The organism is Dechloromonas denitrificans, from assembly GCF_020510665.1.
Classification (GTDB): domain Bacteria; phylum Pseudomonadota; class Gammaproteobacteria; order Burkholderiales; family Rhodocyclaceae; genus Azonexus; species Azonexus denitrificans_B.
This window is the reverse complement of record NZ_CP075187.1, coordinates 2,904,962-2,961,299: the sequence shown is the minus strand read 5'-3', so window position 1 is coordinate 2,961,299 and position 56,338 is coordinate 2,904,962. Positions and strand designations below refer to the sequence as shown.

Sequence of the window (56,338 nt, the reverse complement as noted above, 5' to 3'; positions counted from 1 at the left end):
TCAATTCGTCCGTTGTGTACCCCAGCGTCAGACAAAGAGCGTCATTCACCTCGATCCAGCCCTTCTCCTGGCTGGTAATGGCAAGGCCGACGATGGAGTGATCAAAGTAAGCATGAAAGCGTTCCATGCTGGCTTGCTCTTCTGCCATGACCGCCTTCTGTGCAGCCTGCAATGCCGCCCGCTCTTCAAATTGCTGTTCGTAGTTGCGAAAGATCAGGCTCAGCAGGGCGGTCGCGAGGGGGTAGAACAACAGGAGGATCCACCAGGCCTGCTCGATGAAAGCATACCCGGCCCGATCAGGTACTTGCGTGAAGGCGGCCAACTGCATCAATTGCACTACTACGCCGAGCGCCAGATAGTGCCCGTAATGCGGCGGGGCGCTGCGCCGCTGCCACCACCGCCGCGCCAGCACCCCCAAAAAGGCCGAGAACAGGATGACCATGATGCCCACAGGTGCGCCGATACCGCCCAGTTGATAGCGATAGATGGCGGCCATGCCAGCGGCGATGGCCGCAGCCAGGCCTCCGCCGATCACGCCGGCGACCGTCAGCACAATCGACCGCCCGTCAAAAAATACGCCGGGTGCGAAGTTCACCGGATTCGCCATGCCCAGCAAGGTCACGCTGCCAAACAGAACCCCGAGCGCCAGAGAATATTTCAGAGGGGATTGGTGAAATCGTGTAACGACTAGCTGGCCTGCGGCTGCCAGCGCAATCAGGAAGGCAATGTTATTGATCAGGTTGCTCAGCATTTGTCAGTCGCTCTTCGGAACTGCAAGGAGAATGTTCAGGAAATTCATTCGAGGTAACCGACGATCGGTATTGCAATTACCAATCCCAAAGTCTACTCCATCATCCGGTTGCCGACAGGAAGCGGACCTGTTTTGCTGCGTCGCGTATTAGCGGGCGACTGTTTCCGATAGTTCGTGGATCACTTCAACGACCCGTGCCGCATCGACCCGCATTTGACGGATTGCGCCGCCTGCCTGGTTGGCCAGTTCGACACCGTCGGCAACCTCGGTCAGGCCGTGACTCATGCTCTGGCTGACTGAGCCGGTTTCGGCCTGGATGTCCTGGATCATCTGGGCAATTTCGCTGGTTGATTTGCTTGTCCGCTCGGCGAGTTTGCGTACTTCATCCGCCACGACGGCAAAGCCGCGTCCGCTTTCCCCGGCGCGTGCGGCTTCGATGGCTGCGTTGAGCGCGAGCAGATTGGTCTGGTCGGCAATTTCCCGGATGGTGTTGACGATGGACGTGATGCGTGAAGTCTGTTCGCCCAGCGATTCGACGAGGTGGGATGATTTGCCGACGATGCCGGCGATCGAGTGCATTTTGGCCACGGTGTCGAGGATGATGCCTTCGCCATTTTTGGCGACGGTTTCGGTTTCTGCGGCAACGTCGTAGGCCGTCTTGACGCTGGCTTTTTCGGCTTGGTGGCGATGGATCTGGGCAGTGATGTCGGATGCGAACTTGACGATTTTGAGTACTTTGCCATCCGGGCCAAAGACCGGGTTGTAGCTGGCTTCGAGCCAGATTTCTCGACCCTGGCGGTCGACCCGCGAAAACTGCCCGGTAATGAATTCGCCCCGTCCGAGGCGCGCCCAGAAATCGGCGTATTCACTGCTGCCCGCAAAGTTGCTGGGGCAGAACATCCGGTGATGTCGACCGATGACGTCACCAGACGAGTAGCCCAGGGTGCGCAGGAAATTTTCGTTGGTCCGCTGGACGACGCCGTCCAGGCTGAACTCAATGACGGCCATCGAACGCTCGATCGCCTCGACCATGGCGCGCATCCGGGTTGCCTCTTCAACCTGTCGGGTGACATCGGCGGCAAACTTGACGACTTTGCGGACCTTGCCGCCTGGCTCCAGAATCGGGTTGTAGGTTGCCTCCAGCCAGATGTCGGCACCGTTCTTGTGGCGGCGCTTGATTGTGCCGCGAAAGAATTCGCCGGCACGCAGGCGGTTCCAAAGCTCGGCGTATTCCCGGCTGCCGGCAAAAGCTTCGTCACACAATTGACGATGATGGGCGCCGGCCAGTTCGCTGGCTGAATAGCCAACGGTTGCACAGAAATTTCCGTTGGCCCCCAGGATGGTGCCATCCGGCGATAGTTCGATGACAGCCGTGGAGCGGTCAATGGCGAGTTGCAAGGCGCGCGCGTCGCTGAGTTGGGTTTCGAGTTCGGCAATTCTCTTGAGGTGCTTGCTGCAGAACATGGGGTGCTCCTGTTGGGTGGGTCCCCGCTCACCGGATGGCGCTGCTGCTGGGGATGAATGCCTGAAATCGGTCAAGAATTGTATCAAAGGCATCCAAGACGATTGCTGTCCATAAAATTCACTGCCCGTATAATTCGCCATGACCATATTGCCCCCCTCCGCGTCGGAAGACGCCACCGCCGCCTCTGCCTCATTTGGCGAACTGCCGCTTTCGGCCGCCATGCAGGCCAATCTCAAGCAACTGGGTTATCTCGCGATGACGCCGATCCAGGCAGCGAGCCTGCCGATCGCGCTGGCCGGACATGACCTGATTGCCCAAGCCAAAACCGGGAGCGGCAAAACGGTCGCTTTTTCGCTGGCTTTACTGGCCCGCCTGAATCCCCGTTCGTTTGCCGTCCAGGCCCTGATCCTGTGCCCGACACGGGAGCTGGCCGATCAGGTGACGCAGGAAATCCGCCGTCTGGCCCGTGCCGACGACAATATCAAGATTCTCTCGCTGTGCGGTGGTGCGCCGATGCGCCCGCAAATGAACAGCCTCGAACATGGCGCGCACATCGTGGTCGGCACGCCCGGCCGGATCATGGATCACCTTGATCGCGGCAGCCTCGACCTGGCCGCCCTCAATACGTTGGTGCTCGACGAGGCTGACCGGATGCTCGACATGGGCTTTTTCGACGACATCGTCCGGGTCGCCAAATCCTGTCCCAAGGAGCGTCAGACGCTGCTCTTCTCGGCGACCTACCCGACGGGCATTGCCGATCTGAGCAGCCGCTTCCTGCGCCAGCCGCAGGAGGTCAAGCTGCTGGAAAAACACGAGGACACCAAGATCCGTCAGCGCTTCTACGAAGTGACGCGGGAAGGGCGTTTCGAGGCGGTCGGCCTGTTGCTCAACCATTTTCGCCCGCTCAGCACGATTGCTTTCTGCAACACCCGCCAGCAATGCCGCGACTTGCTGGCGTATCTGCAAAAGCAGGGATTCCATGCCCTGACCTTGCATGGCGAGCTTGATCAGCGCGAACGCGATCAGGTACTGGTCCAGTTTGCCAATCGCAGTTGCTCGGTGCTGGTGGCGACCGATGTCGCGGCGCGCGGCCTGGATATTGCGCAGCTGGAGGCGGTGATCAACGTCGATATCACTTTCGAGCCGGAGGTGCATGTTCACCGCATCGGGCGGACCGGCCGGGTCGATCAGCAGGGTTGGGCGTTCAGCCTGGCGGTGCCGGGTGAAATGTCACGCGTCAAGGCGGTCGAGGATCTGCACCGTTTCGAGGCCGAGTGGCATTCGCTGGACGAACTGGTGCCGCAAGGGTCAGGCGTCATGTTGCCGCCGATGGTCACGCTGCAGTTGCTGGGCGGGCGCAAGGAAAAGATCCGGCCGGGCGATGTGCTCGGCGCGCTGACCAACGATGCCGGCTATAGCCGCGAACAGATCGGCAAGATCAACGTCACTGAAAACTCGACCTATGTCGCGGTCGACCGCAAAATTGCCCAGGAAGCGCTGCGCAAATTGAATGCTGGCAAGGTCAAGGGCAAGAAGGTCAAGGCCTATTTCCTGCATGAACGGATGTAGACCGCGGTCAACGCATTCGGCCGGGTTTGAGCCCGGCCGAAGTGTCTTGCGGGGTGGTCGCCCGGCTTATTTCTCGACTTCGTACACCACGTCGGCGCGGCGGTTTTCGGCCCACGACTCTTCGTCGTGACCCTTCAGCTTGGGACGCGATTCGCCCAGCGTCTTGACCTTGACCTGTTGCTCCGGTGCGCCATGGCGGATCATCGTCTGGCGAACGCTTTCGGCGCGCTTCATGCCGAGGCGGGCGTTGTAGTCCGGTGCGCCGCGTTCGTCGGCATTGCCTTCGATGCGGATGCGCGATTTCGGATTGGCGGCCAGGTAGCGGGCATGGGCTTGCAGGGCCGGGTCGAATTCGACGCGAATCTCGGCGCTGTTCAGGTCGAAGTAGACGCTGCGTTGGGTACGCAGGCCTTCCTGGTCCATCTTGATCAGCGTGTCCTGTTTGCCGCTGCCCGCCTGGGCCAGGTCGCGGGTATCCTGCAGTTCCGGCGGGACGGGCTGGCCGAGCAGGCCGGGGTGAACCCTGAGCGCACCGGTCTGGGAAATGTGTTTGCTCGGCGGAACGTCCTTGGTCGAGACGCAACCGGCAAGCAGTGCGGTAAGCAGAAGAGTGGCAGGCAGGGTGGCGCGCATCATGATGTGGTCTGCGTGGAGAATGTCGAATGATAGCCGCTTGGCGTCCTGACGAACAGGGTGAGGTCGGGGATAACTGAAATCCATGTGCCGTGTTTTAGCAGTAATGCGAATAAATAAATTCAGAATCAGTCTTTGTTGTTATAACGAGATCAGCTAAATTTCCCTCCATTGCTCCATGAGGTATGCCATGAACCGACTCCGCCAATCCCTTTCCGCCATCCTGCTGATGCTTGCTGCCAACGCTGCACTGGCCGATGTTTCTCTACTCAACGCTTCCTATGATGTGGCGCGCGACGTCTACAAGGATTACAACCCGATGTTCCAGAAATACTGGAAACAGAAGGCCGGGGAAAATGTCGAGTTGCGCCAGTCGCATGGCGGTTCGAGCAAGCAGGTGCGCGCGGTGGCCGATGGCCTTGAAGCCGATGTCGTGACGATGAACCAGGCCAACGATATTGAGTTCCTGGCGGAGAAAGGGCTGGTCGCCAAGGATTGGGCCAGGAAATTCCCCAATAACGCTTCGCCCTATACCTCGGCGATGGTTTTCATCGTCCGCAAGGGCAACCCGAAGGCGATCAAGGATTGGTCCGATGTGGCCGGGCCGGGTGTGCAGATGATCATCCCGCATCCGAAAAATACGGGTAACGGCCGCAACACTTATCTTTCGGCCTGGGCCTGGGCGCTGAAACAGCCGGGCGGCAATGACAAGAGCGCGCAGGAGTTCCTCGGCAAGCTGCTCAAGAATGCGCCGCTGTTCGCCGCCGGTGGCCGCGATGCAACGACGACCTTCATGCAGCGCAAGATGGGCGATGTGCTGATTACCTTCGAGTCCGAAGCCGAAATGATTGCCAAGGAGTTCGGCAAGGGCGAGTTCGAGGTGGTTTATCCCAGCCTGACGATGCAGACCGAATTCCCGGTTGCACTGGTCGACAAGGTGATCGACAAGAAGGGCTCGCGCAAGCAGGCGCAGGCTTATCTGGATTACCTGTGGTCGAAGGAAGGCCAGGAGAATGCCGCACAGAACTATCTGCGTCCGCGTGATCCGGAACTCCTGAAGAAGTACGCCACGTTTTTCCCGGCCGTGAAGACCTTTACCGTCGATGACGTCTTTGGCGGTGCAACCAAGGCTTTCCTGGTGCACTTCAAGGACGGCGGCACCTTCGACCAGATTTACCAAAGCAAATAATCAATGGCTGCAAAAACTCACCGCGTGTTGCCCGGCTTCGGCCTGGCGCTGGGCTACACGCTGGTTTATCTCTCGATCCTGATCCTGCTGCCGCTTGGCGGCATGATCCTCAAGGCGTCGGAACTCGGTTTCGGGCAGATCATCGACATCGCCTTGGGCGAGCGTTCGCTGGCGGCTTTCCGGGTGACTTTCGGTGCCTCCTTCCTGGCTGCCGCGGTCAACGCCTTTTTTGGTCTGATTGTGGCGTGGATACTGGTTCGCTACCCTTTCCCCGGCAAGCGTTTCGTCGATGCGCTGGTCGATCTGCCTTTTGCCCTGCCGACCGCTGTCGCCGGTATCACGCTGGCTACGCTGTATGCCGGCAATGGGTGGCTTGGGCGCTACATCGAACCGCTCGGCATCAAGGTCGCCTACACGCCGCTCGGCATCGTCGTGGCGCTGACTTTCATTACCTTGCCGTTTGTCGTGCGCACCTTGCAGCCAGTGATCGAGGATATCGAAACCGAGGTTGAAGAGGCTGCGGCGACGCTCGGTGCGTCGCGCTGGCAGACTTTTACCAAGGTGATTTTTCCGGCCATCTTTCCCGCATTGCTGACCGGTTTTGCGCTGGCTTTTGCCCGGGCGGTCGGTGAATACGGTTCGGTCATCTTCATTGCCGGCAACCTGCCGCTGATTTCGGAAATCACGCCCTTGCTGATCATCTCCAAGCTGGAGCAATACGACGTGCTCGGCGCGACTGCGCTGGCTGTCGTCATGCTCGGCCTGTCCTTCATCCTGCTGCTCAGTGTCAATCTGCTGCAATGGTGGGCGGCCAATCGTCACAAAAACAGCGAGCCGCTTGAAGTTGCGGCCGGCAAGGCTAATGGAGCGTCCGCATGAAATCGACACGCGCCACGCAGGAACCGGCCTGGGTTCGCTACAGCCTGCTGACCATCGGTCTCGGCTTCCTCTTTTTCTTCCTCGGTCTGCCCTTGCTGGCCGTTTTCGTCGAAGCCCTGGCCCAGGGCGTGCCGATCTATCTCGAAGCGCTGAAAGAGCCGGAAACGGCCTCGGCGATCGGGTTGACCGTGGGCATTGCGCTGGCCGTGCTGCCGTTCAACATCATCTTCGGTGTGGCGGCGGCCTGGGCCATTGCCAAGTTCGATTTCAAGGGCAAGAGCCTGCTGATCACGCTGATCGACCTGCCGTTTGCCGTCAGCCCGGTGGTCGCCGGCCTGATTTTCATCCTGCTCTTCGGTTCTCAGGGCTATTTCGGGCAATGGTTGTCCGAGCACGATATCAAGATCATCTTCGCCGTGCCGGGCATGATCCTGGCCACCATGTTCATTACCTTCCCGTTCATTGCCCGCGAATTGATTCCGCTGATGCAATCGCAGGGCAAGGATGAGGAAGAGGCGGCCGTGTCACTCGGCGCCTCCGGCTTCCAGATGTTCTGGCGGGTGACCCTGCCGAATATCAAGTGGGGTTTGCTGTACGGCGTAATCCTGTCGAATGCCCGGGCAATGGGCGAATTCGGCGCGGTGTCGGTGGTTTCCGGCCACATCCGCGGCGAAACCAATACCTTGCCGCTGCATGTCGAAATTCTCTACAACGAATACAACGCCATCGGCGCTTTTGCCGCCGCTTCCATCCTTGCCCTGCTGGCGCTCGTCACGCTGGTCGCCAAGACCATTGTCGAGTGGCGGATGAAAAAAGAAACTGAAATGCTGAACACGGTGCTGGCACCGGAGAAAACCTGATGAGTATCGAAATCCGCAATATCTCGAAGCGCTTCGGCAATTTTGTCGCGCTCGACAACATCAACCTGAATATTCCGACCGGCGAACTGGTGGCCTTGCTCGGCCCCTCCGGTTGCGGCAAGACGACCCTGCTGCGGATCATCGCCGGGATGGAATCGAACGACACCGGCGAGGTGCTTTTCTCCGGCGCCGAAGCGACCCATCTGCATGCCCGCGAGCGCGAAGTCGGTTTCGTTTTCCAGCACTACGCGCTGTTCCGCCACATGACGGTCTTTGAGAACGTCGCCTTCGGCCTGCGCGTCAAACCGCGCAAGGAGCGTCCGTCGGATGCCGAGATCAAGCGTCGGGTCATGGAGTTGCTCGGCCTGGTCCAGCTCGACTGGCTGGCCGATCGCTATCCGTCGCAGCTTTCTGGCGGCCAGCGCCAGCGGATTGCATTGGCCCGCGCCCTGGCTGTCGAACCGAAGGTGCTGCTGCTTGATGAGCCTTTCGGGGCGCTTGATACCAAGGTGCGCAAGGAACTGCGCCGCTGGCTGCGCCGCCTGCACGACGACATGCACATCTCCAGCGTGTTCGTGACGCACGATCAGGAAGAAGCGCTGGAAGTCGCCGATCGGGTGGTCGTGATGAATCACGGCAAGATCGAGCAGATCGGTTCGCCGGACGAGGTTTACTCCAATCCCGCCTCGCCGTTCGTCTATCAGTTCCTCGGCAACGTGAATGTCTTTCACAGCCGCGTCCAGGATGGTTTCGCCGAGGTCGAGCGGAACGGAGCGAGCGACCGGGCGACGGCCTTCGTCCGTCCGCACGATATCGATATTGCCCACCAGCCGCTTGAGGAAGGGCTGCAGGCGACGGTCATGCACGTTCATCCGATCGGCCCGGTGGTGCGCATCGAGTTGCAGCACAACAGCGAAATCGTCGAAGTCGAGCTGTCGCGCGAGCGTCACGAGGGCCTGCAACTGGCGGTCGGCCAGCAGGTCTGGTTCCGTCCGCGCCAGATGAAGGTTTTCGGCGCCGATGCCTTGCCGCGGTCGACGCCTGAAAAACAGGCATTCCTGTTCTGATTTACATCGCGGATTGGGTCAGGGGCGCGATGCTATAATCCGCCCCTGTTTCGCGCGACCATAGCCCAATCCGGTGATTTTTACCCTCGGCATCAACCATCATTCCGCACCTCTCGCCATTCGCGAGCGGGTGGCTTTTCACGCCGAAAAGCTGCATCAGGCACTGGCTGATCTGACCCGCAATCGGCCGGTCAAGGAAGTGGCGATCCTGTCCACCTGCAATCGCACCGAAATCTATTGCTCGGCAGAAACGCCCGAAATCGTCATCGAGTGGCTGGCGCATTACCATCAGGTCAGCCGCGACGAAATTGCGCCGTTCATTTACCTGCACGACCAGCCAGAGGCGATTCGCCATGCCTTCCGCGTCGCCAGCGGCCTGGATTCGATGGTCATCGGCGAGCCGCAGATTCTCGGCCAGATGAAGGATGCCGTGCGTGTGGCCGAAGAGAGCGGCACGCTCGGTACACAACTGCACAAACTTTTCCAGCGCTCGTTCTCCGTCGCCAAGGAAGTTCGCTCGACGACGGCGATCGGCGCCAATACCGTGTCGATGGCGGCGGCCGGGGTCAATCTGGCCGAACGCATTTTCGAGTCGGTGGCCGAGCAGCGCATCCTGTTCATCGGCGCCGGTGAAATGATCGAACTGTGTGCCGCCCACTTCTGCGCCCGCCAGCCGAAGCAGGTGACCATCGCCAACCGTACGCTGGAGCGCGGTCGGGCGCTGGCCGAACGCTATAACGGGACGGCCATCCGTCTGGATGAGCTGGGCGAACATCTGGCCCAGCACGACATCATCGTTTCCTGTACCGCCAGCCCGCTGCCGATCATCGGTCTGGGCATGGTCGAACGTGCCGTCAAGGCACGCCGGCATCGCCCGATGTTCATGGTCGATCTGGCCGTGCCGCGCGATATCGAAGAAGAAGCCGGGCAACTCGACGATGTTTTCCTCTATACCGTCGATGACCTGGCCCAGGTCGTCGAGAGCGGTGTCGAGTCGCGCCAGGCCGCCGTGGTCGAAGCAGAGGGCATCATTGCCCACCGGGTTCAGGATTTCCTCGGCTGGTTGCAGTCACGCGACACCGTGCCGGTCATCCGCTCGCTGCGCGATTCGGCGGAGCGCATGCGGCGCCATGAAATCGAGCACGCCATGAAGCTGCTCGGCAAAGGTGAAGCGCCCGAGAAGGTGCTGGAGCAATTGTCACAGCGCCTGACCAATAAATTCCTGCACGCCCCGACGCAGACGCTCAATCTTGCCGAAGGCAGTGAGCGAGCTGATCTTCAGGCCGCCGCCTCGCGCCTCTTTCATCTCCATTCCGGCGAGTAGCGCCCGTTTTCGGGCTGCGCTCGCACGCGAATTTCCGGTATTTCCATGAAGCCATCCATCCGCCAAAAACTCGACTTGCTGGTCGACCGTCTTGATGAAATCGACCGCATGCTGTCGGCGCCGAGTACGGCCGGCGATATGGACCAGTTCCGCAAACTGTCGCGCGAACGCGCCGAAATCGAGCCCGTGATCATCCAGTTCAATGCCTTTCGCCAGGCCGAAAACGATCTGGCCGAAGCCGAGGCGATGCGCGCCGACCCGGATATGCGCGAGTTTGCCGAAGAAGAAATTGCCAGCGCCAAGGCGCGCTTGCCGGAACTCGAAGTCGAGTTGCAAAAACTCTTGCTGCCGCGTGATCCGAACGATGAAAAGAGCGTCCTGCTCGAAATTCGGGCCGGGACCGGGGGCGACGAATCGGCGCTGTTCGCCGGCGATCTGTTCCGGATGTATTCGCGCTATGCCGAACGCCAGCGCTGGCAGGTCGAAGTCATGTCGGCGAGCGATTCCGAACTGGGTGGTTACCGCGAAATCATCGTCCGCATCGGCGGCAACGGCGCGTATTCGCGACTCAAGTTCGAGTCGGGCGGCCATCGCGTCCAGCGCGTGCCGGAAACCGAAACGCAGGGGCGCATCCACACCTCGGCGTGCACCGTGGCGATCATGCCGGAGGTCGATGAGGTGGAAGATGTGAACCTCAACCCGGCCGACCTGCGCATCGACACCTACCGCGCCTCCGGGGCCGGCGGCCAGCACATCAACAAGACCGATTCGGCGGTGCGTGTCACGCACATTCCGACCGGCATCGTCGCCGAATGCCAGGACGGCCGTTCGCAGCACGCCAACAAGGCGTCGGCCATGAAGGTGCTGGCGGCGCGGATCAAGGATGTCCAGGTGCGCGCCCAGCAGGCGCACATTTCGAGTACCCGCAAGAGCCTGATCGGCTCCGGCGACCGTTCAGAACGCATTCGTACCTACAACTTCCCGCAGGGGCGGATCACCGATCACCGCATCAACCTGACGCTGTACAAGATCGCGGCGATCATGGATGGCGACATGGACGAGCTGCTCGGTGCGCTTGCTGCCGAGCACCAGGCCGACCTGCTGGCCGAACTCGCCGAGCAAAACTGAAAATGACCCTCGGCGAAGCGTTGACCGCGGCACGCAGCAAGATCGACCGGCTCGACGCCCGTCTGTTGCTCGAATACGTCACCGGTTGCACGCACACCGATCTGCTGGCCCGGCCGGAAACGCCGGTCTTTGCCCCGGCTTACGCCCAGTTCGCCGAATGGGTCGAACGCCGGGCGGCTGGCGAGCCGCTGGCCTATCTGGTGGGAGAGGCCGAATTTCGCGGTCGTGTTTTCCAGGTTTCGCCGGATGTGCTGATCCCGCGCCCGGAAACCGAAGTGCTGATCGATCTGGCGCTGGAGCGGCTCAAGGGCATGACCCAGCCGCGCATTCTCGACCTCGGCACCGGCTCCGGCATTGTCGCCATTTCGCTGGCGCTGGAATGCCCATCCGCCCGTGTTGTCGCGGTCGACCTCTCGCCGGGCGCCATTTCGGTGGCGCGCAACAATGCCGGGCGGCTCGGTGCGAATATTGAATTCCGTCAGGGCAGCTGGTTTGAGCCGCTGTCCGGCGAACGTTTTGACCTGATCGTTTCGAATCCGCCTTACGTTGCCGAAGGCGACCCGCATCTGCAGCGCGACGGTCTGCCCTTCGAGCCGCAAATGGCGCTGAGCGATGGCGAGGCTGGCGGCAACGGGCTGGCCTGCATCCGCCAGATTGTCGCTGCGGCCGCCGGCCATCTGCAGCCGGCGAGCTGGCTGTTGTTTGAGCATGGCTACGATCAGGGCGAAGCAAGCCGGAACTTATTGGACGGCGCCGGGTTCAAAGCGGCGTCAACTTATCCCGACCTGGCCGGCATAGACCGTGTTTCAGGCGGACATCTGTAAAACTGGAGAAATCATGTCCGACGTACAAAAACGCATTCACGACACCGTCACCACCAACCCGGTTGTCCTCTACATGAAGGGCGATGCCCGCTTCCCGCAATGCGGTTTTTCCGCCACTGTCGTGCAAATTCTCAAGCTTTGCGGCGTCGAGAACTTTGTCACGGTCAACGTGCTGGCTGACGAAGAAATCCGCAACGGTGTTAAGGAATACGCCAACTGGCCGACCATTCCGCAGCTCTACGTCAACGGCGAATTCGTCGGCGGCTGCGACATCGCCAAGGAAATGTACCAGACCGGCGAACTGCAGCAATTGCTGGCCGAGGTCGCCAAGGCCTGATTGACTTGTCACCCATAACAAAGCCCGCCGATTGGCGGGCTTTCAGACCGCTGACAAAGCCTCCAAGCGATTGGGGGCTTTATTTTTTATAATGTCGGCATGCTCAAACCTGCCTACCCCGCCCAAACGGAACTGGAGATGGTGACGTTGGAGCAATTGGTCCCGAAAGACCACTTGCTCCGGCTGCTCGACCAACACATCCGGTTTGATTTCATTCGTGAAGCGACCCAGCACCTGTATTGCGAGAACAATGGCCGACCGGCGATTGATCCGGTGGTGTTGTTCAAGATGCTGTTTATTGGCTACTTGTTCGGGATTCGCTCCGAGCGCCGGCTGGTGAAGGAAATCGAGGTCAATGTGGCTTACCGCTGGTTTCTCGGCTTTCGGCTGACGGACAAAGTGCCAGATGCCTCGACGCTGTCGCAGAATCGCCGTCGCCGCTTTGTCGGGACGGACATTGAGCAACGCATCTTTGACGGGATTGTCGAGCAAGCCATTGAGCATAAGCTGATTGGCGGGCGGGTGCTGTACACCGACAGTACCCACCTGAAGGCGAACGCGAACAAGCGGCACTTTGAAGTGCATCAGGTTGAGCAAACCCCTGCGGCCTACCTGGCCGAACTGGATGCAGCCATCGAAACGGACCGAGCCGCCGCGGGCAAGAAGCCGCTCAAGCGTGATGACGATGATTCGACACCGCCGATGAAGGAGGTCAAGGTCAGCACGGTCGATCCCGACGCAGGTTTCATGGCCCGCGACAACAAGCCGACCGGCTTCTTCTATCTGGATCACCGGACTGTCGATGGCGTGCATGCTTTGATCGTCGATACCCATGTCACGCCGGGCAATGTCCATGACAGCCAGCCCTACCTTGCCCGCCTGGATCGGGTCATGGAGCGCTTTGATCTGGCCGTGGGCGCCGTCGGGCTGGATGCCGGGTATTTCACCCCGCAAGTCTGCAAGGGCATTCTCGAGCGGGCACTGTTCGGGGTGATGGGCTACAAGCGACCCACACACCGCGATGGCTATTTCTACAAACGGGACTATCTCTACGATGCGGTCCAGGACTGCTACCGCTGCCCGGCCGGGGAGGTTCTACCGTACCGGACGACCAACCGGCTGGGTTATCGCGAATACGCCTCGAACCCGGCGCGGTGTGCCGATTGCGGCGTGCGCGGGCAATGCACGCAGAGCCGGAACCATCAGAAGCTCGTGACCCGACATCTCTGGGAAGGTTTCAAGGAAGCGATCAACGCCAATCGCCTGAGCGACCTGGGCAAACGGCTGTACGCCCGGCGCAAGGAAACAGTGGAGCGCAGCTTTGCCGATGCCAAGGAGTTGCACGGCCACCGTTACGCCCGCTTCCGCGGCTTGGCCAAGGTGCAAGCGCAGTGCCTGCTCTCGGCGGCCTGTCAGAACATGAAGAAGATGGCCCTGTTGCTGGCCCGCAAGGCGGCAGCCTTATTGGCCAAAATCCTCGCACGAACCCGTTTTGCCGCCCCATTCGCCCGCCATCTTTGGCAGATCGGGGTTCCTAACCTGAATTTCAGAATCCGCCTCGCTTCGGCTTGAAGCCAGGAGTCTCCCTGATTTCCAACCAGAAAAACAAAACCCCCGAAAAATCGGGGGTTCGTCAGCAGTCTGAAAGCCCGCCGATTGGCGGGCTTTTTTTTCAGCTCTTGCGACTGATACGTCCAAGAATCGCTTCCGGAATGTTTTTCAGGGGTAACACCTTGTCGACCGCGCCAAGCTTGACCGCCTCCTTCGGCATGCCATAGACGACACAACTGTCTTCATCCTGTCCGATGGTCCAGGCGCCGGCATCGTGCATTTCCTTGAGACCCTTGGCGCCATCATCGCCCATCCCGGTCATGATGATGCCGACCGCATTCCTGCCGGCAAACCGGGCTGCCGAACGGAACAGTACGTCGACCGATGGACAGTGCCGACTGACTGGCGGTCCGTCGACCACATCGACGACGTACTGGGCGCCGTTGCGTTTCAGCATCATGTGCTTGCCGCCGGGGGCAATCAGTGCTCGCCCGGCCATGACCCGGTCACCATGTACCGCTTCCTTGACCTCGATCTGGCACAGCCCGTTGAGGCGCTGGGCGAAGGCTGCGGTGAATTTTTCCGGCATGTGCTGAACGATGACGATGCCGGGGCAGACGCGGGGCAGTGCAGTGAGAACCACCTCCAACGCTTGTGTGCCACCGGTCGAGGTGCCGATGGCGACGATGTTTTCCGTGGTCTGGGCCATCGCCTGGCTCTGGCCTGCGGCGAGCATGACATCGGCTGATAGTTTGGGTGGATTGGCCAAGAGCGGCGTTAGCGTCCGGGCCGGGCCGAGGCGTTTGAGGTTTGCCTTGGAAGCGGCTTTGATTGCGTGGATCAGTTCGCCGGCACTTTCGAGCAGGAACTGGCGCAACGCTGTCTTGGGCTTGGTGACAATGGCGAAAGCGCCTGCCGCGAGCACCTGCATGGCGGTTTCCGAACCGCGCTCGGTTAACGTCGAACAGATGACGACCGGGGTCGGTCGGGTGCTCATGATTTTTTTCAGGAAGGTTACGCCGTCCATACGTGGCATTTCGACATCGAGCACGATGACGTCGGGCCAGGATTTCTGCATTTTCTCCAGGGCGAAGATTGGATCGGGGGCGGTGGCGATGACCTCGATGCCGCTATCTTCAGTCAGGCTGGCTGAGAGCACCTGGCGGACCACGGCCGAGTCATCGACGATCATTACCTTGATGGCAGGCATGTTTTGCTTTCTGTGAATTGAACTTGCTCGGCATGAATGACTGAGTGCCTGAGATGAACATGGCCGCTCCAGACATCGAACAGCAGGTGACGATGGCCATAACCTTCGACGTGTTGAGCGACGCAGGTCAGGCAGTTGTTTTTGAGCAAGGCCAGCGCAGCTTCGACATTTTTCTGGCCAATGTTGTGTGCGTTGCGTCGGGTCAGCTCGGGAAACATGTTGCCACCGCCGAAAACACGCAGGCGAAAATCTGCCGGATTGAGTCCGTTGGCATGAATTTCTCCAAGCATCAGTTGCATTGCCTCATCGGCATAACGTCCATCCGGTCCGTTGCCGCTACGGCAACCGCGGCTCGGCAGCATGAAATGACACATGCCGCCGACGCGTTCCTGCGGATGCCAGAAAACCAGCGAGACACAGGAGCCGAGTACGGTGCGCAGGCGTGTATAGCGATCACCGAAGTAAGTTTCTCCAGGCTGCAGGAAAATTTCGATGACACCATCGGGCTTACGCATCAGGTTTCCGGTAAATCGAGGGGCGAACCGACTTCAGTGCATCGGTAACGCCGTTGAGGCTTTCCGAGTGGCTGATCATGAAATAACCGCCGGGGCGCAGCAAAGGCAGGATGCGTTTGATCACCTGGCGCTTGGTTTCGATGTCGAAATAGATCATCACGTTGCGCAGGAAAATGACATCGAAAGCGCCCAGTTTCGGTAGTGCGTTGTTCAGATTGATCTGGCGGAAGCTGATCCGCTCGCGCAGGGCGGGATTGATCATGATGCTGCCATCGTACTGGCCGATGCCGCGCAGGCAGTGCTTGTGCAACAGATGGCGCGGAATGCCCGTGCAGTCAGTCAGCGGATAGAGACCTCCGGCGGCTTCCTCCAGAACACGCGTACTCAGGTCGGAGGCGACGATTTCCCAAGGCCGCTGACCGAGTACTTCGGCCAGTACCATGGCGATGGTGTAGGGTTCTTCACCACTTGAACAGGCGCCGCTCCAGACACGGAATGGACCGCGCCCGATAGCGCCGGGCAAGATCTGGTCGCGCAGAAAATCGAAATGCTTGTTCTCGCGGAAAAAGTAAGTTTCGTTGGTGGTCAGCAGATCGATGGTGACTTGCAGTTCCTGGATGTCGCGCTGGACCAGTCGAAAATATTCGATATAACTGCCGATCCCGAGCTGGCGCAGGCGTTTCGACAAACGCCCGGCAACCAGGGGCTTCTTGGCATCGCTCAGGCTGATCCCGGCCTGCTGGTAAATCAGCTTGCGGAACAACTGAAACTCGCTATCACCGAGGCTGAACTCACTGCTGCCGGATGTCTTGTTGATTGCCTGAGCCATGCTTTTACTCCGGATCAGACCGCCAGAGCGGTCGTTTCCTGTTGTTCCGCGAGCGACGAGAGACAGGACAGTTCATCGACGGAAAGTACCCGTCCCATGTCGAGCAGAATGACGAAATGGCCTGCGATCTTGCCCATGCCAGAAATGAAGTCGGCCCGAATGCGGGCACCAAAAGCCGGCGGCGGCTCGATTTCAGAGGCCGGGATTTCAAGTACTTCGCTCACGGTGTCGACGACGATCCCGACCACCTGATGCTCGTCTTCGGCACCGAGTTCGATGATGACGATGCAGGTGCGGCGGGTGACTTCGGTAGCGGCAGCACCGAAGCGGGCCTTCAGATCGATGACCGGAACAACGGCGCCGCGCAGGTTGATCACGCCGCGAATGCTCGGCGGCATCATCGGTACCGCCGTAATCTGGCCGTATTCGATGATTTCCTTGACGCTCAGCGTCTCGACCGCAAACATCTCTCCACCCAGCGTGAAGGTCAGATACTGGCGTGGTTCAGCCATCGGCATCGGGGCAGAGGCGGTAACCGGTGCATTCATGGCCTTAGCCCTCGAATTGGACAAAATCAGTGCGCTGGAAGGCCGGTGCTTTGACCTTGGCCGGTGCTGCAGCGCGCGGTGCGCGGCTGGCAGTCTGGCGGCGCTGGCCGTTGTCGACCCGGAAGAATGCCATGGTCTCCGACAGGCTTTCAGCCTGGGAGCTCATTTCCTCCGCCGTGGCGGCCAGCTCTTCCGAGGACGAGGCATTTTGCTGTGTGGCCTGGCTCAACTGCGCCATGGCGGCATTGATCTGACCGACACCGGAGCTTTGCTCATCAGAAGCGGAGGTGATTTCCTGAACCAGGTCCGATGTCTTGGTAATGCTCGGAACGATCTCATCGAGCAGGGCGCCGGCGCGCTCAGCCAGTGCAACGCTGTTCTTGGCTGTTTCACTGATTTCTTGGGCAGCGATCTGGCTACGCTCGGCCAGCTTGCGTACTTCGGCGGCGACGACGGCAAAGCCCTTGCCATGTTCGCCAGCACGAGCAGCTTCGATGGCGGCGTTGAGAGCAAGCAGATTGGTCTGGTAGGCGATGTCATCGACGATGCCGATCTTGTCGGCGATGCTCTTCATGGCCGTCACTGTCGAACGCACAGCTTCGCCGCCTTCGACGGCTTCCTTGGCTGCCTTGCTGGCCATACCATCGGTCAGCTTGGCGTTGTCGCTGTTCTGCGTGACCGAAGCGGCCATCTGCTCCATTGATGCCGAGGTTTCCTCGACGGACGCAGCCTGTTCGGAAGAGGACTGCGACAGGCTCTGGGCCGTTGCCGAGACTTCTTCCGAGGCACCGGCCAGCGATTCAGCCGTCGTACGGACTTCGGAAATCGTCGAGGACAGGCGTTCGACCATGGTCCGCAAGTTGAACAGAAGGCTGTCGTTGTCGCCAGGCTTGGTTTCAACGCGCACCGTCATGTCACCTTCCGACATTGCCTTGATGATGTCGGCAGCGTAGGCCGGCTCGCCACCCAGTTGTTTCATCAGGCTACGGGTGATGAAGAAACCGATCAGGGCAACCGCAATCAGTGTTGCCAGGCCGGTAGCGATGGCAACCCAGCGTGCGCTGGCCTCGGTCGCCGCGGCATCGTCGGATGCTTTTTTACCGAGTTCCGAGTTGTACTGACGATGCTCTTCGAATGAATCCCACAGGCGGGCCATGATGGTCTGATTGACCATGACCAGGTCACGTGCCTCTTCCAGCTTGTTGACTCGCGACAGCACGTAGACCTTTTCACGTAGCTGATCGAAGTCGTTCAGTGCGGCCCGGTCGGCAGCCAGCAGGCTCTTGTCCTTGTCGTCGCTGACCAGTCCTTCATAAACCTTGAGTGCTTCGTCAATTTTCTTGCGATTGGTGGTGATCCGTTCTTCGATCGAGACCATCATTTTGTCGTCGGAGGCCGCAATGTGCTGCCAAAGCAGCGTGCGCATTGCGGCCATCGGGGAAAATGCCTGGTCCAGGGTCAGGATGCTGGGTACGGTATTGACGTTGCCGTAGTTGGCTGAGTTGTACACCCGGTTCATCTGGGTCAGGCCGAGAATGGCGAGAAGAATGATGCCGAATGCTGCGGACAGCACGAGAAAAATCATTTTTTTTGTGACGGTCATGATGGGGTCTCCGGGGAGGTAAGAGGGGGCCGTCGCTATCCGGGCGACGTATTGCGCAAAGGGTTGTAGTGGGCGACGTTGCTTATTGCTGTTCGATGCGGGGCATTTCGGATGCAAGTGCGTTGCGTTCTTGAACGGATGGGTTTGGTGCGGTCAACTGCTTGATCAGGCCAGGAATATCCAGAATCAGCGCAACCTCGCCGCTGCCCAGGATGGTCGAGCCGCCGATTCCCCGGATCTGGCTGAAAACCTTGCCGAGGGGTTTGATGACCGTCTGGAACTCGCCCATCAGTCGATCGACGACCAGTCCGGCCCGCTGTCCGGCGTACTGGACGACGACGACGTTTTCGCGTGCAGGCGCGGCGGCGCTCACTTCAAATTGATCGCGCAGCCGGATGAAGGGCAGTACACCACCCCGCAAATTCAGATAGTCCGGTGCTTTTTGGTCGCAACTCGGGGGCGGTGGCAGTTCTATGCATTCGACCACCATGTCGAGCGGTAGCACGTAGGAGGCGGTGCCGACGCCGACCATGAAGCCGTCAATGATGGCCAGGGTGAGTGGCAGGCGGATACGCACCGTGGTGCCGATTTCTTCCCGGCTTTCGATGTCGACCGTACCGCGCAAGGCGGTGATGTTGCGTTTGACGACATCCATGCCGACACCGCGCCCGGAGAGCTTGCTGACCTGTTCTGCGGTAGAAAAACCGGGCTCGAAGACGAGGTTGAAGATTTCCTTGTCCGACAGTGTCTGGCTTTCGTTGACCAGGCCGCGTTCGATGGCCTTCTGGAGGATGCGTTCCTTCTTGAGGCCGCCGCCATCGTCGCTGACTTCGATCACGATGCTGCCCGATTCGTGGAAGGCATTGAGGCGCAGCTGGCCTTTGGCTGGTTTGCCGCGGGCGAGTCGAATTTCGGCTGGTTCGATGCCGTGATCCATCGAGTTGCGGACAATATGGGTTAGCGGGTCGCCGATCTTTTCGACGACGGTCTTGTCGAGTTCGGTATCACCGCCGCGGATGTCGAGCTCGATATCCTTGCCGATTTCCTTGGCAACATCGCGTACGACGCGGCGGAAGCGATTGAACGTGGCGCCGATCTGGACCATGCGCAAAGTCAGTGCCGAGTCGCGTACATCTTCGACCAGGCGCGAGACCAGCAGGGTCGCTTCGCTGAGCTCGGGGGCCTTGAACTTGCGAGCCACCATGCTGGCGCCGGCCCCCGCGATGATCAATTCTCCGACCAGATCGATCAATTTGTCGAGTTTGGCGGCATCGACCCGGATCAGGCTGCTTTCGGTGTTTTTGACTTCCTTGCCTTGCTGCTCGGCCGCTTCTCCAGGAGCTTCGTTGCCGCTGCTCTCGACTATATTTTCAGTGATGTCGAGGCGGATAATTTCATCTGCATCGAGACTGCCCAGCGCCCGCAGGATCTCACGCATGTCGGGATCCTTGCTCAGATTGCCGACCATCTGGCGATATTCGTCCAGTGGGGCATGCGGCGCGATCAGGTGGATCAGGCAATCGTCACGGATGAAGTCGAAGGCTCCGTCGATTTCGGCCCGGCTGCCAGTGCTGGCAAGCGATAGTTCAAAGCCGAGATAGCAGGCCTCTGGGTCGATTTCGGCCAGCATCGGCACGGCATTGATGATGCTGCGCATGGCGGTGATCTCACCTTGGGTTGCCAGATAACGCAGGATCGAGACGGGGTCCATGCCCTGGCGTAGGACATCCGGGCCAAAGCGCAGGGAAACGTGCCAGTTGGCATTGGCTACGCCATCGCTGCAGGCGCTGGCGGTTGCCGATTCGTGTGCCTCGGTGAGCGCGCCTGGTACGGCCGTATTGCCCAAGTAGCTTTCCAGCTTGGACACCAGTGCTTGACCGGCCGCATTGAGCGAATCATCCGGAACGGCGTGGCTGGCCAGCAGTTCGATCAGTTGCCCCATGTAGTCACCCGCTTTGAGCAGCAGGGCGCCGAGCGTTTCATCGAGCCGGACTTCGTTGTTGCGGACTCGGTCAAGCACGCTTTCGGCGACATGGGTGAAGGCAACGATATGATCCAGTCCGAACAGCCCGGCGCTGCCCTTGATCGTGTGTGCGGCACGGAAAATGGCATTGATCGTTTCTGGATCATTGGGCCGGTTTTCCATGTCGAGCAAGGCGGCTTCCATCTCCTGCAAAAGTTCTCGACTTTCGGCAATGAACGTATGCAGGGCGTCGTCAAAGTTGATACTCATGGCTGTTCCTCCTTGGCCATGTTGCTCAGGTCGGTGTTCAACGACGGCATCAACCGTGTGAAGTCGAACAAGGTGCTGACAGCGGCGCTGCACTGGCCAAACTGCAAGTGGCGACCTTCTATCCCGGCTTGGCGCTGCATGGACAGCAGCAGTTGCAGACCCGCGCTGTCGATCTCGCTGATGTCGGTCAGGTCCACCTGAATGTCATCGTTGCCGGTCATTTCATTCATCAGGCGATCCCGCCATTCTTTGGCGGTGTAGATGGTGAGTTCGCCGGTGATGACGATCTGGCGGCTATGTTGCGGTGAGTCGTGCATGATTTCTCCTCTGTCGGGGGCGGGAAATCAGGGCAGGATCAGCTTGCCGACTGCGGCAAGCATCTGGGCCGGCTGGAATGGCTTGACCACCCAGGCCTTCGCACCGGCTGCCTGTCCTGCCTGTTTCTTCATGTCGCCGGCTTCGGTGGTCAACATGATCACCGGGGTGAATTTGTAGGCCGGCAGCAGTTTGCTTTCCCGGACGAAACTGATGCCGTCCATGTTCGGCATGTTGACGTCGCTGATGATCAGATGGATCTTGCGACCGTCGAGTTTTTTCAAGCCGTCGACACCGTCGCAAGCTTCGATGACGTCGTAACCGGCACCCTTGAGGGCAATGCTGACAACTTGCCGCAGCGAAGTGGAGTCATCGACGATCAGGATGGTTTTTGCCATGGGGATTTCTCCGTATTTCAGAAAAAGGTGATTTCTTCAGCGGCGGCAACTGGCTTGCTGCCACCGTGCTGGAGCTGGTGCTGTTCGGGGGTGGTGAATTTTTCGGACATTTCAGCCAGCCATGCAGTGCTGTCGACTTCTCCGGCCGGGCGACCAGAGGCGGCATCATTGGTCGCATCCTGTACTCGCTGTTCCAGGCGGCGTAAATCAATGCGGACATGATCCAGAACCTGACCAACGCGGTCCTGGAATTGAAGGGCAACCAGCACTTCGGCAATTTCGTGGCCGATATGCTCGCCTTCGCGGGTCAGTGTGTTCGAGTTCTCCACCAAGACCTCGGCGGCATTGCGAAAGCGTGTCACCACATCGCCGATGTGTTGTCCTGAATTACTGATCAGGTTGCGTTCCTGATCCGCATGCTGGTGCGATTTTTCCAGTGTGCTGCTGATGCTTTGATTAACGACGGCAACCGTTTCGGCGATTCTTCGGCCGGTATCGCCCGATAGTGAGGACAGCTTGCGAACCTCGTCGGCTACCACGGCAAAGCCACGCCCGGCCTCCCCTGCCCGGGCGGCTTCGATGGCGGCATTGAGCGCGAGCAGGTTGGTCTGCTTGGCAATTTCGCCGACATCGCGCGCCATTGATTCGAGTTGGCTGGTCATGCCGGAGAGCTCGCGAACCTGCTGCAACAGAATATCCTTGTTGGCCAGCGTGCCTTGCAGATCGGTGATGATGCTGTTCAGTTCGGCCTCGCTGGCGGCGAGCAGACTGACCATGTCGATGCCATCTCCTGTCCGGACCTTGTTGACCGCGCTCTGGATGCGTCCTGAAAGATCGGCAAAACGATTGCTCAGGGCGGTGATCGATTCCTCTGTCTGTGTATGGACGATATCGATCTGGCTGGCCCATAACGGCAGAACCCGCGTGCACAGTTGATCCAGCCCTTGCAGATGTGCTCCGGCAGCCGAGTCGAGTGCTTGCTGCGTTGCGCGGGCCATTTGTTCATGCCAGTGACGGTGCGTTGATTTCTCGGCATGCCGCAACCAGAAAAGGCCGATTGCCGAACACAGCAGGATCGCACTGACTTGCAGAAGCGTGGTGCCGGAAAAGCCCGAGACCAGAATGTTGCCGAGGCAGCCGGCCAGCGTCGGCAAAGCGATGGAAATGCCGATTGCTGTAGTCAATGATGGCAGCGTCTTGTGGCTCATGCTTTTCTCCGTTGGTTTTGGCGCCCCTGGATAAAAGCGCGGATCAGAGGTAGCAACGCGTCCTGGCTGACCGGTTTGCCGAGCAGGATGAGTTCGGTGGGCAATTGCTGGCGCAGCCCGGTGATTGCGTCATGCTTCGGGGCGAGTGCAATCAGCAAGGTACCTGCGAGTGGTGCCGTACCGGTGACATCACCGCGTTGCTGCAGACTCTGTAAATCAAGCGTTTCGAGGTTGGCGATCAGTACATCCGGTGCTTTTTCGCCGAGGCTTAATAAGCTTTCCATGGCGGTTGCCGAGAGCTGGATATCGCTATTCGGGAAGGCTGAGAACAGCAAACGGCCGAGTTCATCGCGGTCGTTCTGTCGGGTTTCGATGATCCGGATTGAGAGAGCATCCTCGCTCTCCAGGTTGGCCGGAATTTTTTGCTGTTCAACCAGCTGGGCGAGTGAGTTGCGCAGGATACGGCGATGCCCGCCCGGTGTTTTCCAAGCTTGCAGCAGGCCATTTTCAACCCAGAGTTGGGCGGCACGAACGCTGATGCCGAGGATCTTGGCAGCTTCGCTGGTCGAGCAGGTCGCAGGGATGGTTGGATTGGTTTTCATGGCTTGGGTTGTCATTTTTGTTCATATTAACATTTTTATTGAATTTAACAATAGAATATTATTTTTGCAGTTTTGAATCTTTTGGGTTGGGCGTGGAAAGATTCTGTACGCCTTGGAGTCGCCTGTTTGCTCAGTCAAAAATATTCTTCGGGAGGGTCTTGATGTGGCTTGGCAATGGTGTCCGGTGGTCGTCCGGTTCAAGGCCAGAGAGGAATCGGTAGCTTCCGTCTTTGTGCACGCCATAAATAAAAAGCCCGCCATAAGGCTAATGCCGTTCACTTAGGTGAGCGGCATTTTTCATTTTGGGGCTTGTGGACAGTTCGCCGAATGGTTAACGTGGCGAACGATGTTGTCCAGCCAGCTCTCCATTACGACAGATGTCATGCCGACGATCGGATTCGATCGTCTGGCGGCTCATTTGCCGTATGAGTGGATTGAGCAGGCGCTCAGCGCGCATGGGGTGGCGAGTGTTCACCGCCGTCGTTTGCCGGCGGAGCAAGTGGTCTGGCTGGTGATCGCCCTGGCATTGTTTCGTCGCCAGTCGATGGAAGAAGTACTCAGCACCCTGGATCTGGCCTTGCCCGACACCCGAATCGAGGCGGTCTGCAAGAGTGCGATCACGCAGGCGCGGGCTCGCCTTGGCCAAGCCCCGCTGCAATGGTTGTTCGAGCAAACGGCCCAAGCCTGGTGCGCACAGGAGAAGGTCGCGAATCAGTGGAAGGGACTTTCGCTATGGGCGGTCGATGGCACCACCTTTCGGGTGCCGGACAGCCCCGAGAACCGCGAATTCTTTGGTGCCCAACGCTACGCCAGCGGCAAAGTGGCCTCCTATCCTCAGGTGCGTGCCGTCAGCCTGACGGCACTGCCCACCCATCTGGTCTCGGCCATCGAGTTTGGCCAATACGGCCAGAACGAAATGCTTTACGCCAAGGCGCTGATCGGTCGGATCGAGGACCATTCCCTGACCGTCTTCGACAAGGGCTTTGTTTCTGCGGAAATATTGTTGGGCTTGAGTGCTGCGGGCACCGAGCGGCATTACCTGATCCCCGCCAAGTCCAACACGCAATACGAAGTCCTGTCGGGAACGCCCGAGGATTGTCGGGTTCGTTTGCGTATATCTCCTCAAGCGCGCGTCAAGGTCCCTGATCTGCCCGAGGCCTGGGAGGCCCGTGCCATTCGAGTCGAGTCGGCCAATGGTCAAAGCCGGGTACTGCTGACCTCATTGTTCGATCGCCGCCGCTTCAAAGCGCAGGATCTGGCGGACTGCTATCGCCGGCGCTGGGAAATTGAAACCAGCTACCGCGAGCTCAAGCAATCGATGCTGGGCGAAGCGCTGACCTTGCGCTCGCGTTTGCCCGAAGGGGTCAATCAGGAAATCTGGGGGGCCTTAATTGCCTACAACCTGATCAGATTTGAAATCGCCAAGGCGGCCACTGAAGCGCGCGTCGCTCCGACCGATCTGAGCTTCCTGCGCGCACTGCACATCATCCAGCACGAACTGATCTGGGCGGCGGGAATGAGTTCGGGGAAACTGCCGTCCCATCTGGCACGCCTGCGTTTGCAGTTGCAGATGGCTATCGTGGAAAAACGACGGGGGCGAAAATGCCCCCGTGTCGTCAAAGCCAGACCGGCTCGTTACGCCGTTCGTCACCTAAAAGAGCCTTAACTGAACTGCATTAGCCGATTGGCGGGCTTTTTCATGGGGCGGAAAACTCAGACTTCTTCGACCAGAAACTCGATATTTGGGCCGTCGGCGACGACTTCCTTGACCGCGCAATGCACGATGCTGTCCAGCACAGCGGCTTTCTGCTCGGCCGTGAAGCCTGCGGGGAAGCGGACTTCGGTCTTGAACTTGGCGAGCGTCAGCGGGCCGCCGGGGCCGGCGAAGGGTTTGCAATTGATTTCGATGCCGGCGGCGGAAGTGCCCAGCGCCTTGCAGGCTTTCTTGGCGAACACGGCGGCGCAGGCGGCCAGTGAGGCGTAGAAGGCTTCCAGCGGATTCATCAGCGAACCGTCGAGGGCATAGTCGGCCTCGAACTTGCTGGTGGTGACCTTGATGCGCGGGGTGCTGTCGACAACGGTGGCGTACATGCTGATCTTCCTTGGTGGTTATTGTTGGGGTTGGCTGCGCTGTATTGGCAACCACGTATATAATAAACCACTAATATTAATGGCGCAAAAAAACCGCCGGGTTGAGCCGGCGGTTCTGTTGTTGATTCGGTGGTTTAGCCGAGGCGCTGGCGGGCCCGGATGACGGCGGCCTTGACCTGTTCCGGTGCGGTGCCGCCGATGTGGTTGCGGCTGGCCAGCGAGCCTTCCACGGTCAACACCGCGAAAACGTCGTTTTCCACCTGCGGGCAGAAGGCGCGGATTTCTTCCAGCGTCAGTTGCGGCAGGTCGACGCCTTTGGCTTCGGCGGCCTTGACGGCGTGGCCGACCGCTTCGTGCGCGTCGCGGAAAGGCAGGCCCTTCTTGACCAGGTAGTCGGCGAGGTCGGTCGCCGTGGCGAAGCCCTGGGTCAGCGCGGCCTTCATGTTGTCGGCGCGCACCGTGATGCCGCCGGCCATGTCGGCGAAGATACGCAGGGTGTCGGTGACGGTGTCGACGGCGTCGAACAGCGGCTCTTTATCTTCCTGGTTGTCCTTGTTGTAGGCCAGCGGCTGCGACTTCATCAGGGTCAGCAGACTCATCAGCTGGCCATAGACGCGGCCGGTCTTGCCGCGTGCCAGTTCGGGAACGTCCGGGTTCTTCTTCTGCGGCATGATCGACGAGCCGGTGCAGAAGCGGTCGGCAATCTGGATGAAGCCGACGCGCGGGCTCATCCACATCACCAGTTCTTCGGACAGGCGGCTGATGTGCATCATCAGCAGCGCGCAGGCCGAGGTGAATTCGATGGCGAAGTCGCGGTCGGAGACGGCGTCCAGCGAGTTCTCGCAGACGCCTTCGAAACCGAGCTGCTCGGCGACGAATTCGCGGTCGATCGGGTAGGTCGTGCCGGCCAGTGCGGCAGCGCCCAGCGGCAGACGGGCGACGCGCTTGCGGCAGTCGGCGAAGCGCTCGCCGTCGCGGCCGAACATTTCGAAATAGGCCAGCATGTGGTGGCCGAAGGTGACCGGCTGGGCGACCTGCAGGTGCGTGAAGCCGGGCATCGCGGTCGACGCTTCTTTTTCGGCCAAATCGACCAGTGCACCGCGGAAAGCCTTGAGCAGCAGCTGGATATCGTCGATTGCGTCACGCAGGTAGAGACGGATGTCGGTGGCCACCTGGTCGTTGCGCGAGCGGCCGGTGTGCAGGCGCTTGCCGGCATCGCCGACCAATGCCGTCAGGCGCTTTTCGATATTCAGATGCACGTCTTCGAGGTCGAGCGACCATTCGAACTTGCCCGACTCGATTTCCTCGGTGACGATGGCCATGCCGCGCTCGATGTCGGCCAGGTCGGCGGCGGCGATGATGCCCTGCTTGGCCAGCATGCGGGCGTGCGCCAGCGAGCCGCGGATATCCTGGCGCCACATGCGCTGGTCGAAGTCGACGGAAGCGGTGTAGCGTTTGACGAGATCGGAAACCGGCTCGGAGAAGCGTCCGGCCCAGGTGTATTGCGTGGCGTTGGAAGTCATGTCTTTGGTCTAGAATCGGGAAATCAGGCGCAAATTGCACAGAGAATGACAAGTATACGGCACTTTCCCGCGACGCACCCCCTGCCCGACTGGCGTAATTTCGGGGTGATGCTGCGCGCCTTGCTCGGAATCAACGGGCTGGCGCTGGTTGCGGCCCTCGTGATGTCGCCCGGATTGTCCGGCTGGCTGGCGAGTTACATTGACCTGGCGGCCATCGTCGAGCCCTTGCTGCTGATTTGCCTCGGCTTGCTGGCCTTCGTCCGTGATCTGCTCTGGCGCCTGCCGCTGCGCCTCGGGCAGGCGCTGGTCCTGGCGCTGGCCGGTACTCTTGCCCTCGTGCTTTTTGCCTACTGGCAGTCAATCGCCTTGAGCGATGCGGTGAGTCCGGGCCGTGCGGCCTTGCTGGCGATGATTGCCGCGGCGTTTCTGCTCGGCTATTTCGAATTGCGTGCCCGGGCTTTCTCGCCGGCCCAGAGCGAGGCCCGGCTGGCCGCGCTGAATGCCCGTATCCGGCCGCATTTCCTGTTCAATTCATTGAATGCCGTGCTGTCGCTGATCCGCGCCCGGCCGCAGCAAGCCGAGGCGGCGCTGGAGTCGCTTTCCGACCTGTTTCGTGCGGCGATGCGCGACCCCGGCGAACTGGTCAGCCTGGCCGATGAAATCGCGCTCGGCAAGCAATATCTCGAACTGGAACATCTGCGTCTGGGCGAGCGTCTTGCGGTCGACTGGCAAATCGGCCCAGTTTTCATGGGCCTGCCAATTCCGCCATTGATGCTGCAGCCCTTGCTGGAAAATGCCGTTTATCACGGCATCGAGCCGGCGCCCGATGGCGGTACGGTTCGGATCGAGATCAATCAGCGTGGCGATGCTCTGTGGATCGCCATTGCCAATCCGACCGTCGGTCAGGTCCAGCATGCCGCTGGCAACCAGATTGCCGTTGCCAATATCCGGGAACGCCTGGCCTTGTATTACGATCTCGAAGCCCGGCTTGAAATCGAGACGGGCGATCAACGTTACGAGGTCCGCATCATCCTGCCATGCCGTCAGAAAGCCGCTTGAAAATCCTGATCGTCGATGACGAGCCGCTGGCTCGGGCTCGCTTGCGCGAGCTGCTCGGCGACATCGCCAGCCAGCTGCCGACCGAGATTGTCGGTGAGGCCGGCAATGGCCTGGCGGCGCTCGATTTTTTGCGTGATCACGCGGTCGACGTCGTGCTGGCCGATATTCGCATGCCGGGGATGGACGGCATCGAGCTGGCGGGTCACCTCGGCTCGCTGGCCCGGCCGGTGGCGGTCATTTTTACCACGGCTTATGACAATTACGCAGTCCAGGCATTTGACCTGAATGCGCTCGATTACCTGCTCAAACCGGTGCGTACCCAGCGCCTGCTGACCGCCTTGCAGAAAGTCGGTAACCCGTTGCCGGATGCCGCCCTGCTGGCCGACATCGGGCACAAGGTACGCGGCAGCGGACGAAGCCATCTGTCGTCGCACGAGCGGGGCCGCTTGCTGCTGGTGCCGGTGGCCGAGGTGCTTTATTTCCGGGCCGACACCAAATATGTCACCGCCCGGACGGTCGACCGCGAATATCTGCTCGACGATAGCCTGACGCATCTTGAAGCCGAGTTTGCCGAACGTTTTATTCGCCTGCATCGGGCCGTGCTGGTTGCCCGGACAGCCATCGCCGGTTTTGAAAAAGCAGCCGGCGACGATGCGGAGGCTTATGGCTGGGCATTGCTCAGTGGCGTGCCGGATCGATTGCCGGTTAGTCGCCGGCAGTGGGCGCCGGCCAAAGCCCTGGTTCTGCAGTCATGATTTCATTGAAAGGAAGGCTGACTTGAGCCAGATTTGTCCCCATTGCGCCTACATCCGGAAAAGTAGCGACCAGGCGCCGGATTGGCAGTGTCCGTCATGTTCCAGGGCGTATGCCAAATCCGGTCGTGAATCGGCTCCGGCCAGCCTGCGCCCGTTGCCGGCTTCCAGCGAAACAAGCCGCGGTGCCGGCCGCTGGTTGATGCTCCTGCTGATCAGTGTCTTGCTGCTCTGGTTTGGCCGCCCTTACTGGCAGGCGAAGACGGCGCCGATGGCGATGTCGGCCGAGGCCGGTCAGCCGGAAGTTATCCTTTATGCCACCGAATGGTGCGGCTACTGCAAGATGACGCGGGCGTTCTTTCAGGCGAACGGGATTCGCTATACCGAACGCGATATCGAGCAGAGTTCGAGTGCGCTCAGCGAGCACCGGAAACTGGGGGGTAACGGTGTTCCGCTGATCGTGGTTGGCGAAGCGTTGATCAACGGCTATAACGAAGCTGCTTTGCGTCAGCTGTTGAAGCCCTGGTTGAAGGGATAGTTTCGGGCCGGCAACGCATATTCAGGGAGAGTGACATGCCGCATGAATTGTTTCGGCCTCACGGCCAGTATCAGGCTGTGGTCGAGGGGCCGTTTCTGATTGCCACGGTCAGCGGCTCATGGAATATCGAAATGCATCAGGAGTGCGGCCGGCAGTCGCAGCCGCTGGTTGAACAACTGGAAGCGACGGGAAAACCATGGGGCTCGATCGTCATCCTGACCGATACCATGGTCTCGAGCCTCGACGTGATCAAGGCGGGACGGCAGGCGGTGGCCGAGAACAAGGGGCGTTCGCGTTTGCTTGCCCTGGCCTGGGTGATTGCGCCAGATGTCGAGGGCTATGCCTTGCTGTTGCCGACCTATCGTGCGATGTATGAAGGCCTGCTGGTATCGGCAGTGTTTCCCTCGGTCGAGCCAGCCAAAGTCTGGCTGGCTGAGGTGCTTCGCGCCGCCGAGGCTTAGTCGCTGCGGCTGACGCGCCCCAGGATGCGGGCTTCGTCCAGCCATTTCGGAATTGCCTGCAGACTGAGCGGACGGGCGTAGAAGTAGCCCTGGGCAATGCCGCAGCCGAGTTCGACCAGCAGATCCGAAGTGCTCTCGTCTTCAATGCCTTCGGCAATGCTGATCAGGCCGAGCGAGCGGGCCAGATTGACCGAGGTCTGGACAATTTCGCGCCGGCGTGGAGAAACCAGTATTTCCTGGATGAAGGTCTGGTCGATTTTCAGGCAGGAAATCGGCAAGGTGTTGAGGTAATCGAAGCTGGCGTAGCCCGTGCCGAAGTCGTCGAGGGCAATCGCGACGCCCGTTGCCGCCAGTTTTTGCAATACATCCTTGGCGCTCGGCAGGTCTTCGATGACGGCCGATTCGGTCAGCTCGATTTGCAGTTCATGGGGCGGAATGCCGCCTTCGTCGAGAAAGCGGGCAATCGACTCGACAATCTGCGGATTGCCCAGTTCGGCCGGTGAAAGATTGACGCTGATGAAGGGCGTATTGAGTGCGCCGGGCTGGCAATAGCTGCGCAGGACCGGCCAGTCGTTCATCGCACGTTGCAGGACCCACAGACCGAGCGGGTGGATCAGGCCGGTCTTTTCGGCCAGGCTGATCAGTTTGGTCGGCATGACACTGCCGAGCAGCGGGTGCTGCCAGCGGATGAGCGCCTCGAAGCCGATCAGGTTGCGTTCCGGCAGGCTGATCAGCGGTTGGTAGGCCAGTTCCAGCAGGCCGTTGGCCATGGCATGGGTCAGGTCCTGGGCCAGCATCAGCGTCAGGTTGGCAGCGTCGCTGTCGAGGGCAGCCTCGGGATTGAGCCCCGGCATGTTTTCGTGGCCGCTGCGGTTGCGGAAACGTTCGAGCAGGAGCATCAACAGGTGGCGGATGACCGGATCGGTTCGCTTGAGGAGTTCCTGGACGTGTGCCCGTTCAATGCGCATCAAGGTGGTCGGCGCCAGGGTCAGGACGGTCGCCGTTCGCGGCAACTGGTCGAGCAGGGCGACTTCGCCAAAAATTTCGCCGGCGCTCAGGACGGCAATACGGATGCCTTCCTGCGACAGGACTTCGACCGATCCAGTTTCGATCAGGTAGGCCGAATCGCCGGGTGTTCCTGCCTGGCAAATGACATGGCCGGCAGGGAGATGTTCTCGCGGCAAGGCATTTGACATGGCATTCAACTCGTTGGCGGGTAAAGGATGAACGATAGCATTTTCAGCAAGGAAAAGCCTGCTGGTCGGGCTCTCGGGGATTTTGGGCGGCCGAGGATGGGGGGCATAAACAGGCTCGGCCGCTCATGGTGCTCAGCCCAGTGAGCGGGTCACGACTTCGAGCACATCGCGCGACAGGCCGGCGTGGTCGCGGATGCTTTCGAGCGCTTGTCGGGCATGTTTCTGGCGTTCGCCATCGAACTTTTTCCAGCGGTCGAAGCAGCGTGCCAGGCGTGAGGCAACTTGCGGATTGCGGGCATCAAGCTCGATCGTTTTGGCCGCCATGAAGGCATAGCCCTCGGGCGAGTGGAAACGGGCTGGATTGGCGCCGAAATTGCGCAGCAGGGCGTAGACCTTGTTCGGATTGCCGATGTCGAAAGCCGGATGGTTGGTCAGGTTTTTGACAATTTCCAGCGTATTCGGCAGTCGACCGGCGGATTGCACGGCCAGCCATTTATCGACGACCAGCGCCTCGTTTTGCCAACGGTCGTAGAACTCGGCCAGGGCGGTGCTCCGTTCTGCCGAGTCGTTCTGAGCCAGCGCGGCGAGTGCGGCAAACTGGTCGGTCATGTTGTCGGCGGTGCGGAACTGCTGGAGTGCCAGCTGGCGCACGGCGTCGGTATCCAGTTCGAGCAGGTAGGAAAGGCAGATGTTGCGCAGGGCGCGCCGACCGGCTTGTTCACTGCTCGGCGCATAGGCGGCATTCGGTGCGAGGGCGGCGTAGAGGCCGGTCAGTTCGCCTTCGAGTTCTTCGGCGAGATGGCGGCGCAGGCCGTTTCGGGCGGCGTGCAGCGCCTCGGGATCGACGATCTCAAGCGCTTCGGCCAGCGTCGATTCGCCGGGCAGGACCAGGGCTTCGGCAACGAAGGCGGCGCCGCGCTGGGCTTGCGTCTGGAGCAGGCGACGCAGTGCCTGGACGAAGCTTTCCGGCCAGACCGGTGCGCGCCCGGCGGCAATCGCTGCGGTGGCGTCGAGAATCAGCTGCGCGGCCAGGCGCTGGCCGGCTTCCCAGGCGTTGAACGGATCATCCTCGTTGGCCAGCAGCAGCGTCAGCTGGGCCGGTGTGTAGGCGAAATCGAGGATGACCGGCGCCGAAAAATCGCGCAATAACGAAGGCACGGGTTCGCTCTTGAGATTGTCGATGTGGAATTGCTGGGTCGTCTCGCTCAGGTGCAGCGTCTGCTCGCTGCCGGCCAGCAGGTGGCCTTCCTGGCTGAACAGTGCGACACGAACCGGAATCAGGTAAGGCGCGGCATCGCTGGCGCGCGGGTTGGATTGCGTGAAGGTCAGCGTGTAGCGTCCGGCACCGTTGTTGAATTCGGCATCGAAAACGCCGTCGACCGCGACATGCGGCGTACCCGGCTGGTTGTACCAGCGCATGAACTGTGTGAAGTCGAAGCCGCTGGCGGCAGCCATCGCGGCGACAAAATCCTCGCAGGTCACGGCCTGGCCGTCGTGGCGGCGGAAATATTCATCCATGCCGGCACGGAAACCATCGCGGCCGATCAGCGTCTGGATCATGCGGATCACTTCGGCGCCTTTTTCATAGACCGTGGCAGTGTAGAAATTGTTGATTTCGACAAAGCTGCTTGGCCGGATCGGGTGTGCCATCGGGCCGGCATCTTCCGGAAACTGCGCGGCGCGCAGGCCGCGGACTTCACGGATGCGGGCGGTCTGGCGATTGTGCAGGTCGGCGCCGAATTCCTGGTCGCGGAAGACGGTCAGGCCCTCCTTCAGCGACAGCTGGAACCAGTCGCGGCAGGTCACGCGGTTGCCGGTCCAGTTGTGGAAATATTCGTGGGCGACAACGCGGTCGATATTCTCGAAGTCAGTATCCGTCGCGACATCGGCGCGAGCGAGCACATACTTCGTGTTGAAAATGTTGAGGCCCTTGTTCTCCATCGCACCCATGTTGAAGTCGCCGACCGCGACGATCATGTAATGGTCGAGATCGCATTCGAGGCCGAAGCGTTGTTCATCCCACTGCATCGATTTCTTGAGGGCTTCCATGGCGTGCGGGCACTGGTCGAGCTTGCCCGGTTCGACGTAGATGGCGAGCTGCACCGTGCGACCGGAGGCGGTCTGGAATGTGTCGAACAGGCCATCGAGCTTGCCGGCGACCAGCGCGAACAGGTAGGCCGGCTTCTTGAACGGGTCGGCCCATTTCGCCCAGTGGCGGCCGTCGGCTTCTTCTCCTGTCGCCACGGGGTTGCCGTTGGCCAGCAGCACCGGGTAAGTCGCCTGGTCGGCGTGCAGCGTCACCGAGTATACGGACATGACGTCCGGGCGGTCGAGGAACCAGGTGATGCGACGGAAACCCTGCGCTTCGCATTGCGTGAAATAGCCGTCCTTGGAGCGGTACATGCCGGACAGGCGGGTGTTCTTGTCCGGGCAGATGCGGACGACGGTGCGCAGCGTGAAGGCGTCCGGCAGCGTGTCGATGGTCAGCGTGCCGGCGCTTGCCGAAAACGGCACATTCTGGCCGTCGACCGTGACGCTCAGCGTTTCCAGGTCTTCACCGTCGAGCATCAGCGGCTGGCTGGCGACGGTCGGATTGCGCCGCATGGCCAGTGTCGAGGTGACGACGGTACTGCCGGTTTCGATGTTGAAATCGAGGTCGACCGTATCGATCAGGTAGGCCGGTGCGCTGTAATCCTTGAGGTAAATCGTCTGCGGGGTTTCGGTTTTCATTGTTTTGGGCTGCGTGGGACAAGAACGCCCGATGATACGTCAAGCGCCTGTTGCCCCGCATAGCAAAAGGCGCCAGCCGGGTGGGTGCGACTTTATGTCGCAGTCTTCGGGCGGAGTTTTTCCATAGAATGGCGGCCTCTAAAAATAAAGTGCCTATGAATCAGTGTTTTATTGATTTCTTATGGTGATTTCGGGGTTTCGTAAATGTTCCAGATCAAGACATCCGCTCTCTTTCTTTCGCTGGCTTTTGCCGCTGTCGGGCATGCGGCCGACAACGATGCCGTGGTGACCCTTGGCGAAGTCAAGGTCAATAGCGCAGCGAATGGTCCGCTGGCGCTTAAAAGCGTGCTGACCTCGGTCAATGTGCTGGGCGGTGACCGTATCCAGCAGGAAAACGTGTCGGGAACCTGGCAGCTTTTCAACCAGATGCCCGGCGTCATGCTGACCGAGTTCCGTCAGGGAACCACGTCGGGCAAGTTCTCGATGCGCGGCTTCAATGGCGAGGGGACGGTCAATGCCGTCAAGCTGCTGATCGATGGCATCCCGAGTAACAGCAACGACGGCAACATGCCTTATCTGGATATGGTCTTTCCACTCGATATCGAAGCCATCGAGCTGGTCAAGGGAACCAACGATCCGCGTTATGGCCTGCACAATATTGCCGGCAATGCCAACCTGGTGACGACCATCGGGGGTAACGATACCCAGGCCCGGCTGCGTGTCGGCAGTTTCAATACCACGGAAATCCAGCTGGCCAAGGGGATCGATAACGGTAGCTTCAGCCAGAATTATTTCGTCGCTCACCAGGCCACGGATACGCATCGCGATCATGGCGAATCGGGCAAGACGGCGCTGGCCGGGAAGTGGTTCTTCACACCCGATGCAGCCACCCGCTTTGGCGTGATTGCCCGTCTCTACAAACATGAAGCGGACGAACCCGGTTATCTGCGTCAGTCGGTGGCACGCAGCAGTCCGGAATCGTCGGGTACGCACTCGGCCTTTGACGAAGGCAAGCGCGAGCTTGCCCAGTTGAGTGCGCATTTCGACCGTTCGCTGAGCGACACCGTGTTCTGGTCGACCAAGGCCTACCTCAACCATATCGATGACCAGCGTTTCGTGCGTTTCAGCGACGATACTGCGGTCAACCGCCAGCAAGAGCGTTTTGTCCAGGAAACCCACACCGGCGCGATGACCTCGCTGACCTGGCGGGCCACCGAGCAGCTTGCGCTGGAAGGCGGCCTCGATGCGCAGTGGCAAAAAAACGAAAGCCGCCGCTACCGGACGCAGGAGCAGGTTCGCCTCGGGCAGACGCGCAATCAGGCTTTCGATTTCGACATCTACGGTGCTTATGTGCAGGCCGTCATCAAGGCGACCGACCGACTGCGCATCATTCCCGCTTACCGCGTTGATCAGGTGTACGGCAGCATGCGTTCGGAAAACGTGACCGGTTCGTTTACCAACGGCCAGTTTTCCAATTTCGATGTCTTCGATTACGGCCTCATTTCTCAGCCCAAGCTGAGTGCGATGTTCGACCTGACGCGTTCGCTCAGCCTGTACGGCAACTGGGGGCGTTCTTTCCAGGTTGCCGTTGGTGCCGGCAGCTATCAGAGCGCGACGCAAAGAACCGATCTGCAGGTCTCGATCAATGATGGCTGGGAGTTCGGCCTGAAATGGAAGGATGCGGGCCGGCTGGAAGGGCGGATTGCCACCTGGGAGCAGACCGCCAGCAATGAATTCGGTCGCAAACTGAATGATCCGGCCAACGCGTCCGAAAACATCGGCAAGACACGCCGCCAGGGCGTCGATCTCGAAGCCCGGCTCAAGGCGTCGGACAGTGTCGGTCTGTGGGCCGGCTATTCCTGGCAGAAGGCAAAGATTATCGAGGCGGATACCGCCAGCCTGGCAACGCTGGGCAAGGAAGTCGATCACGTGCCGCACCATCTGCTGGGCCTCGGCGTCGATTACCAGGCAACGCAAGCCTTGCGGCTCTCGCTGTGGGGCAACGCGCAGAGCGCTTACTACGTCGAGCGACAGAACACCCAGGGCCAGTTTGGCAGCTACGCCTTGTTCAATGTCTCGGCCAATTACCAGTACAGCAAGGAAGTCGCCTTCCAGTTGCAGGTCCGCAACCTGGCCGATCGTTACTACGAGTACGTCTGGTATGACAGCTCGATTTCGCCCAATACCCAGCATGGCCCGGGTGAAGGTCGCGCCATCTACGGCGCGGTCAATCTCAAGTTCTGAGGCGGGTGGGTTTGCGGCGATCCTGGCGTAAGTTCTGGCTCAGCCTGCACGGCTGGCTGGGCTTGACGCTGGGCGGCTTGCTGGTCGTGCTCGGCCTGACCGGCAGCCTGCTGGTTTTCTATACCGAAATCGATCTGTGGCTGAATCCCGCGCTGGTCGCCAGCCAGGGCAAGGTCGGGCAGCCGGTTCGTTGGAGTGAGGCGGCAGCGCGTCTGTCCCGGCATCGTCCGAATGATGCCGGTGGGTGGCGAATCGAGGCGCCGATGAGCGAGCGGCATCCGCTGATGGCGCGTTACATGAAGCCGCCGGAGCGCGCCGGACGATCCTTCGCGCCATTGATCGTGACGCTCGATCCCGCCAGTCTGGCGCTGACCAGCAGCCGTTTTTGGGGCGATTTCGCCGTCACCTGGATCTACGATTTGCACTACACCCTGCTGTGGGGCAAGGAGGGGCGCCAGGTGATCGGCTGGCTGGCGGTCGTGGCGCTGGTTTTCCTGCTCAGCGGGTTGATCCTCTGGTGGCCTGCGCGAGGCAAGGGCTGGCCGGCGATGCGCCCGAGCTTGCGCGGCGGACGCATCCTGCTGATCTACGATCTGCACGCCAAGGCCGGGTTTTACGGGCTGGTCGTGCTGTTTGCCCTTTGCCTGACCGGTGCGGTGCTGGCCTTGCCCGATTTGGCCCGCCCGTTGATTCTCGGCGAACAACTGGCCAGCGTGCCATGGGAGTCGATGCCTCTGCCGGGGGCGACGATGGTTGCGCCGGATCGGGCGGCGCAACTGGCCCAGGCTGTTTTCCCGCAGGGCCGGCTGCGCTGGTTGGAGACGCCGGCTGGCGCCAGCGGTGTTTATCGCGTCAGCCTGTGGCAACCCGGAGAGCCGGGCGTACGTTTTCCGCGCACGACAGTGTGGCTCGATGCCTGGTCGGGGGCGGTTCTCGCGGTGCGCGACCCGCTGCAGGAATCAGCCGGCAATCGCTTCCTGGACTGGATGCATCCCTTGCATAACGGCGAGGCCTTCGGTCTGGCCGGCCGCATTCTGGCCTGTGTCGGTGGGCTGTTGCCCCTGCTGTTGTTCGTCACCGGCGGGGTGCGCTGGATGGATCGTCGTCGTGCCCGCCGTGAGTCGGCTCAGCGTCGGCGCCAGACTTGCCAGCGCTCGCGCCCGGAAAATACGGCAATCGAGTCGTCGACCGCAGCATCTTCAATACGCTCGAAGTGAGCGCCGAGCAGCTCGTCGAGCTGTTCCGGCAAGATGCCGAAAGGCGGCCCCTTGGGCTGGTCGCACAAGAAAAAATAGCCGGCCAGGCGGCCGCCGGGGGGCAGCAGTTCGGCGACGCGCCGGCCCCAGTCAGCCCACAGCTTGCGCGGCAGGGCGCAGAGGAAGGCGCGTTCGTAGATCAGTTGATAGGGGGCGGCCGGGGTAAAAGTGAAAAAGTCGGCACAAACGAGGTCGACCGCAGTATCGCCGAGAACGCTTCTTGCCTTGTCGACCGCGACCGGCGAAAAATCGAGTGCCGTGACCGGCCAGCCCTGTTCGGCCAGATGGACGGCTTCCCAGGCGCTGCCGCAGCCGGGGATCAGCGTGTTGAGCGGGCCGGGCTGGCGGGCGATGTAGTCGGCCAGGGCGGTGGGTACCTTGCCGGCATCCCAGGGCGTCGTGCCTTCACCGAAGCGCTTGCACCAGAAGTCGGGATGTTCCGGTCGTTGTTCGGCCGGCTTGATCTGGGTCGGGGAAGAGGGCTGGTCGCTCATGCTAAGATTGCCTCCCTCGAAAACTTCGCCTTCATCTGCCTCATGTCCGCTCTCTCCAAGATTGTTATTGCCTCTCGCGAATCCCGTCTGGCCATGTGGCAGGCCGTGCATGTCCAGGGCCGTCTGGCCAGCCTGAATCCGGGGGCTGAAGTGGTCATTCTAGGCATGACGACCAAGGGTGACCAGATTCTTGATCGCCCGCTCGCCGAAATCGGCGGCAAGGGCCTGTTCATCAAGGAACTCGAAGTCGCGATGCAGGAAGGCAAGGCGCATCTCGCCGTGCATTCGATGAAGGATGTGCCGATGGTGATGCCGGAAGGTTTCGTGCTGGCCGCCATCTCGGCGCGTGAAAACCCGCGCGATGCCTTCGTTTCGAACAAATACAACGATCTGGACGATCTGCCGGCCGGCGCTGTCGTTGGTACTTCCAGCCTGCGCCGCGAATCCATCCTGCGCGCCAAGTATCCGCAGCTGGTCATCAAGAGCCTGCGCGGCAATCTGGATACCCGCCTGAAGAAGCTCGATGCCGGCGAATACGACGCGATCATCCTGGCCGCTGCCGGCCTGATCCGCCTCGGCCTGGAAAACCGCATCAAAACGGTGTTGACCGCAGAACAGTCGCTGCCGGCACCCGGCCAGGGCGCGCTGGGTATCGAACTGATCGACGGTGCGGCCGACATGGCTGACGTTGTTGCTCCGCTCAACGATCCGGAAACGGCCCATTGCGTCAAGGCAGAACGTGCCTTCTCGCGCGCCCTGGGCGGTTCCTGCCAGGTGCCGCTCGGCGGCTACGCGATCATCGAGAACGGCCAACTCTGGCTGCGCGGCTTTGTTGCGACGGCCGACGGCAAGGAAATGATCAGTGCCGAATTGCGCGGCGACCCGGCCGATGACGAAGGTCTCGGCCTGCAACTGGCCCGCTTGCTGCGCGCCAAGGGCGCCGATGCCATCCTGGAAAAACTCGCTCACTGCAAATGAGTTCAACCGGCCCGCTTGCCGGCCAGACCATCGTCGTTACCCGGCCGCTGGCGCAAGCCGGGCCGCTGGCCGACGTGATTGCGGCGGCTGGCGGCAAGCCGCTGATTTTTCCCCTGCTTGAAATTTCGCCGGCCCGCGATCCTCAGCCGCTCGCCGAGGCGGTGGCTCGTCTTGCCGATTACGCGCTGGCTGTCTTCATCAGCCCTAACGCGGTCGACCATGCCTGGCCGGCCATTTCTGCAGCGGGCGGTTGGCCTGCCGGGCTGATCCCCGCGGCAGTCGGGCAAGGCACGGTCAGGGCTTTGCTGGCGCATGGCGTCAGTGGCTGCGTTGCGCCGACCGAACGATTCGACTCCGAAGCCTTGCTGGCTTTGCCTGAGTTGGCCGGCGAGCGCGTGACCGGTCGCCGGGTGGCCATCTTTCGCGGTGACGGCGGTCGTGAGTTGCTCGGCGATACGCTGCGCCAGCGTGGCGCAAGGGTCGATCTGGTCACCTGCTACTGCCGTTCCGGGCCGGGCGATGGTGTGGCCCCGCTGCTCGCCGCATGGCGCGCCGGAAAGCTCGACGGCCTGACCGTTTCGAGCAGCGAAGGGTTGCGCTATCTGTTTGATTTGCTTGACCGGGAAGGTCGCGATTTCCTGCGCGCTACGCCGCTTTTCGTCCCGCACCAGCGGATTGCCGACAATGCCCGGGCGCTGGGACTGAACCGGGTGATTCTGACCGATGCTGCCGATAGCGGCATTCTTGCCGGTTTACGTGCTTATAATTGGTCTGCATGAAGCCTGAAAACGAACTCCCTTCTTCCCCGACCGACATGTCCGTTCCTGTTCGCCCTTCTTCTTCCCGGCCCAGTCCGTGGTTGTTCGTCGCCCTGGCGGCGCTGTTGCTGGCCGGCTGGCAGTGGATCGAAACCCGCCAGCAGCTGGATGCCGCCCGGCAGGAAATCAGTCAGCGTCTGGCCGCAGCCGATCTGGCCGAAAAAGAAGATCAGGGCGCGCGCAAGCAAATGCTGGCTCAGCTGGAAGCCATTCAGGCCCGGCTCGGTGCCGCCGATGCCCGGCTGACCGAATTCGGAACACAGAATGCATCACTGCAGGCGTTCTATCAGGACATGGCGCGCAGCCGCGAAGAGGCGACCTTGCTTGAGGTTGAGCAAGCCTTGACGCTGGCCGGCCAGCAATTGCAACTGGCCGCCAATGTGCCGGTGGCGATGCTGGCGCTGCAGACCGCCGACAGTCGTCTGGCGCGACTCGACCGTCCGCAGTACCTGCCCCTGCGCAAGGCGGTCACCAAAGATCTTGCCCGGCTGGCTGCCTTGCCGGTCGTTGATTTGCCCGGAATCAACCTGCAGCTTGAACAACAATTGCAGTGGGTCGATAAATTGCCGCTGGCCAGCCACGGTCGACCGCCGGAAACGGCAGGAAATGCCAAGCCGGCCCAAGTCTCAGGCTGGTGGCAACAGACTGGCGATCAGGTCTGGCAACAACTCAAGGGGCTGGTCCGGATTCAGCGCTTTGATCGCGACGAGCCAATCCTGCTGGCGCCCGGTCAGTCGTTCTTCCTCCGCGAAAATCTCAAGCTGCGTTTGCTGAGCGCCCGTTTGGCCTTGCTGTCGCGTGATCAGCTCAGTTTCCGCAATGAACTGAAAGCGGTTCAGGATGCACTGACGCGCCATTTCGTCGGCGATGACAAGTCCGTTCAGGCCAGCAGCCATGCCTTGCGCCAGATGGCCGGGGTCGAACTCAATACCGAGTTGCCGACCCTGAACGAAAGTCTGGCCGCCCTGCGTGCCTTGCGTCCGGCCAAGGAAAAGCGGTGAAGGGATTACTCTGGATTCTCGGGCTGTTTGCCGCTGCCGTTGCCCTGGCATTGGGGGCGCGCCTGAATGACGGCTACGTTTTGTTCGTCGTTTCTCCCTATCGGGCAGAAATTTCGCTCAATCTCTTCCTGCTTGTGCTGGCCCTGGCTTTTGCCGGCCTCTACATCGTACTGCGCAGCCTGGCATTGGCGCTCGGTTTGCCGAAACGCGTGCGTGCCTACCGGGCGCGCCGGCAGAAAGAGCGTGCCGGGCTGGTTTTCCAGGATGCCGTGCGTCTGCTGTTTGAGGGACGTTTTGGCCAGGCCTTGAAAAAAGCCGGCGAGGCCCATGCCGCCGGGACTGCGCCCGGTTTGTCGGCATTGATTGCGGCCCGCGCAGCCCAGCGCATGCGCGAGTCGCTCAAGCAGCAGGGCTGGATGGAGCGGGCCAAAATCGACGATCCGCGCACTGAGGCGGCCACCTTGATGCTTGAAGCTGAAATGATGAATGAAGCGCGCCGTTTCGACGAGGCGCTGAATTCGCTGGAGCGTTTGCAGGCCAAGCAGGGCCGTCATATTGCGGCCTTGCGGCTTGAGTTGCGGGCCCGCCAGGGGGCGGGCGACTGGGACGGTGTTGTCAAACTGGCTCGCCAGTTGAGCAAGCGCGATGCCTTGCCGGTCGAGGTGGTTAGCGAAATCCTGACCCAGGCGCATTTGGCCAATATCGCCCGCTGTGCGCTGGATACCGACAAGTTGAGCCATTATCTGCGTGCCCTGCCCGAATCCGAGCGCGGCCGGCGTGTCGTTCTGGCCGCGGTCAAGGCTCTGGCCGCTCAAGGGGCCGAAGCTGAGGCTCAGAAACTGATCGAGGCGGCGCTGGATGCCGGTCACAATGCCTCCTGGCACTCGGCTTTGGTGGTGGTTTACGGTCGTCTCGGTGGCGGTCACCAGACGGCGCGGATCGCCCGGGCGGAAGCCTGGCTCGGTCAACATCCCGATGATGCCGGATTGCTCATGGCGCTGGGCCGGATGTGCATCCGCCAGCGTCTGTGGGGCAAGGCACAAAGTTATCTGGAAGCCTCGCTGTCGGTCGAGGAAACCCAGGAAGGACATCTTGAACTGGCGCGTCTGTGCGACCAGCTTGAGCGTACGGAAGAAGCCAATAAACACTATCGGGCCAGCGCCAGTCTCGACGGACGCTAGGCACCACGACTAAACGGAGCGAGGGGACAAATGCTGAATATCGACATGCGCAAGATTTACAATTTTTACCCCATCGAGCCGACGCCGGATCCGACTGCTTTGCCGACGGGGGGGGACCTGTACTACGAGTGCATGGATTGCTCGGTGATCGTCAATTCGGTTCCGCACATCAAGGCAGCCTGTGCCTGCGGCAACCTTGAAGGTGGCGGCGGCAAGATGGGCATAAAAAACCCGGAACGCGTCCGGGTCGTGCGCGGCAAGCTGAAGTAAGGCTGCGCGGAGCGCCGATCATCCCGTTGCTGCGAGCAGCGGGGTGATCCATTTTCCTGGTTTTCCCGGTTATACGGCCCAGTCCTGCGGTTTGAGGAAGGTTTCGTAAAGCTCGGCTTCTGGCGTGCCGGCTTCCGGTTGCCAGTCGTAGCGCCATTTGACGATCGGCGGGAGCGACATCAGGATGGATTCGGTGCGTCCGCCGGATTGCAGTCCGAATAGCGTGCCGCGATCCCAGACCAGGTTGAATTCGACGTAACGGCCGCGGCGATAAGCCTGAAAGTCGCGCTCGCGTTCGCCGTAGGGCGTTTCACGACGCTTGGCCAGCACCGGCAGATAAGCCTGGGTAAAGGCATTGCCTACCGCCTGGGTCAGGTCGAAGCAGCGCTCGAAGCCCCCTTCGCTCAGATCGTCGTAGAAGATGCCGCCGACGCCGCGTGGCTCGTTACGGTGCTTGAGGAAAAAGTACTCATCGCACCATTTCTTGTATTTCGGGTAAACGCTTTCGCCGAAGGGCGTCAGTGCGTCCTTGCAGGTCTGGTGAAAATGGGCCACATCTTCGCGTTGACCGTAGTAAGGCGTCATGTCCATGCCGCCGCCGAACCACCAGACATCTTCTTCGCCTTCCTTGCGTGCCACGAAGCAACGGACGTTCATATGGGCCGTCGGGCAATACGGATTACGCGGATGCAGCACCAGCGAGACGCCCATTGCCTCCCAGGCGCGCCCGGCCAACTGGGGGCGCACGGCGGTGGCCGAGGCTGGCAGCGACTGACCGGTGACGTGCGAGAAATTGACCCCGCCGCGTTCAAAGAAATTGCCTTCTTCGATCAGTCGGGAAATCCCGCCGCCGCCCTCGGGGCGGTCCCAGGAGTCGGTGCGGAAAGCTTGGCCGTCAAAGGCTTCAAGCTGGCTGACAATGCGGCTTTGCAGGCCGGTAAAGAATGTTTTGAGGGTGTCTGTCGGGATCATGTTTTTTGTCTTGAGTCCTTGCTGGAGGGTTCGTTGTTCTGGCGGTAGACCGAGTAACGGTTGCGACCATCCGCCTTGGCGCGATACATCGCAATGTCTGCCTGGCTCAGCAGTTGGCTGGCCGACAGCATATCGTCGGTGGCCGCGCCGACAAAGGAAATGCCGATTGAAACGCCGATCCGGATGGCCAGATCATCGATCCGGACGGGTTTTCCTATCGCGGCGATGCAGGCTTCGGCAATCCGTTCCGCTGCATCGCGCGGTGCTTCGCAGTCGCTGACCAGAATCAGGAATTCGTCACCGCCCAGACGGGCAACGGTGTCCACTTCGCGAATGCAGCCTTGAAGTCGGTGTGCGATTTCTGTCAGCAACAGATCGCCGACTTGATGGCCGTGCAGATCGTTAACCGGTTTGAATCCATCAAGGTCGAGAAACAAGAGCGCCAGACCACGGCCGCTACGGCGTATCCGCTGCAGTTCCTTGTCCAGCCGGTTGTTGATCAGCAGACGGTTGGGCAGGCCGGTCAAAGGGTCGTGGTGAGCCATTTCAGCCAGTCGTCGTTCCTGCTCAAGCAGCTTTTCCTGGAGGCGGTTGAAACTGCTGGCGACATCTCCGACTTCATCCTGATATTCGCTGAGTAGCGGTTGCATTGGCCGGGTGCCTTCCGACATGTCATGCAACTCCTTGGCCAGGCGACCGAGAGGCGCCAGCAGGCGGTTCAGGGCGGCCAGCAGCAGGATGATGATCGGCAAGGAGAGCAGGCCGGCAATCAGCAGGGTATTGCGAACACTGTTCCAGACCGGGGCAAAGGCTTCGCTGGTCGGACAGCGGGCAATCAGGAGCCAGCCGGTTTGCGGGATTTCGACGGTGGCGATCAGTTCGTTGATGTTGTCACTGTTGCGGACGATGTCGATCCCGCGGACGCCGGCCAGGGCTCGGTCCAATGCCAGATCATGGCCGGCCTCGGGTAGGGGGCGTGATGATTTGCCCGGGTCCGAGGTCAGTGCGTAGCTGTGGTGGCGGGGCGAGATTAGCTGATAGCTGCCGGTCTTGCCGGGGGCCGTCCCTTGGATCAGGTCCAGAAAGCCGGGGCTGGTCAGGGGGGTGACCCCCGCCATGAGGGCGATTAATTGCTGGTTGTCGTCGAAGATGGGGATGGCGAGCACGATCGCCGGTTGCTGTGTGGCTCGGGCAACCAGCGGTTTGCTGAAGGTGGCGCGACGAGTGGTCGTAGCACTGATGAACCAGTCGCGGTCGACGAATGATTTGGGCCGACTTTCGAGGCGCGGACTGTCGGCCAGAACTGCGCCGCCATCCGGCGGAATGATCATCAGGCCGGTCGGGAACAGCGTGTGGATCGCTTTGCGATCATCCAGCCAGTCCTGCAGTTCCTTGGGCTTGGCGAGCAGATGGTGCGGCAGGTTGTCGGCGACACGCTTGAGGCTGTCCATCCGCAGCGACAGTTTGCTGTCGATGTCGCGGGCGATGTAGTTGGCTGTCGTCAGCTGCTGCCTGAACAGCATGGCCTGCATTTCATCGTACAGAATGCGGGCAACGAAGAAGGTGGTCAGGCCGATGCCGATCAGAAACAACAGGCCGGCCACGGCAGCAATGCGAGTTCTCAAACTGCTGCCGAGGTGCGGCCACATGGCTTACGGCTCTAGCGGGCAACCGCCCGGTGGCCGATATCCTTGCGGAATTGCATGCCGTCAAACTGAATCTGGACGGCTGATTCATAGGCCAGTTTCTGGGCCAGCTTGACGTTCTCGCCAAGGGCGGTGACACACAGGACACGCCCACCGCTGGTGACAGCCTTGCCATCTTGTTCGGCCGTGCCGGCGTGGAAAACGTGAGCATCCTCGCCGAAGCTGTTGCCCGCCGGCAGGCCGTGGATCACATCGCCCTTGCGCGGCGTTTCCGGGTAATTGGCGGCCGCCAGAACGACCCCCAGCGCAATGCGACGGTCCCATTCCGCTTCAACCTGGTCGAGCGTGCCATTGATGCCGTGTTCGATCAGATCAACGAAGTCGGACTTCAGGCGCATCAGGATCGGCTGGGTTTCCGGGTCGCCCATGCGACAGTTGAATTCCAGCGTCTTGACGCTGCCATCCTTGCTGATCATCAGGCCAGCGTAGAGGAAGCCGGTGTACTGGATGCCGTCGGCTGCCATGCCGCGTACCGTGGGCAGGATGATTTCGCGCATCGCCTTGGCGTGCACTTCCGGCGTTACGCACGGCGCTGGCGAATAGGCGCCCATGCCGCCGGTGTTCGGACCCTGGTCGCCGTCGAAGATACGCTTGTGGTCCTGGCTGGAAGCCAGGGCGAGCACATTCTTGCCGTCGACCATGACAATGAAGCTGGCCTCTTCGCCATCGAGGAATTCCTCGATCACGACGCGGGCCCCGGCTTCGCCCAGCTTGTTGCCGGACAGCATGTCGTCGATTGCAGCGTGGGCTTCTTCGAGGCTCATCGCCACGACAACCCCCTTGCCGGCAGCCAGGCCATCCGCCTTGATGACGATAGGCGCACCTTGCTGGTCGATATAGGCGTGGGCTTCGGCCGCATCCGTGAAGGTGCCGAAACCGGCTGTCGGGATGTTGTGGCGCGCCATGAAACGCTTGGCGAAATCCTTGGAGGATTCGAGCTGGGCGGCTTCCTTGGTCGGGCCAAAGATTTTCAGGCCACGCGCCCGGAAAATATTCACTACGCCGGCGGCCAGCGGGGCTTCCGGGCCGACCAGCGTGAGGTGAACATTGTTTTGCTCGGCGAAATCAGCCAATGCTGCCGGATCGGTGATGTTGATGTTTTCCAGTTCATGCTCGCGTGCCGTGCCGGCATTGCCCGGTGCGACATAAACCTTTTGCATGCCCGGTGTCTGGGCCAGGCGCCAGGCCATGGCGTGCTCGCGGCCGCCGGAACCGATTACCAGTAGTTTCATGGCTGATCTCTTTGGGACTGTTTTTATTAATGACGGAAGTGGCGGGCGCCAGTGAAGACCATGGCCAGGCCATGTTCATCGGCTGCGGCGATGACTTCCTCGTCGCGCATCGAACCGCCCGGCTGGATGACGGCCTTGGCACCGGCTTCGGCCAGGACATCGACGCCGTCGCGGAACGGGAAGAAAGCATCCGACGCGACGACCGAGCCTTGCAGCGACAGGCCGGCGTGCTGGGCCTTGATGCTGGCAATCTTGGTCGAGTCGACACGGCTCATCTGGCCGGCACCGACGCCGAGCGTCATGCCGCCGCCACAGAAAACGATGGCGTTGGATTTGACGAACTTGGCGACGCGTTCGGCGAACAGCAGGTCTTCGATCTGCTGGGCCGTCGGCTGGACCTTGGTGACGATCTTCAGGCAGGAAGCCTGAGCCGTGAAGTTGTCTGCGGTTTGAACCAGCAGGCCACCGCCAACGCGCTTCAATTCGAGCTTGTTGAGGTCACGCGCCATCGGCACGATCAGTACGCGCAGGTTCTGCTTGGCGGCGAGAGCGGTCAGGGCTTCCTCGGAGAAGAAGGGCGCGATCAATACCTCAACGAAGTGCTTGCGCTCGCTCATCGCGTTGACGACATCGATACCGACTTCACGGTTGAAGGCGATGATGCCGCCGAAGGCCGAGGTCGAATCGGTCTTGAACGACTTTTCGTAGGCGCCGAGCAGCGTGCCGTCGATGGCGACGCCACACGGATTGGCATGCTTGACGATGACGCAAGCCGGAACGTCGAAGGACTTGACGCATTCCCAGGCCGCATCGGAGTCGGCGATGTTGTTGTAGGACAGTTCCTTGCCCTGCAACTGGGTGTAATTGGCAATCGCACCCGGCAGGCGTTCGGTGTCACGGTAGAAAGCCGCGCTCTGGTGCGAGTTTTCGCCGTAGCGCAGGATTTCGGTGCGGTCGAAAGCCAGTTGCAGCTTGGCCGGGAAGATGGCCGGGACCGGTGCGGCTTCGGCCGGCTTGGCTTCGGCGCCTTCGTCGAGGCCGGTCAGCCAGTTGGCGATCATGCTGTCGTAGCGGGCAGTGTGCGTGAACGCTTTCTTGGCCAGGCCGAAACGCGTGGCCAGCTGCAGGGCGCCGGCATTGGCCTTCATTTCGGCGAGCAGCGGCTGGTAATCGGCCGGGTCGGTGACAATCGCCACGCCAGCGTAGTTCTTGGCCGAGGAGCGGACCATGGCCGGGCCGCCGATGTCGATGTTCTCGATCGCGTCTTCCAGCGTCACGCCCGCCTTGGCAATGGTCGCGGCGAACGGGTAGAGATTGACGCAAACCAGATCAATCATCGGGATGCCGTGGGCTTCGATCGTTGCCATGTGCTCGGCCAGGTCGCGACGGGCCAGAATGCCGCCGTGCACCTTCGGGTGCAGCGTCTTGACGCGACCGTCGAGCATTTCCGGGAAGCCGGTGTAGTCACCGATCTCTGTCACGGTCAACCCGGCATCGCGCAGCATTTTGGCGGTGCCGCCGGTGGACAACAGATTGACGCCCTGGGCAGCGAGGCCTTGGGCAAATTCGAGAACGCCGGTCTTGTCGGAGACCGAAATCAGGGCTTGTTTGATGGTCATGGCGATTTACAGAAGTTGATGTTCGGTGAGTTTCTTGCGCAGCGTGTTGCGGTTGATGCCGAGCATCTCCGCCGCCAGTGTCTGATTGCTGCCCGCTTTGGCGAGAACGACTTCGAGCATGGGCCGTTCAACGCTTTTCAGCACCATGTCGTAGATTGCGCAGGGTTTTTCGCCATCGAGATCGCGAAAATATTGCTCAAGTGCCCCCAGCACGCAAGCAGAGATATCTTGTTGTTGGCTCATGCTGCCAACGCCTCCTCTGTGTATTTCAAATGTTGATGCTCTGCCGCCAGGCGGCAGAAAAAGTCGTTCACTGCCTGCATCTGTTGGTCGATGCTCGGCAGGACGTTCATTTCCTTACGGAAGGCCGCCGACCCGACCAGCCCCTTGGTGTACCAGGAGATGTGCTTGCGGGCGACCTTGAAACCCGTTTCCGGGCCGTAAAAATCGTAGAGATCGACCAGATGGGCCTTGAGGATCTCGTGAATCTCGGTGACTTCGGCCGGCGGCAGGTGCTCGCCGGTTTTCAGGAAATGTTCGATTTCGCGGAACAGCCAGGGGCGGCCCTGGGCGGCGCGACCGATCATCACGCCATCAGCGCCGGTCACGTCCAGTACGTGCTTGGCTTTCTCCGGCGTCGTGATGTCGCCATTGGCGATGACGGGAATCCTGATCAATGTCTTGACCATGGCGATGGTGTCGTATTCGGCTTCGCCGGTGTATTGCTGGCAGCGCGTCCGGCCGTGGATGGCAACGGCGCGTACGCCGGCTGATTCGGCAATGCGCGCGATGGTCGGTGCATTGCGGTTGGCCAGGTTCCAGCCAGTGCGGAATTTGAGCGTGACCGGCGTATCGGGAATGGCCCCGACGACGGCGTCGAGAATCTTGCCAACCAGTTCTTCGTCCTGCATCAGCGCCGAGCCGGCCATCACGTTGCAGACCTTCTTGGCCGGGCAGCCCATGTTGATGTCGATGATCTGGGCGCCGTTGTCCACGTTGTGGCGGGCGGCCTCAGCCATCATTTTCGGGTCGGCCCCGGCGATCTGTACCGAGATCGGCGCGACTTCGCCGGTATGGTTGGCGCGGCGCAGGGTCTTGGCGCTGCCGTAAAGCAGCGAATTCGACGTGACCATTTCGGAAACAGCCAGTCCGGCGCCCATTTTCTTGCACAACTGGCGGAAGGGACGATCCGTCACGCCGGCCATCGGCGCGACGAACAGGTTGTTGCGAAGGTTGAAACCGACAAATTCCATGGGCGCAAAAAGACCGGGCAGGGTGTTTCGGGAAGGGGCGGATTGTACCTCAGTAGCCGCCTAAAAAATAGTCAAATCAGCCGAAAAGGCCATTTTTAAGACGCCCCATTCTGGTGCTTAATGGCCTTTCAAGGCGTAGATGCCGGGGGCGTTTCGCCAGTAGCCCTTGTAGTCCATGCCGCAGCCAAAAAGAAAGCGATCCGGGATGTCGAGGCCGGAAAAATCGGCCCGCATGCCGGGCGTGGCCTTGCGCGTGTGATCCTTGTGCACGAGTACCGCGGTCAACACGCGAGCGGCGCCTTCTTCCTGCAAGTACTGGCAGATCGCCTTGAGCGTGTGGCCTTCGTCGAGAATGTCATCGACAACCAGTACCGTGCGGCCCTTGATTTCCTGGGTTGGACGAACGCGCCAATCGAGCAGGCTGTTGCCTTCCAGTTGGTGGCCGTAGCGGGTGGCGTGCAGGTAGGAGACTTCGAGCGGGAAATCGAGGCGGGCGAGCAGGCGGCCGGCAATGATCAGGCCGCCGTTCATCACGGTGTAGACCAGCGGATTGGTCTCGGCCAGTTCTGCGGTGATGGCGCGGGCCATCTGGTCGAGCGCGTTGTTGACTTGTTCTGGGCTGGCCAGGCAGTCGGCTTCGGCCATGGCTCGGCGGATTTCTTCGAGATGGGTGGTCATTTCAGTGTCCGGCAAAATCACATACGGTAAAAATCGGCAGGCCGGCGGCTTTGAGTAGCGCCGAGCCGCCCAGTTCGGGCAGGTCCACGATGGCGGCCGCTTCGACGATGGTTGCATCGAGGCGTTGCAGCAGTCGGGCGGCGGCCATCATCGTGCCGCCGGTGGCGATCAGGTCGTCGATCAACAGGACGCGCTGGCCAGGCTGGACGGCATCGGTATGAATTTCGACCGTCGCATTGCCGTATTCGAGTTCGTATTCTTCGGAGACGGTGGTGAACGGCAGCTTGCCCTTCTTGCGGACCGGAATGAAGCCGCGATTCAGTTGGTGGGCAACGACGCTGCCGAGAATGAAACCGCGGGCGTCGATGCCGGCGACCAAGTCGATATCGGCATTCATGTAACGCAGTACGAAGGCTTCGACAAGAACGCGAAAGGCGCGTGGGTCCTGTAGCAAGGGGGTGATGTCGCGGAACTGGACGCCGGGGCTGGGCCAATCGGCCACGGTGCGGATGCGCTGGCGCAGGAAGGCGGTGTCGAACAGGGGATCGGTGTGCATGAAGTGGGTCTTAGAGGAGCGCAAATTTGGCAATGAAGGCAGCGGCAATCAGCGCCACCGTCGGTGAAACATCACGTCTGCGGCCAGCGAGTACTTTGATGGCAACGTAGGAAATGAAGCCAAACGCAATACCGTGGGCAATCGAGAAAGTGAAGGGAATGGTGATCGCGGTGACGACGGCCGGCGTGGCTTCGGTCAGGTCGTCCCATTCGATTTCAGCCAGTCCGCGCGACATCAGGATGGCGACATAGCACAGCGCCGGGGCCGTAGCGTAGGCCGGGACCGTGCTGGCCAGTGGGGCAAAGATGGCGGCGGCCAGGAACAGCAGGGCGACGACGACGGCGGTCAACCCGGTGCGGCCACCGGCTGCGGTGCCCGCTGCCGATTCGATGTAGGCGGTGGTGGACGAAGTGCCCAGGCAGGCGCCGGCGGTGATCGCCAGCGAGTCGGCGAGCAAGGCTTTTTTCAGGCGCGGCAGGCGACCGTTCTGGTCGAGCAGGCCGGCCCGGTGACAAACGCCGATCAGCGTGCCGGAGGCATCGAACAGTTCGACCATGAAGAAGGTCAGGACAACCGCCAGCAGGCCGGCATTGAGTGCGCCGGCCAGGTCCATCTGCAGGAAAGTCGGGGCCAGCGATGGTGGCGCGGCGACGACCCCGTGGAATTCGCTGAGGCCCAAGGCGGCGGATACCGAGGTGACGGTGAGAATGGCGATGATGATGGCGCCCGGTACCTTGCGGTACTCCAGTGCAACGATCAGCATGAAGCCGGCCGAGGCGAGCAGCGGTCCCGGCGTGTGCAAATCGCCCAGGGTGAGCAATGTGGCCGGATGAGCCGTGATCAGACCGGCATTTTTCAGGCCGATGATCGCCAGGAAGAGGCCGATGCCGGCTGAAATCGAATATTTCAGCGAGGTTGGAATGGCATTGACGATCCATTCGCGAACCTTGAACAGGCTGATGGTGATGAACAGCATCCCGGAAATAAATACCGCGCCCAGGGCGGTCTGCCAGGTGTAGCCCATGCCTTGGACCACGGTGAATGCAAAATAGGCGTTCAGTCCCATGGCCGGTGCCAGGGCTACCGGATAGTTGGCGTACAGCCCCATGATCCCGGAGCCGATGGCGGCGGCCAGGCAGGTGGCCACAAAAACGGCGTCTTTCGGCATGCCGGCCGCGGACAGGATGTCCGGATTGACGAAGACGATGTAAGCCATGGTCAGGAAGGTGGTCAGGCCGGCGAGTAGCTCGGTACGGACCGTGGTGCCATGAGCCTTGAGCTGGAACAGGCGTTCAAGCATGGGGGGGTGCTCCGCGGAGAAAGCGGCGAATTTTACCAAGAGTTGGGCCGCTTGGCCGGTCGTCGTATTGGCTCGGGAATGGCTAAATACAGAAAGCAGCGGTCAGGAGCAGGGCAAACAACAGCTGGAGTCCGGCACTGGCGGCCAGTATCTGGTTGAACACCGGGCCGGGGGCCTCGCTGCGGAAACGCTGGGCGAGCCGCAGCGCGAGCGGCAGGGAAAGTGCCGGCAGGAGTGTCAGCCAGCCGAGTGGCCGGCTGAGCAGCGGCAGCAGGAGATAAGGCAGCAGCATTTCAGCCAGATAAACCTGCTGCGTGGCCGGCCGACCAAGGTGCACGGCCAGCGTATTTTTGCCATTGCCGGCGTCGCCGTCGAGATCGCGATAGTTGTTCACCGTGATTACCGCCGCCGCATGCAGCCCGACCAGGCTGGCCGCAATCAGGGCGGTCATGCTCAGGCTCATGGTTTGCAGGTAGTAGCTGCCACCAACGGCAATCAGGCCAAAAAAGACAAAAACGAAGATTTCGCCGAGTGGACCGTAGGCAATCGGTTTCGGTCCGCCGGTGTAGGCCCAGCCGGCCGCCAGCGAAGCCAGGCCGATGGCGATGATCGGCCAGCCACCGTGCATGACCAGATAGATGCCGCACAGGAACGCCAGGGCAAAGCTGAGCCAGGCGCCGGCCTTGACCTTGCCCGCTGTCAGCCAGCCTTCCGCAGTGGCGCGTCTGGGACCGAGGCGTTCCGGTGTGTCGGTGCCGCGCAGGAAATCGCCAACATCGTTGAACAGATTGGTGCCAATCTGGATGAATGCTGCCCCGCATGCCGCGGCGAGCAGTGGCAACCAGAGCAGCACACCGGTGTCGTGCCAGGCGATTGCCGTCCCGACCAGCACCGGCGACAACGATACGGAGAGTGTTTTCGGGCGGCAGGCGAGAAACCAGGCGGTGCTTGTTTTCATGTCTTGCGGGGCGGGTGGCAGGTCGGGCACTTTAAGCGATGGCCGGTATATCCGGCTTTGGGCTGGATCAAGGCCAGGCGCGGGCGCCCCAGATCATGCGCTTGGCGACGAAGTGGCGGGCCGGCGGGAAAACGTCGAGCGCCAGCAAGCCGAGGCCGCGGACCAGTTTGAGCGGCGCGAAATCATTCGAGAAGGTGCGGACGATCCGATCGGTGAAGAAGGCGCTGCCTTGCCGGTCGAGTTGGCGCTGGGCGGCGTAGTCTTGCAGGCTTTGGCGCCAGTCGGACGCCGGTTCGGCTTTTTCGCGGTCGACGCCGTTTTTGAGCAGGATTTCAGCCAGTTGCCAGGCGTCGCGGATGCCCAGGTTGAACCCTTGTCCGGAAACCGGGTGCAGCGTCTGGGCGGCATTGCCGATCCAGATTTCGTTGCCCTTGACCAGTGGATCGCGCAGGCGCAGGGCGAGCGGAAAGCGGCTGCGCCGGCCGGGCTGGCTGAATGTCATGCGCGCGCCGAATTGTTGCTGCAGGGCGGCGATGAAATCTGCGTCGTTCATGTTCATTACTGCATCAGCCTTGTCGGGCGGTAGGGTGAACACGATGGAGTATTCGTTGCCCAACGGCAGCAGGGCGAGTGGGCCGTCCGGCGTGAAGCGTTCCCAGGCGCGCCGGTTGTGGCCGGGCGTCGGGGCGACCTCACAAATGACAGCGTGCTGGACGTAGTCGCTGACTTTGACGGCCGGATCGTCGCCCGGTGTGCCTTCGGCGTGCACCAGCAGTCGGGTGCGGATCATGCGTAGTTGCCCGGCGTGGCGCAGCGTGACGGTGACTTGATTGTCGCCGGGTGTGATGTCGAGGATCTCAGCTTCGGCCAGCACTGCGTCGCTGGCCAGGTTGGCGGCCAGCGCATTGGCCAGGTCGCTGTAGCGAACGACGTAGCCGAGCGCCGGCAGGGCGTAGTCGCTGCGGTCGATCAGCGTGCGACCAAAACCGTCCTTCTGCGAGACGTGAATGGTTTCGATCGGCGTCGCGGCGCGGTTTGGCCAGCTGTTGATCTGTTCGAGCAACTGGCGGGCGCCATGCGACAGGGCGAGGGCGCGCGGGTCGCTTGGCAGGGCGTGTTGCGCCCCAAGGGAACTTCCTGCCGGGTGCGGTCGACGGTCCAGAAGCAGCGATTTTCGACCCCCGGCGGCGAGTGCCAGATGCAGCGTCATGCCGACCGGGCCGGCGCCGACGATCAGGATGTCGGCTTGTTCAACGATGGCTTCAGTCATGGCGCATCACTTCCTCGATTTCGGCCACCGTCTTCGGTGCCGTGGTGAAGATGTCGCACCCGGTTTCGGTGACACGCACATCGTCCTCGATACGAATGCCGATGCCGGCCAGCGCCGGCGGAATGTCGGCGCCGGGGCGGATGTAGAGGCCGGGCTCGACGGTCAGCGTCATGCCCGGCTGCAGCGTGGTCCAGGCGTCGCCGACCTTGTATTCGCCGGCGTCGTGCACGTCGAGGCCGAGCCAGTGGCCGGTGCGGTGCATGTAGAAGCGGCGGAAATCGCCTTTTTCGATCAGGTTGTCGACATCGCCCTGGAGCAGCTTGAGGTCGATCAGGCCCTGGGTCAGCACGCGCACGGCAGCATCGTGGCCTTCCATGAAATGACGGCCGGGGGCGGTGGCGGCAAAGGCGGCGCCCTGGGCGGCGAGGACGATTTCGTACACATCCTTCTGCGCCGCATTGAACCGGCCATTGACCGGAAAAGTGCGGGTGATGTCGGCGGCGTAGCCTTCGACTTCACAGCCGGCGTCGATCAGCACCAGCGTGTGGTCGTTGAGGATCTTGTTGTTCTCGACGTAATGCAGCACGCAGGCGTTGGCGCCGCCGGCGACGATGGGCGTGTAGGCGTGCGCGTCGGCGCCGCGCTTCCTGAATTCGTAAGTCAGTTCGGCTTCCAGTTCGTACTCGGCCATGCCCGGCTGGCAGGCGCGCATGGCGCGGGCGTGGCCGGCGCTGGCGATGTCGGCCGAGCGTTGCTGGATTTCGGCTTCGGCGGCATCCTTGATCAGGCGCATGGCGTCGAGTTCGAAACGCAGGTCGTGGATCGCGCGCGGTGCCCGCTTGCCGGCCCGGCTCTCGGCGCGCACGGCATTCAGCGCCCTGGCGATGCGTGCATCCCAGGCATCGTCGTGGCCGACGGCGTGCCACAGCGTGTCGCGGTCGACGAGCAGTTCGGCCAGTTTTTTGTCGAGCTGTTCGATTGGATAGGCCGCGTCGAAGCCGAAAGCGACTTTGGCAGCCTTCGGACCGTAACGGTAGCCGTCCCAGATTTCGCGCTCTTCATGTTTTTCGCGGCAGAACAGGATGGACTTCGGTTTCTTGCCGCCGATCAGCACGACGACCGCTTCCGGTTCCGGGAAACCGGTCAGATACCAGAAGTAGCTGTCGAAACGGAAGGGGTGGTGCGCGTCGCGGTTGCGGATGACTTCCGGCGCGGTCGGCACGATGGCGACGCCGTCGCCGATGGTTTTCAACAGGCGCTTGCGGCGGGCGAGAAAGTGAGCGTGGGTCATGCGTTTTTGAGTTCCTGATCCAGTTCCGCAAGGCGTTGCGGCGTACCTACGTCGACCCAGCGACCGGTGTGGCGTTCCCCGGTCAATGATCCGGTGGCAATGGCGGCATCGAGCAGCGGGCGTAGCTTCATCACCGTGCCAGGTTGGATGCTCGCGAAGAAGGATGGCGAAAAAACAGCAATGCCGGCGTAGGTGAGCGTTTGCTCTCCATGGGCGTAGATGACGCGTTCGCCGTCCAGGCTGAAGTCGCCGGCGGTGTGGTGGGCCGGATTGGCCACCATCACCAGATGGGCAGTTTTCGCGGTCAACTGCCTGGCGCGATTGAAATCCCAGTCGCAATAAACGTCGCCATTGACCACCAGAAAAGGCTGCTCGTCGAGCAGTGGCAGGGCGGTGGCGATGCCGCCGGCGGTTTCCAGCGCACCCGGCGGTTCAGGCGAGTACTGGATGTTCAGGCCCCATGGCGCACCATCGCCCAGCGTTTGCTCGATTTGCGTGCCGAGATGGGCGTGATTGATCACGACTTCCTTGAAACCGGCTGCCGCAAGTCGTTCCAGATGCCAAACGATGAGCGGCTTGCCGCCGGCCTGAAGCAATGGCTTGGGCGTGTGGTCGGTCAGCGGGCGCATGCGCTCGCCGCGTCCGGCGGCCAGGATGAAGGCTTTCATGGCAGCTTCTCGCTTAGCGGCGATAGCCGATCTGGTCGGTATTGCCTTCCAGCTTGTCGAGCAAGTTGAGCAGTGGCTTCAAAGCGACGTAACGGCCGGCGGTCTTGCGCGCATAGTTCATGAAGCGCGGCAGGTCTTCGCTGTATTTTTCCTTGCCGTCGCGATATTTCAGGCGGCAGAAGATGCCGAGCACCTTGAGGTGGCGCTGCAGGCCCATCAGTTCGTAGTCGCGCCAGAAGTCGCCGAAATCGGCACGAACCGGCAGGCCGGCGGCACGGGCTTTTTCCCAGTAGCGGACAACCCAGTCGATTTCCTGTTCTTCTTCCCAGGAGATGAAGGCGTCGCGGAACAGCGAGACGACGTCGTAGCTGATCGGTCCCATTACGGCATCCTGGAAATCGATAATGCCCGGCGTCAGGCGGGCTTCGCTCTCGACGACCATCAGGTTGCGTGGCATGAAGTCGCGGTGCACGAAAACTTTCGGCTGAGCCAGCGCCGAGTTGATCAGGAATTTGAAGGTCCGGTCGAGCATCAGCTTTTCGCTGTCGTCGAGCTGCACGCCGAGGTGGCGGCCGATGAACCATTCCGGGAAGAGATCGAGTTCGCGGCGCAACAATGTGGCGTCGTAGGGCGGCAGGGTGCTGGCCTTGCTTGATAGCTGCCATTTGACCAGCACGTCGAGGACCGGGCGGATCAGCATGTCGGCCATCGACAGGTCGGCATTCAGGGCGTCGAGGTAGCCGATGCGGCCGAGGTCGGTGAGGACCAGGAAACCGTTGTCGAGATCCTTGTCGAGGATGCGCGGGGCGGCCAGTTCGGCCTTGGCGAGCAGGCCGGCAACATGGATGAAGGGTTTGCAGTCTTCTTTTTCGGGCGGGGCGTCCATCAAGATGCGCGTACTGCCGTCCGGCCAGATCAGCCGGAAATAGCGGCGGAAACTGGCATCGGCAGAGGCCGGAGTGATTTGGACGGTCTGGCCGGGGAAGCGACTGGCGACCCAGTCTGTAACAAGTTGATCGCGCGACATCGGATGGGAGTGGGTTCGTTGTAAAATGCCACGATTTTAACACTCGGGTTCCGGGTCTTCCGGTATCGCCCCTCATCTGATCGACTCAATGACCGGATTTTCCCGTCGCCCGCTCGCTGTCATCGTCTGTTGCCTGTTTGCCGGCATGCAGGTGAGCCACGCTGCCACTGACCCGCTG

Annotated in this window: 55 protein-coding genes (2 of these 55 cut by a window edge); 23 read left to right on the top strand and 32 right to left on the bottom strand. The window is 61.0% G+C overall.

Features of this window, described 5'->3' with window-relative positions; all coding sequences use genetic code 11:
- Positions 1-751: the start of a PAS domain S-box protein gene (locus KI614_RS14015; protein WP_226406331.1), read on the bottom strand. It extends 1,859 nt beyond the left edge of the window; only the first 751 of its 2,610 coding nucleotides appear in the window; the start codon lies at positions 749-751; its stop codon lies beyond the left edge, outside the window.
- 147 nt (positions 752-898) lie between these two features.
- A complete protein-coding gene (locus KI614_RS16425; protein WP_319002661.1) occupies positions 899-2,215 on the bottom strand; it encodes a methyl-accepting chemotaxis protein in 1,317 nt (438 codons plus the stop codon).
- Between the two features lie 139 nt (positions 2,216-2,354).
- Between KI614_RS16425 and dbpA the strand changes: the two genes are divergently transcribed.
- Positions 2,355-3,785: an ATP-dependent RNA helicase DbpA gene (gene dbpA / locus KI614_RS14000; protein ID WP_226406329.1), complete on the top strand. Its 1,431-nt coding sequence runs from the start codon at positions 2,355-2,357 to the stop codon at positions 3,783-3,785.
- 66 nt (positions 3,786-3,851) lie between these two features.
- On the opposite strand, the gene KI614_RS13995 is transcribed toward dbpA, so the two are convergent.
- Entirely contained in the window at positions 3,852-4,421 is a 570-nt protein-coding gene (locus KI614_RS13995) for an OmpA family protein (RefSeq protein WP_203467666.1), read from the bottom strand.
- A 187-nt stretch (positions 4,422-4,608) separates the two neighbouring features.
- Between KI614_RS13995 and KI614_RS13990 the strand changes: the two genes are divergently transcribed.
- The 9 genes from KI614_RS13990 to KI614_RS13950 all read left to right on the top strand — a co-directional run bounded on the left by KI614_RS13990 (position 4,609) and on the right by KI614_RS13950 (position 13,598).
- The gene (locus KI614_RS13990; protein ID WP_226406325.1) at positions 4,609-5,607 is read left to right on the top strand and encodes a sulfate ABC transporter substrate-binding protein; all 999 of its coding nucleotides are present in this window, start codon (positions 4,609-4,611) and stop codon (positions 5,605-5,607) included.
- Between the two features lie 3 nt (positions 5,608-5,610).
- Complete coding sequence (cysT, locus tag KI614_RS13985; protein WP_226406323.1) at positions 5,611-6,486, top strand: sulfate ABC transporter permease subunit CysT; 876 nt, start codon at positions 5,611-5,613, stop codon at positions 6,484-6,486.
- Positions 6,483-7,346, top strand: a complete 864-nt coding sequence (cysW, locus tag KI614_RS13980) for a sulfate ABC transporter permease subunit CysW (RefSeq protein ID WP_203467663.1) — start codon at positions 6,483-6,485, stop codon at positions 7,344-7,346. The genes cysT and cysW overlap by 4 nt, the downstream gene beginning before the upstream one ends.
- Positions 7,346-8,413, top strand: a complete 1,068-nt coding sequence (locus KI614_RS13975; RefSeq protein ID WP_226406321.1) for a sulfate/molybdate ABC transporter ATP-binding protein — start codon at positions 7,346-7,348, stop codon at positions 8,411-8,413. Before cysW ends, KI614_RS13975 begins: the two co-directional genes overlap by 1 nt.
- Before the next feature lie 73 nt (positions 8,414-8,486).
- Positions 8,487-9,737 carry a glutamyl-tRNA reductase gene (gene hemA, locus KI614_RS13970; protein ID WP_226406319.1) on the top strand — a complete coding sequence of 417 codons (1,251 nt, stop codon included), beginning with the start codon at positions 8,487-8,489 and terminating at the stop codon, positions 9,735-9,737.
- Between the two features lie 45 nt (positions 9,738-9,782).
- Positions 9,783-10,865, top strand: coding sequence for a peptide chain release factor 1 (gene prfA / locus KI614_RS13965; protein ID WP_226406317.1), 1,083 nt, complete (start codon positions 9,783-9,785; stop codon positions 10,863-10,865).
- A gap of 2 nt (positions 10,866-10,867) precedes the next feature.
- Positions 10,868-11,689, top strand: coding sequence for a peptide chain release factor N(5)-glutamine methyltransferase (gene prmC, locus KI614_RS13960; protein ID WP_226406315.1), 822 nt, complete (start codon positions 10,868-10,870; stop codon positions 11,687-11,689).
- A 13-nt stretch (positions 11,690-11,702) separates the two neighbouring features.
- A complete protein-coding gene (gene grxD, locus KI614_RS13955) occupies positions 11,703-12,026 on the top strand; it encodes a Grx4 family monothiol glutaredoxin (protein ID WP_226406313.1) in 324 nt (107 codons plus the stop codon).
- A 99-nt stretch (positions 12,027-12,125) separates the two neighbouring features.
- The gene (locus KI614_RS13950; RefSeq protein WP_226405571.1) at positions 12,126-13,598 is read left to right on the top strand and encodes an IS1182 family transposase; all 1,473 of its coding nucleotides are present in this window, start codon (positions 12,126-12,128) and stop codon (positions 13,596-13,598) included.
- 100 nt (positions 13,599-13,698) lie between these two features.
- Here KI614_RS13950 and KI614_RS13945 read toward each other — a convergent pair whose 3' ends face one another.
- The 10 genes from KI614_RS13945 to KI614_RS13900 all read right to left on the bottom strand — a co-directional run bounded on the left by KI614_RS13945 (position 13,699) and on the right by KI614_RS13900 (position 23,053).
- Entirely contained in the window at positions 13,699-14,787 is a 1,089-nt protein-coding gene (locus KI614_RS13945; protein WP_226406311.1) for a protein-glutamate methylesterase/protein-glutamine glutaminase, read from the bottom strand.
- Positions 14,769-15,302, bottom strand: coding sequence for a chemotaxis protein CheD (locus tag KI614_RS13940; RefSeq protein ID WP_226406302.1), 534 nt, complete (start codon positions 15,300-15,302; stop codon positions 14,769-14,771). Before KI614_RS13940 ends, KI614_RS13945 begins: the two co-directional genes overlap by 19 nt.
- Positions 15,295-16,131, bottom strand: coding sequence for a CheR family methyltransferase (locus tag KI614_RS13935; protein WP_226406301.1), 837 nt, complete (start codon positions 16,129-16,131; stop codon positions 15,295-15,297). The genes KI614_RS13940 and KI614_RS13935 overlap by 8 nt, the downstream gene beginning before the upstream one ends.
- Before the next feature lie 14 nt (positions 16,132-16,145).
- On the bottom strand, positions 16,146-16,679 hold the full coding sequence (locus KI614_RS13930; RefSeq protein WP_226406300.1) for a chemotaxis protein CheW: 534 nt from the start codon (positions 16,677-16,679) through the stop codon (positions 16,146-16,148).
- Between the two features lie 4 nt (positions 16,680-16,683).
- A complete protein-coding gene (locus KI614_RS13925; RefSeq protein ID WP_226406299.1) occupies positions 16,684-18,282 on the bottom strand; it encodes a methyl-accepting chemotaxis protein in 1,599 nt (532 codons plus the stop codon).
- Positions 18,283-18,364: 82 nt separating this feature from the next.
- Entirely contained in the window at positions 18,365-20,515 is a 2,151-nt protein-coding gene (locus tag KI614_RS13920; RefSeq protein ID WP_226406298.1) for a chemotaxis protein CheA, read from the bottom strand.
- The gene (locus KI614_RS13915) at positions 20,512-20,832 is read right to left on the bottom strand and encodes a lipid asymmetry maintenance protein MlaB (RefSeq protein ID WP_226406297.1); all 321 of its coding nucleotides are present in this window, start codon (positions 20,830-20,832) and stop codon (positions 20,512-20,514) included. Before KI614_RS13915 ends, KI614_RS13920 begins: the two co-directional genes overlap by 4 nt.
- Before the next feature lie 27 nt (positions 20,833-20,859).
- Entirely contained in the window at positions 20,860-21,228 is a 369-nt protein-coding gene (locus tag KI614_RS13910; protein WP_226406296.1) for a response regulator, read from the bottom strand.
- Between the two features lie 17 nt (positions 21,229-21,245).
- Positions 21,246-22,436 (bottom strand): methyl-accepting chemotaxis protein, encoded by a 1,191-nt coding sequence (locus tag KI614_RS13905; protein WP_226406294.1) that lies wholly within the window; start codon positions 22,434-22,436, stop codon positions 21,246-21,248.
- A complete protein-coding gene (locus KI614_RS13900; protein WP_226406292.1) occupies positions 22,433-23,053 on the bottom strand; it encodes a MerR family transcriptional regulator in 621 nt (206 codons plus the stop codon). The genes KI614_RS13905 and KI614_RS13900 overlap by 4 nt, the downstream gene beginning before the upstream one ends.
- Before the next feature lie 331 nt (positions 23,054-23,384).
- On the opposite strand from KI614_RS13900, the gene KI614_RS13895 reads away from it, so the two are divergent.
- The gene (locus KI614_RS13895) at positions 23,385-24,704 is read left to right on the top strand and encodes an IS4 family transposase (protein WP_226406291.1); all 1,320 of its coding nucleotides are present in this window, start codon (positions 23,385-23,387) and stop codon (positions 24,702-24,704) included.
- 47 nt (positions 24,705-24,751) lie between these two features.
- Here the strand turns inward: KI614_RS13895 and KI614_RS13890 are convergent, their stop codons facing one another.
- Both KI614_RS13890 and argH read right to left on the bottom strand, forming a co-directional pair.
- Positions 24,752-25,129 (bottom strand): OsmC family protein, encoded by a 378-nt coding sequence (locus KI614_RS13890; protein WP_226406290.1) that lies wholly within the window; start codon positions 25,127-25,129, stop codon positions 24,752-24,754.
- Between the two features lie 134 nt (positions 25,130-25,263).
- A complete protein-coding gene (argH, locus tag KI614_RS13885) occupies positions 25,264-26,652 on the bottom strand; it encodes an argininosuccinate lyase (protein WP_226406289.1) in 1,389 nt (462 codons plus the stop codon).
- A gap of 45 nt (positions 26,653-26,697) precedes the next feature.
- Here argH and KI614_RS13880 point away from each other — a divergent pair, with 45 nt between their 5' ends.
- The 4 genes from KI614_RS13880 to KI614_RS13865 are packed head-to-tail and all read left to right on the top strand — an operon-like array spanning position 26,698 to position 29,462.
- Positions 26,698-27,711 (top strand): sensor histidine kinase, encoded by a 1,014-nt coding sequence (locus KI614_RS13880; protein WP_226406288.1) that lies wholly within the window; start codon positions 26,698-26,700, stop codon positions 27,709-27,711.
- A complete protein-coding gene (locus KI614_RS13875) occupies positions 27,690-28,466 on the top strand; it encodes a LytR/AlgR family response regulator transcription factor (protein WP_226406281.1) in 777 nt (258 codons plus the stop codon). Before KI614_RS13880 ends, KI614_RS13875 begins: the two co-directional genes overlap by 22 nt.
- A gap of 22 nt (positions 28,467-28,488) precedes the next feature.
- A complete protein-coding gene (locus tag KI614_RS13870; protein ID WP_226406280.1) occupies positions 28,489-29,001 on the top strand; it encodes a glutaredoxin family protein in 513 nt (170 codons plus the stop codon).
- A gap of 35 nt (positions 29,002-29,036) precedes the next feature.
- Positions 29,037-29,462 carry a hypothetical protein gene (locus KI614_RS13865; protein ID WP_226406279.1) on the top strand — a complete coding sequence of 142 codons (426 nt, stop codon included), beginning with the start codon at positions 29,037-29,039 and terminating at the stop codon, positions 29,460-29,462.
- On the opposite strand, the gene KI614_RS13860 is transcribed toward KI614_RS13865, so the two are convergent.
- Together KI614_RS13860 and pepN are read right to left on the bottom strand one after the other, a co-directional pair.
- Positions 29,459-30,658: an EAL domain-containing protein gene (locus tag KI614_RS13860; protein ID WP_226406278.1), complete on the bottom strand. Its 1,200-nt coding sequence runs from the start codon at positions 30,656-30,658 to the stop codon at positions 29,459-29,461. The genes KI614_RS13865 and KI614_RS13860 overlap by 4 nt on opposite strands.
- A gap of 132 nt (positions 30,659-30,790) precedes the next feature.
- The gene (gene pepN / locus KI614_RS13855; RefSeq protein WP_226406277.1) at positions 30,791-33,388 is read right to left on the bottom strand and encodes an aminopeptidase N; all 2,598 of its coding nucleotides are present in this window, start codon (positions 33,386-33,388) and stop codon (positions 30,791-30,793) included.
- 204 nt (positions 33,389-33,592) lie between these two features.
- On the opposite strand from pepN, the gene KI614_RS13850 reads away from it, so the two are divergent.
- Together KI614_RS13850 and KI614_RS13845 are read left to right on the top strand one after the other, a co-directional pair.
- Positions 33,593-35,632, top strand: coding sequence for a TonB-dependent receptor (locus KI614_RS13850; RefSeq protein WP_226406275.1), 2,040 nt, complete (start codon positions 33,593-33,595; stop codon positions 35,630-35,632).
- Positions 35,633-35,643: 11 nt separating this feature from the next.
- Positions 35,644-36,849, top strand: a complete 1,206-nt coding sequence (locus tag KI614_RS13845; RefSeq protein ID WP_226406265.1) for a PepSY-associated TM helix domain-containing protein — start codon at positions 35,644-35,646, stop codon at positions 36,847-36,849.
- Here KI614_RS13845 and KI614_RS13840 read toward each other — a convergent pair.
- Positions 36,759-37,382 carry a methyltransferase domain-containing protein gene (locus KI614_RS13840; RefSeq protein WP_226406264.1) on the bottom strand — a complete coding sequence of 208 codons (624 nt, stop codon included), beginning with the start codon at positions 37,380-37,382 and terminating at the stop codon, positions 36,759-36,761. The genes KI614_RS13845 and KI614_RS13840 overlap by 91 nt on opposite strands.
- Before the next feature lie 42 nt (positions 37,383-37,424).
- Between KI614_RS13840 and hemC the strand changes: the two genes are divergently transcribed.
- From hemC to KI614_RS13815, 5 genes are read left to right on the top strand one after another with little or no spacing between them, the layout of a single operon-like run.
- The gene (gene hemC / locus KI614_RS13835; RefSeq protein WP_203467646.1) at positions 37,425-38,360 is read left to right on the top strand and encodes a hydroxymethylbilane synthase; all 936 of its coding nucleotides are present in this window, start codon (positions 37,425-37,427) and stop codon (positions 38,358-38,360) included.
- On the top strand, positions 38,357-39,139 hold the full coding sequence (locus tag KI614_RS13830; protein ID WP_226406263.1) for a uroporphyrinogen-III synthase: 783 nt from the start codon (positions 38,357-38,359) through the stop codon (positions 39,137-39,139). Before hemC ends, KI614_RS13830 begins: the two co-directional genes overlap by 4 nt.
- The gene (locus tag KI614_RS13825) at positions 39,136-40,179 is read left to right on the top strand and encodes a uroporphyrinogen-III C-methyltransferase (protein ID WP_226406262.1); all 1,044 of its coding nucleotides are present in this window, start codon (positions 39,136-39,138) and stop codon (positions 40,177-40,179) included. Before KI614_RS13830 ends, KI614_RS13825 begins: the two co-directional genes overlap by 4 nt.
- A complete protein-coding gene (locus KI614_RS13820) occupies positions 40,176-41,360 on the top strand; it encodes a heme biosynthesis HemY N-terminal domain-containing protein (protein WP_226406261.1) in 1,185 nt (394 codons plus the stop codon). The genes KI614_RS13825 and KI614_RS13820 overlap by 4 nt, the downstream gene beginning before the upstream one ends.
- Before the next feature lie 30 nt (positions 41,361-41,390).
- Positions 41,391-41,630: a hypothetical protein gene (locus KI614_RS13815; protein ID WP_226406250.1), complete on the top strand. Its 240-nt coding sequence runs from the start codon at positions 41,391-41,393 to the stop codon at positions 41,628-41,630.
- Positions 41,631-41,699: 69 nt separating this feature from the next.
- Here KI614_RS13815 and hemF read toward each other — a convergent pair whose 3' ends face one another.
- The 14 genes from hemF to KI614_RS13745 all read right to left on the bottom strand — a co-directional run bounded on the left by hemF (position 41,700) and on the right by KI614_RS13745 (position 56,160).
- Positions 41,700-42,602 (bottom strand): oxygen-dependent coproporphyrinogen oxidase, encoded by a 903-nt coding sequence (gene hemF / locus KI614_RS13810; RefSeq protein ID WP_413464158.1) that lies wholly within the window; start codon positions 42,600-42,602, stop codon positions 41,700-41,702.
- A complete protein-coding gene (locus KI614_RS13805; RefSeq protein WP_226406248.1) occupies positions 42,599-44,251 on the bottom strand; it encodes a sensor domain-containing diguanylate cyclase in 1,653 nt (550 codons plus the stop codon). Before KI614_RS13805 ends, hemF begins: the two co-directional genes overlap by 4 nt.
- 11 nt (positions 44,252-44,262) lie before the next feature.
- Positions 44,263-45,540 (bottom strand): phosphoribosylamine--glycine ligase, encoded by a 1,278-nt coding sequence (gene purD, locus KI614_RS13800; protein WP_226406246.1) that lies wholly within the window; start codon positions 45,538-45,540, stop codon positions 44,263-44,265.
- A 26-nt stretch (positions 45,541-45,566) separates the two neighbouring features.
- Complete coding sequence (gene purH / locus KI614_RS13795; RefSeq protein ID WP_226406244.1) at positions 45,567-47,159, bottom strand: bifunctional phosphoribosylaminoimidazolecarboxamide formyltransferase/IMP cyclohydrolase; 1,593 nt, start codon at positions 47,157-47,159, stop codon at positions 45,567-45,569.
- A 6-nt stretch (positions 47,160-47,165) separates the two neighbouring features.
- Entirely contained in the window at positions 47,166-47,402 is a 237-nt protein-coding gene (locus KI614_RS13790) for a Fis family transcriptional regulator (protein ID WP_203467638.1), read from the bottom strand.
- Positions 47,399-48,412, bottom strand: coding sequence for a tRNA dihydrouridine synthase DusB (gene dusB, locus KI614_RS13785; protein WP_203467637.1), 1,014 nt, complete (start codon positions 48,410-48,412; stop codon positions 47,399-47,401). The genes KI614_RS13790 and dusB overlap by 4 nt, the downstream gene beginning before the upstream one ends.
- A 117-nt stretch (positions 48,413-48,529) precedes the next feature.
- A complete protein-coding gene (locus tag KI614_RS13780; RefSeq protein ID WP_226406241.1) occupies positions 48,530-49,090 on the bottom strand; it encodes a hypoxanthine-guanine phosphoribosyltransferase in 561 nt (186 codons plus the stop codon).
- A gap of 1 nt (position 49,091) precedes the next feature.
- Positions 49,092-49,646: an adenine phosphoribosyltransferase gene (locus KI614_RS13775; RefSeq protein ID WP_203467635.1), complete on the bottom strand. Its 555-nt coding sequence runs from the start codon at positions 49,644-49,646 to the stop codon at positions 49,092-49,094.
- Between the two features lie 10 nt (positions 49,647-49,656).
- The gene (locus KI614_RS13770; RefSeq protein WP_226406239.1) at positions 49,657-50,946 is read right to left on the bottom strand and encodes an NCS2 family permease; all 1,290 of its coding nucleotides are present in this window, start codon (positions 50,944-50,946) and stop codon (positions 49,657-49,659) included.
- Positions 50,947-51,028: 82 nt separating this feature from the next.
- On the bottom strand, positions 51,029-51,904 hold the full coding sequence (locus KI614_RS13765; protein WP_226406237.1) for a 1,4-dihydroxy-2-naphthoate polyprenyltransferase: 876 nt from the start codon (positions 51,902-51,904) through the stop codon (positions 51,029-51,031).
- 67 nt (positions 51,905-51,971) lie between these two features.
- A complete protein-coding gene (locus KI614_RS13760; RefSeq protein ID WP_226406235.1) occupies positions 51,972-53,174 on the bottom strand; it encodes an FAD-dependent monooxygenase in 1,203 nt (400 codons plus the stop codon).
- The gene (locus KI614_RS13755; RefSeq protein ID WP_226406232.1) at positions 53,167-54,465 is read right to left on the bottom strand and encodes an aminopeptidase P N-terminal domain-containing protein; all 1,299 of its coding nucleotides are present in this window, start codon (positions 54,463-54,465) and stop codon (positions 53,167-53,169) included. Before KI614_RS13755 ends, KI614_RS13760 begins: the two co-directional genes overlap by 8 nt.
- Positions 54,462-55,133 carry an N-acetylmuramate alpha-1-phosphate uridylyltransferase MurU gene (gene murU, locus KI614_RS13750; RefSeq protein ID WP_226406230.1) on the bottom strand — a complete coding sequence of 224 codons (672 nt, stop codon included), beginning with the start codon at positions 55,131-55,133 and terminating at the stop codon, positions 54,462-54,464. Before murU ends, KI614_RS13755 begins: the two co-directional genes overlap by 4 nt.
- Positions 55,134-55,146: 13 nt before the next feature.
- Positions 55,147-56,160: an aminoglycoside phosphotransferase family protein gene (locus tag KI614_RS13745; RefSeq protein WP_226406229.1), complete on the bottom strand. Its 1,014-nt coding sequence runs from the start codon at positions 56,158-56,160 to the stop codon at positions 55,147-55,149.
- Between the two features lie 88 nt (positions 56,161-56,248).
- Between KI614_RS13745 and KI614_RS13740 the strand changes: the two genes are divergently transcribed.
- Positions 56,249-56,338 carry the start of an LPS-assembly protein LptD gene (locus tag KI614_RS13740; protein WP_226406228.1) on the top strand. It continues 2,454 nt past the right edge of the window, so only the first 90 of its 2,544 coding nucleotides appear in the window; it begins with the start codon at positions 56,249-56,251; its stop codon lies off the right edge, out of view.

Coding starts and splice junctions, on each gene's coding strand:
- KI614_RS13765 (WP_226406237.1), bottom strand. CDS start 51,904: ATGAAAACAAGCACCGCCTGGTTTCTCGCCTGCCGCCCGAAAACACTC.
- KI614_RS13920 (WP_226406298.1), bottom strand. CDS start 20,515: ATGAGTATCAACTTTGACGACGCCCTGCATACGTTCATTGCCGAAAGT.
- KI614_RS13925 (WP_226406299.1), bottom strand. CDS start 18,282: ATGACCGTCACAAAAAAAATGATTTTTCTCGTGCTGTCCGCAGCATTC.
- KI614_RS13930 (WP_226406300.1), bottom strand. CDS start 16,679: ATGAATGCACCGGTTACCGCCTCTGCCCCGATGCCGATGGCTGAACCA.
- KI614_RS13905 (WP_226406294.1), bottom strand. CDS start 22,436: ATGAGCCACAAGACGCTGCCATCATTGACTACAGCAATCGGCATTTCC.
- dbpA (WP_226406329.1), top strand. CDS start 2,355: ATGACCATATTGCCCCCCTCCGCGTCGGAAGACGCCACCGCCGCCTCT.
- argH (WP_226406289.1), bottom strand. CDS start 26,652: ATGACTTCCAACGCCACGCAATACACCTGGGCCGGACGCTTCTCCGAG.
- dusB (WP_203467637.1), bottom strand. CDS start 48,412: ATGGAATTTGTCGGTTTCAACCTTCGCAACAACCTGTTCGTCGCGCCG.
- KI614_RS13745 (WP_226406229.1), bottom strand. CDS start 56,160: ATGTCGCGCGATCAACTTGTTACAGACTGGGTCGCCAGTCGCTTCCCC.
- KI614_RS13760 (WP_226406235.1), bottom strand. CDS start 53,174: ATGACTGAAGCCATCGTTGAACAAGCCGACATCCTGATCGTCGGCGCC.
- murU (WP_226406230.1), bottom strand. CDS start 55,133: ATGAAAGCCTTCATCCTGGCCGCCGGACGCGGCGAGCGCATGCGCCCG.
- prfA (WP_226406317.1), top strand. CDS start 9,783: ATGAAGCCATCCATCCGCCAAAAACTCGACTTGCTGGTCGACCGTCTT.
- KI614_RS13890 (WP_226406290.1), bottom strand. CDS start 25,129: ATGTACGCCACCGTTGTCGACAGCACCCCGCGCATCAAGGTCACCACC.
- KI614_RS13950 (WP_226405571.1), top strand. CDS start 12,126: ATGCTCAAACCTGCCTACCCCGCCCAAACGGAACTGGAGATGGTGACG.
- cysW (WP_203467663.1), top strand. CDS start 6,483: ATGAAATCGACACGCGCCACGCAGGAACCGGCCTGGGTTCGCTACAGC.
- KI614_RS13915 (WP_226406297.1), bottom strand. CDS start 20,832: ATGCACGACTCACCGCAACATAGCCGCCAGATCGTCATCACCGGCGAA.
- KI614_RS13850 (WP_226406275.1), top strand. CDS start 33,593: ATGTTCCAGATCAAGACATCCGCTCTCTTTCTTTCGCTGGCTTTTGCC.
- prmC (WP_226406315.1), top strand. CDS start 10,868: ATGACCCTCGGCGAAGCGTTGACCGCGGCACGCAGCAAGATCGACCGG.
- KI614_RS13900 (WP_226406292.1), bottom strand. CDS start 23,053: ATGACAACCCAAGCCATGAAAACCAATCCAACCATCCCTGCGACCTGC.
- KI614_RS13755 (WP_226406232.1), bottom strand. CDS start 54,465: ATGACCCACGCTCACTTTCTCGCCCGCCGCAAGCGCCTGTTGAAAACC.
- KI614_RS13805 (WP_226406248.1), bottom strand. CDS start 44,251: ATGTGGCCGCACCTCGGCAGCAGTTTGAGAACTCGCATTGCTGCCGTG.
- KI614_RS13880 (WP_226406288.1), top strand. CDS start 26,698: ATGACAAGTATACGGCACTTTCCCGCGACGCACCCCCTGCCCGACTGG.
- KI614_RS13990 (WP_226406325.1), top strand. CDS start 4,609: ATGAACCGACTCCGCCAATCCCTTTCCGCCATCCTGCTGATGCTTGCT.
- KI614_RS13935 (WP_226406301.1), bottom strand. CDS start 16,131: ATGGCTCAGGCAATCAACAAGACATCCGGCAGCAGTGAGTTCAGCCTC.
- cysT (WP_226406323.1), top strand. CDS start 5,611: ATGGCTGCAAAAACTCACCGCGTGTTGCCCGGCTTCGGCCTGGCGCTG.
- grxD (WP_226406313.1), top strand. CDS start 11,703: ATGTCCGACGTACAAAAACGCATTCACGACACCGTCACCACCAACCCG.
- KI614_RS13895 (WP_226406291.1), top strand. CDS start 23,385: ATGTTGTCCAGCCAGCTCTCCATTACGACAGATGTCATGCCGACGATC.
- KI614_RS13995 (WP_203467666.1), bottom strand. CDS start 4,421: ATGATGCGCGCCACCCTGCCTGCCACTCTTCTGCTTACCGCACTGCTT.
- hemC (WP_203467646.1), top strand. CDS start 37,425: ATGTCCGCTCTCTCCAAGATTGTTATTGCCTCTCGCGAATCCCGTCTG.
- KI614_RS13775 (WP_203467635.1), bottom strand. CDS start 49,646: ATGCACACCGATCCCCTGTTCGACACCGCCTTCCTGCGCCAGCGCATC.
- KI614_RS16425 (WP_319002661.1), bottom strand. CDS start 2,215: ATGTTCTGCAGCAAGCACCTCAAGAGAATTGCCGAACTCGAAACCCAA.
- purD (WP_226406246.1), bottom strand. CDS start 45,540: ATGAAACTACTGGTAATCGGTTCCGGCGGCCGCGAGCACGCCATGGCC.
- hemF (WP_413464158.1), bottom strand. CDS start 42,602: ATGATCCCGACAGACACCCTCAAAACATTCTTTACCGGCCTGCAAAGC.
- KI614_RS13780 (WP_226406241.1), bottom strand. CDS start 49,090: ATGACCACCCATCTCGAAGAAATCCGCCGAGCCATGGCCGAAGCCGAC.
- KI614_RS13875 (WP_226406281.1), top strand. CDS start 27,690: ATGCCGTCAGAAAGCCGCTTGAAAATCCTGATCGTCGATGACGAGCCG.
- KI614_RS13830 (WP_226406263.1), top strand. CDS start 38,357: ATGAGTTCAACCGGCCCGCTTGCCGGCCAGACCATCGTCGTTACCCGG.
- KI614_RS13790 (WP_203467638.1), bottom strand. CDS start 47,402: ATGAGCCAACAACAAGATATCTCTGCTTGCGTGCTGGGGGCACTTGAG.
- KI614_RS13975 (WP_226406321.1), top strand. CDS start 7,346: ATGAGTATCGAAATCCGCAATATCTCGAAGCGCTTCGGCAATTTTGTC.
- KI614_RS13825 (WP_226406262.1), top strand. CDS start 39,136: ATGAAGCCTGAAAACGAACTCCCTTCTTCCCCGACCGACATGTCCGTT.
- KI614_RS13910 (WP_226406296.1), bottom strand. CDS start 21,228: ATGGCAAAAACCATCCTGATCGTCGATGACTCCACTTCGCTGCGGCAA.
- KI614_RS13815 (WP_226406250.1), top strand. CDS start 41,391: ATGCTGAATATCGACATGCGCAAGATTTACAATTTTTACCCCATCGAG.
- KI614_RS13770 (WP_226406239.1), bottom strand. CDS start 50,946: ATGCTTGAACGCCTGTTCCAGCTCAAGGCTCATGGCACCACGGTCCGT.
- pepN (WP_226406277.1), bottom strand. CDS start 33,388: ATGAAAACCGAAACCCCGCAGACGATTTACCTCAAGGATTACAGCGCA.
- purH (WP_226406244.1), bottom strand. CDS start 47,159: ATGACCATCAAACAAGCCCTGATTTCGGTCTCCGACAAGACCGGCGTT.
- KI614_RS13945 (WP_226406311.1), bottom strand. CDS start 14,787: ATGCCTGCCATCAAGGTAATGATCGTCGATGACTCGGCCGTGGTCCGC.
- KI614_RS13940 (WP_226406302.1), bottom strand. CDS start 15,302: ATGCGTAAGCCCGATGGTGTCATCGAAATTTTCCTGCAGCCTGGAGAA.
- KI614_RS13860 (WP_226406278.1), bottom strand. CDS start 30,658: ATGTCAAATGCCTTGCCGCGAGAACATCTCCCTGCCGGCCATGTCATT.
- KI614_RS13840 (WP_226406264.1), bottom strand. CDS start 37,382: ATGAGCGACCAGCCCTCTTCCCCGACCCAGATCAAGCCGGCCGAACAA.
- KI614_RS13865 (WP_226406279.1), top strand. CDS start 29,037: ATGCCGCATGAATTGTTTCGGCCTCACGGCCAGTATCAGGCTGTGGTC.